This window comes from Nostoc sp. CCY 9925 (genome assembly GCF_963920935.1).
GTDB lineage: Bacteria > Cyanobacteriota > Cyanobacteriia > Cyanobacteriales > Nostocaceae > Nostoc.
In genome coordinates, this window is record NZ_CAWUDO010000053.1 from 1 (window position 1) to 57671 (window position 57671).

At 41.3% G+C, this 57671-nt stretch carries 53 protein-coding genes and 1 other RNA gene (1 of these 54 running past the window's edge); 32 read left to right on the plus strand and 22 right to left on the minus strand.

From position 1 onward, the window contains the following. The first annotated feature begins 668 nt into the window (after positions 1 to 668). The 3 genes from phnC (at position 669) to phnE (ending at position 3697) form a co-directional block, all read left to right on the plus strand. The gene (phnC, locus tag ACM0OY_RS23665) at positions 669 to 1454 is read left to right on the plus strand and encodes a phosphonate ABC transporter ATP-binding protein (RefSeq protein WP_414571272.1); all 786 of its coding nucleotides are present in this window, start codon (positions 669 to 671) and stop codon (positions 1452 to 1454) included. 87 nt (positions 1455 to 1541) lie between these two features. After that, a complete protein-coding gene (phnD, locus tag ACM0OY_RS23670) occupies positions 1542 to 2549 on the plus strand; it encodes a phosphonate ABC transporter substrate-binding protein (RefSeq protein ID WP_414571273.1) in 1008 nt (335 codons plus the stop codon). Positions 2550 to 2854: 305 nt separating this feature from the next. Continuing rightward, entirely contained in the window at positions 2855 to 3697 is an 843-nt protein-coding gene (gene phnE, locus ACM0OY_RS23675; RefSeq protein ID WP_414571274.1) for a phosphonate ABC transporter, permease protein PhnE, read from the plus strand. Positions 3698 to 4020: 323 nt separating this feature from the next. Here the strand turns inward: phnE and ACM0OY_RS23680 are convergent, their stop codons facing one another. Then, a complete protein-coding gene (locus ACM0OY_RS23680; protein ID WP_414571275.1) occupies positions 4021 to 4485 on the minus strand; it encodes a CYTH domain-containing protein in 465 nt (154 codons plus the stop codon). Between the two features lie 77 nt (positions 4486 to 4562). Further along, entirely contained in the window at positions 4563 to 5303 is a 741-nt protein-coding gene (phnF, locus tag ACM0OY_RS23685; RefSeq protein ID WP_414571276.1) for a phosphonate metabolism transcriptional regulator PhnF, read from the minus strand. Positions 5304 to 5539: 236 nt separating this feature from the next. Here phnF and phnG point away from each other — a divergent pair, with 236 nt between their 5' ends. The 11 genes from phnG to phnM all read left to right on the plus strand — a co-directional run bounded on the left by phnG (position 5540) and on the right by phnM (position 14329). Beyond that, positions 5540 to 5998: a phosphonate C-P lyase system protein PhnG gene (gene phnG, locus ACM0OY_RS23690; RefSeq protein WP_414571277.1), complete on the plus strand. Its 459-nt coding sequence runs from the start codon at positions 5540 to 5542 to the stop codon at positions 5996 to 5998. Positions 5999 to 6074: 76 nt separating this feature from the next. Then, entirely contained in the window at positions 6075 to 6671 is a 597-nt protein-coding gene (gene phnH, locus ACM0OY_RS23695) for a phosphonate C-P lyase system protein PhnH (protein ID WP_414571278.1), read from the plus strand. Next, a complete protein-coding gene (locus ACM0OY_RS23700; RefSeq protein WP_414571279.1) occupies positions 6668 to 7132 on the plus strand; it encodes an N-acetyltransferase family protein in 465 nt (154 codons plus the stop codon). The genes phnH and ACM0OY_RS23700 overlap by 4 nt, the downstream gene beginning before the upstream one ends. 15 nt (positions 7133 to 7147) lie before the next feature. After that, entirely contained in the window at positions 7148 to 8275 is a 1128-nt protein-coding gene (locus ACM0OY_RS23705) for a carbon-phosphorus lyase complex subunit PhnI (protein ID WP_414571280.1), read from the plus strand. 92 nt (positions 8276 to 8367) lie between these two features. Beyond that, entirely contained in the window at positions 8368 to 8808 is a 441-nt protein-coding gene (locus ACM0OY_RS23710) for a fosfomycin resistance glutathione transferase (protein ID WP_414571281.1), read from the plus strand. Positions 8809 to 8959: 151 nt separating this feature from the next. Continuing rightward, positions 8960 to 10156 (plus strand): alpha-D-ribose 1-methylphosphonate 5-triphosphate diphosphatase, encoded by a 1197-nt coding sequence (locus ACM0OY_RS23715; protein ID WP_414571282.1) that lies wholly within the window; start codon positions 8960 to 8962, stop codon positions 10154 to 10156. A gap of 58 nt (positions 10157 to 10214) precedes the next feature. Then, on the plus strand, positions 10215 to 10472 hold the full coding sequence (locus tag ACM0OY_RS23720; RefSeq protein ID WP_414571283.1) for a hypothetical protein: 258 nt from the start codon (positions 10215 to 10217) through the stop codon (positions 10470 to 10472). Then, positions 10396 to 11304, plus strand: coding sequence for an alpha-D-ribose 1-methylphosphonate 5-phosphate C-P-lyase PhnJ (locus ACM0OY_RS23725; RefSeq protein ID WP_414571284.1), 909 nt, complete (start codon positions 10396 to 10398; stop codon positions 11302 to 11304). Before ACM0OY_RS23720 ends, ACM0OY_RS23725 begins: the two co-directional genes overlap by 77 nt. Before the next feature lie 104 nt (positions 11305 to 11408). Then, entirely contained in the window at positions 11409 to 12182 is a 774-nt protein-coding gene (gene phnK / locus ACM0OY_RS23730) for a phosphonate C-P lyase system protein PhnK (protein WP_414571285.1), read from the plus strand. Positions 12183 to 12290: 108 nt separating this feature from the next. Continuing rightward, a complete protein-coding gene (gene phnL / locus ACM0OY_RS23735) occupies positions 12291 to 13028 on the plus strand; it encodes a phosphonate C-P lyase system protein PhnL (RefSeq protein ID WP_414571286.1) in 738 nt (245 codons plus the stop codon). A gap of 44 nt (positions 13029 to 13072) precedes the next feature. Next, entirely contained in the window at positions 13073 to 14329 is a 1257-nt protein-coding gene (gene phnM, locus ACM0OY_RS23740) for a phosphonate metabolism protein PhnM (protein WP_414571287.1), read from the plus strand. 285 nt (positions 14330 to 14614) lie between these two features. On the opposite strand, the gene ACM0OY_RS23745 is transcribed toward phnM, so the two are convergent. Then, positions 14615 to 15295, minus strand: coding sequence for a DUF6875 domain-containing protein (locus ACM0OY_RS23745; protein ID WP_414571288.1), 681 nt, complete (start codon positions 15293 to 15295; stop codon positions 14615 to 14617). 1013 nt (positions 15296 to 16308) lie between these two features. Then, positions 16309 to 17970 (minus strand): alpha/beta hydrolase, encoded by a 1662-nt coding sequence (locus ACM0OY_RS23750; protein WP_414571289.1) that lies wholly within the window; start codon positions 17968 to 17970, stop codon positions 16309 to 16311. Positions 17971 to 17996: 26 nt separating this feature from the next. Between ACM0OY_RS23750 and ACM0OY_RS23755 the strand changes: the two genes are divergently transcribed. Together ACM0OY_RS23755 and ACM0OY_RS23760 are read left to right on the plus strand one after the other, a co-directional pair. Beyond that, entirely contained in the window at positions 17997 to 18173 is a 177-nt protein-coding gene (locus ACM0OY_RS23755) for a hypothetical protein (protein ID WP_414571290.1), read from the plus strand. 227 nt (positions 18174 to 18400) lie between these two features. After that, complete coding sequence (locus ACM0OY_RS23760) at positions 18401 to 18844, plus strand: hypothetical protein (RefSeq protein ID WP_414571291.1); 444 nt, start codon at positions 18401 to 18403, stop codon at positions 18842 to 18844. A 225-nt stretch (positions 18845 to 19069) separates the two neighbouring features. Here the strand turns inward: ACM0OY_RS23760 and ACM0OY_RS23765 are convergent, their stop codons facing one another. Continuing rightward, positions 19070 to 20125, minus strand: a complete 1056-nt coding sequence (locus tag ACM0OY_RS23765; protein ID WP_414571292.1) for a M20/M25/M40 family metallo-hydrolase — start codon at positions 20123 to 20125, stop codon at positions 19070 to 19072. Between the two features lie 542 nt (positions 20126 to 20667). Between ACM0OY_RS23765 and ACM0OY_RS23770 the strand changes: the two genes are divergently transcribed. The 3 genes from ACM0OY_RS23770 to ACM0OY_RS23780 are packed head-to-tail and all read left to right on the plus strand — an operon-like array spanning position 20668 to position 22791. Next, entirely contained in the window at positions 20668 to 21939 is a 1272-nt protein-coding gene (locus ACM0OY_RS23770) for a sulfite exporter TauE/SafE family protein (RefSeq protein ID WP_414571293.1), read from the plus strand. Beyond that, positions 21914 to 22591 (plus strand): hypothetical protein, encoded by a 678-nt coding sequence (locus ACM0OY_RS23775; protein WP_414571294.1) that lies wholly within the window; start codon positions 21914 to 21916, stop codon positions 22589 to 22591. Before ACM0OY_RS23770 ends, ACM0OY_RS23775 begins: the two co-directional genes overlap by 26 nt. A 59-nt stretch (positions 22592 to 22650) precedes the next feature. Continuing rightward, the gene (locus tag ACM0OY_RS23780) at positions 22651 to 22791 is read left to right on the plus strand and encodes a hypothetical protein (RefSeq protein ID WP_414571295.1); all 141 of its coding nucleotides are present in this window, start codon (positions 22651 to 22653) and stop codon (positions 22789 to 22791) included. 69 nt (positions 22792 to 22860) lie between these two features. Here ACM0OY_RS23780 and ACM0OY_RS23785 read toward each other — a convergent pair whose 3' ends face one another. Continuing rightward, the gene (locus ACM0OY_RS23785; protein WP_414571296.1) at positions 22861 to 23022 is read right to left on the minus strand and encodes a hypothetical protein; all 162 of its coding nucleotides are present in this window, start codon (positions 23020 to 23022) and stop codon (positions 22861 to 22863) included. A gap of 465 nt (positions 23023 to 23487) precedes the next feature. On the opposite strand from ACM0OY_RS23785, the gene ACM0OY_RS23790 reads away from it, so the two are divergent. Together ACM0OY_RS23790 and ACM0OY_RS23795 are read left to right on the plus strand one after the other, a co-directional pair. Continuing rightward, complete coding sequence (locus ACM0OY_RS23790) at positions 23488 to 23802, plus strand: GIY-YIG nuclease family protein (RefSeq protein WP_414571297.1); 315 nt, start codon at positions 23488 to 23490, stop codon at positions 23800 to 23802. Between the two features lie 696 nt (positions 23803 to 24498). Continuing rightward, positions 24499 to 24858, plus strand: a complete 360-nt coding sequence (locus ACM0OY_RS23795; RefSeq protein ID WP_414571298.1) for a hypothetical protein — start codon at positions 24499 to 24501, stop codon at positions 24856 to 24858. A 218-nt stretch (positions 24859 to 25076) separates the two neighbouring features. Here ACM0OY_RS23795 and galE read toward each other — a convergent pair whose 3' ends face one another. Further along, a complete protein-coding gene (gene galE, locus ACM0OY_RS23800) occupies positions 25077 to 26075 on the minus strand; it encodes a UDP-glucose 4-epimerase GalE (protein ID WP_414571299.1) in 999 nt (332 codons plus the stop codon). A 458-nt stretch (positions 26076 to 26533) separates the two neighbouring features. On the opposite strand from galE, the gene ACM0OY_RS23805 reads away from it, so the two are divergent. From ACM0OY_RS23805 to ACM0OY_RS23820, 4 genes are all read left to right on the plus strand, one after another. Beyond that, positions 26534 to 27166, plus strand: coding sequence for a hypothetical protein (locus ACM0OY_RS23805; RefSeq protein WP_414571300.1), 633 nt, complete (start codon positions 26534 to 26536; stop codon positions 27164 to 27166). Positions 27167 to 27346: 180 nt separating this feature from the next. Continuing rightward, positions 27347 to 29098 carry an ABC transporter ATP-binding protein gene (locus tag ACM0OY_RS23810; RefSeq protein ID WP_414571301.1) on the plus strand — a complete coding sequence of 584 codons (1752 nt, stop codon included), beginning with the start codon at positions 27347 to 27349 and terminating at the stop codon, positions 29096 to 29098. Positions 29099 to 29492: 394 nt separating this feature from the next. After that, the gene (locus tag ACM0OY_RS23815; protein WP_414571302.1) at positions 29493 to 30167 is read left to right on the plus strand and encodes a HupE/UreJ family protein; all 675 of its coding nucleotides are present in this window, start codon (positions 29493 to 29495) and stop codon (positions 30165 to 30167) included. A gap of 1101 nt (positions 30168 to 31268) precedes the next feature. Beyond that, on the plus strand, positions 31269 to 31568 hold the full coding sequence (locus ACM0OY_RS23820) for a hypothetical protein (RefSeq protein ID WP_414571303.1): 300 nt from the start codon (positions 31269 to 31271) through the stop codon (positions 31566 to 31568). A gap of 178 nt (positions 31569 to 31746) precedes the next feature. Here the strand turns inward: ACM0OY_RS23820 and surE are convergent, their stop codons facing one another. Further along, positions 31747 to 32427 (minus strand): 5'/3'-nucleotidase SurE, encoded by a 681-nt coding sequence (surE, locus tag ACM0OY_RS23825; protein ID WP_414571304.1) that lies wholly within the window; start codon positions 32425 to 32427, stop codon positions 31747 to 31749. A 549-nt stretch (positions 32428 to 32976) separates the two neighbouring features. On the opposite strand from surE, the gene psb32 reads away from it, so the two are divergent. Continuing rightward, positions 32977 to 33720 (plus strand): photosystem II repair protein Psb32, encoded by a 744-nt coding sequence (psb32, locus tag ACM0OY_RS23830; protein WP_414571305.1) that lies wholly within the window; start codon positions 32977 to 32979, stop codon positions 33718 to 33720. A 136-nt stretch (positions 33721 to 33856) separates the two neighbouring features. Here the strand turns inward: psb32 and ACM0OY_RS23835 are convergent, their stop codons facing one another. From ACM0OY_RS23835 to ACM0OY_RS23845, 3 genes are all read right to left on the minus strand, one after another. Beyond that, complete coding sequence (locus tag ACM0OY_RS23835) at positions 33857 to 34246, minus strand: DUF4346 domain-containing protein (protein ID WP_414571306.1); 390 nt, start codon at positions 34244 to 34246, stop codon at positions 33857 to 33859. 336 nt (positions 34247 to 34582) lie between these two features. Beyond that, positions 34583 to 35767, minus strand: a complete 1185-nt coding sequence (locus ACM0OY_RS23840; protein ID WP_414571323.1) for a GNAT family N-acetyltransferase — start codon at positions 35765 to 35767, stop codon at positions 34583 to 34585. A 194-nt stretch (positions 35768 to 35961) separates the two neighbouring features. Next, on the minus strand, positions 35962 to 36783 hold the full coding sequence (locus ACM0OY_RS23845; RefSeq protein WP_414571307.1) for a RibD family protein: 822 nt from the start codon (positions 36781 to 36783) through the stop codon (positions 35962 to 35964). Between the two features lie 293 nt (positions 36784 to 37076). Between ACM0OY_RS23845 and ACM0OY_RS23850 the strand changes: the two genes are divergently transcribed. Next, positions 37077 to 39200: an ATP-binding protein gene (locus ACM0OY_RS23850; protein WP_414571308.1), complete on the plus strand. Its 2124-nt coding sequence runs from the start codon at positions 37077 to 37079 to the stop codon at positions 39198 to 39200. Positions 39201 to 39219: 19 nt separating this feature from the next. On the opposite strand, the gene ACM0OY_RS23855 is transcribed toward ACM0OY_RS23850, so the two are convergent. Beyond that, entirely contained in the window at positions 39220 to 40311 is a 1092-nt protein-coding gene (locus ACM0OY_RS23855; RefSeq protein WP_414571309.1) for a Gfo/Idh/MocA family protein, read from the minus strand. Positions 40312 to 40556: 245 nt separating this feature from the next. Beyond that, the gene (gene rnc, locus ACM0OY_RS23860) at positions 40557 to 41276 is read right to left on the minus strand and encodes a ribonuclease III (RefSeq protein ID WP_414571310.1); all 720 of its coding nucleotides are present in this window, start codon (positions 41274 to 41276) and stop codon (positions 40557 to 40559) included. Positions 41277 to 42274: 998 nt separating this feature from the next. Between rnc and ACM0OY_RS23865 the strand changes: the two genes are divergently transcribed. Continuing rightward, positions 42275 to 42697 carry an META domain-containing protein gene (locus ACM0OY_RS23865; RefSeq protein ID WP_414571311.1) on the plus strand — a complete coding sequence of 141 codons (423 nt, stop codon included), beginning with the start codon at positions 42275 to 42277 and terminating at the stop codon, positions 42695 to 42697. Between the two features lie 272 nt (positions 42698 to 42969). Here ACM0OY_RS23865 and rnpB read toward each other — a convergent pair. The 4 genes from rnpB to groL all read right to left on the minus strand — a co-directional run bounded on the left by rnpB (position 42970) and on the right by groL (position 47279). Beyond that, an RNA gene (gene rnpB / locus ACM0OY_RS23870) (RNase P RNA component class A) lies at positions 42970 to 43387 on the minus strand. Positions 43388 to 43440: 53 nt separating this feature from the next. Next, on the minus strand, positions 43441 to 44136 hold the full coding sequence (locus ACM0OY_RS23875) for a hypothetical protein (protein ID WP_414571312.1): 696 nt from the start codon (positions 44134 to 44136) through the stop codon (positions 43441 to 43443). Positions 44137 to 44201: 65 nt separating this feature from the next. Beyond that, positions 44202 to 45344, minus strand: a complete 1143-nt coding sequence (corA, locus tag ACM0OY_RS23880) for a magnesium/cobalt transporter CorA (RefSeq protein ID WP_414571313.1) — start codon at positions 45342 to 45344, stop codon at positions 44202 to 44204. Positions 45345 to 45614: 270 nt separating this feature from the next. Then, complete coding sequence (groL, locus tag ACM0OY_RS23885) at positions 45615 to 47279, minus strand: chaperonin GroEL (protein ID WP_414571314.1); 1665 nt, start codon at positions 47277 to 47279, stop codon at positions 45615 to 45617. Between the two features lie 156 nt (positions 47280 to 47435). Here groL and ACM0OY_RS23890 point away from each other — a divergent pair, with 156 nt between their 5' ends. Next, positions 47436 to 48518 (plus strand): MraY family glycosyltransferase, encoded by a 1083-nt coding sequence (locus ACM0OY_RS23890; protein ID WP_414571315.1) that lies wholly within the window; start codon positions 47436 to 47438, stop codon positions 48516 to 48518. Positions 48519 to 49371: 853 nt separating this feature from the next. Further along, positions 49372 to 50946 (plus strand): iron uptake porin, encoded by a 1575-nt coding sequence (locus tag ACM0OY_RS23895; protein WP_414571316.1) that lies wholly within the window; start codon positions 49372 to 49374, stop codon positions 50944 to 50946. Positions 50947 to 51206: 260 nt separating this feature from the next. Here ACM0OY_RS23895 and ACM0OY_RS23900 read toward each other — a convergent pair whose 3' ends face one another. Both ACM0OY_RS23900 and ACM0OY_RS23905 read right to left on the minus strand, forming a co-directional pair. Beyond that, positions 51207 to 52457, minus strand: coding sequence for a glycerate kinase (locus ACM0OY_RS23900; protein WP_414571317.1), 1251 nt, complete (start codon positions 52455 to 52457; stop codon positions 51207 to 51209). A 99-nt stretch (positions 52458 to 52556) separates the two neighbouring features. After that, positions 52557 to 54023: an SLC13 family permease gene (locus ACM0OY_RS23905; protein ID WP_414571318.1), complete on the minus strand. Its 1467-nt coding sequence runs from the start codon at positions 54021 to 54023 to the stop codon at positions 52557 to 52559. A gap of 290 nt (positions 54024 to 54313) precedes the next feature. Here ACM0OY_RS23905 and ACM0OY_RS23910 point away from each other — a divergent pair, with 290 nt between their 5' ends. Continuing rightward, positions 54314 to 55279: an acetamidase/formamidase family protein gene (locus ACM0OY_RS23910; RefSeq protein ID WP_414571324.1), complete on the plus strand. Its 966-nt coding sequence runs from the start codon at positions 54314 to 54316 to the stop codon at positions 55277 to 55279. A gap of 68 nt (positions 55280 to 55347) precedes the next feature. Here the strand turns inward: ACM0OY_RS23910 and ACM0OY_RS23915 are convergent, their stop codons facing one another. Together ACM0OY_RS23915 and ACM0OY_RS23920 are read right to left on the minus strand one after the other, a co-directional pair. Next, the gene (locus ACM0OY_RS23915; protein WP_414571319.1) at positions 55348 to 55926 is read right to left on the minus strand and encodes an NADPH-dependent FMN reductase; all 579 of its coding nucleotides are present in this window, start codon (positions 55924 to 55926) and stop codon (positions 55348 to 55350) included. 102 nt (positions 55927 to 56028) lie between these two features. Then, positions 56029 to 56637, minus strand: a complete 609-nt coding sequence (locus ACM0OY_RS23920) for a TetR/AcrR family transcriptional regulator (protein ID WP_414571320.1) — start codon at positions 56635 to 56637, stop codon at positions 56029 to 56031. Between the two features lie 109 nt (positions 56638 to 56746). On the opposite strand from ACM0OY_RS23920, the gene ACM0OY_RS23925 reads away from it, so the two are divergent. Further along, positions 56747 to 57241 carry a hypothetical protein gene (locus ACM0OY_RS23925; RefSeq protein ID WP_414571321.1) on the plus strand — a complete coding sequence of 165 codons (495 nt, stop codon included), beginning with the start codon at positions 56747 to 56749 and terminating at the stop codon, positions 57239 to 57241. Positions 57242 to 57317: 76 nt separating this feature from the next. On the opposite strand, the gene ACM0OY_RS23930 is transcribed toward ACM0OY_RS23925, so the two are convergent. After that, positions 57318 to 57671, minus strand: partial view of a 2-dehydropantoate 2-reductase gene (locus ACM0OY_RS23930; RefSeq protein WP_414571322.1) — the final stretch only. The gene runs 627 nt beyond the window's last position; only the last 354 of its 981 coding nucleotides appear in the window; its start codon lies off the right edge, out of view; it ends in the stop codon at positions 57318 to 57320.

Consider the following 57671-nt stretch of genomic DNA (forward strand, 5'->3'; position numbering starts at 1 on the left):
TCTCAGTATTTACTTATCTTTACATAGTTTAGTTTTTTCGCGCCGACTTACTTACGTTTTTTTGTGATTTTGCGTAAGTCCTGGCTAAAAGCAAGTGGCATTTGAGGACAGAAACCCAACAAACCAACGTGTCTGTTGGGTTAGGTTTTGCATCACCTGATTTTCATCAAAACAGCGGTTTGCAATTATTACGAGCACAAATTATAAAAAGGTGTCCCTCATTCCATGCCTTCTAGGAATAGGATGAAAGACGCCTTTTTAGTCCGTTGAATGATGACTGTCAACAGTCAACATCAAATCCTACCCCTAACGGACTTCCAACTAAAAAAATAATCAATCGTTTTGGCAAGCAGCGGAGAATAAATTGGATCGTGCGTTGGATGCAGGGATTCAGTAATTTAATTCTTGGATATCCCTAAAAAGGGATGGGTCAGCTTAACAAAATTTAGGAGTAAAAATAGTCAAATATCTAACTTATAATAAATCCTAATTTCTGACTCCTGATTAGATATTTTTTTCAACAATTTGATATTTAGTATTTATAATAAATTTCCCTTGTTTATACTTTTCTGAAAACTATTGTCTCTTATACTTTTCTTAAAGATGCCTTAACTAAATAACTTTACTGTTAATCAAAGTCATATAAATATTAAATTGTCGCGACTACAGTGGCTATAGAAGTAAGTAATTTGTCAAAAAACTTTAAGGGTAAGCCAGCACTGAAAAATGTTTCATGCACGATTGATGACGGAGAAATGGTAGCACTTGTAGGTGCTTCTGGCTCAGGAAAGTCTACACTATTGCGGCATATAAATGGCTTACAGATTGGAGATGAAGGAACGGTTTATATTTCTGGAATTGCTTTGCAAAGCAAGGGTAAATTGCATTCAAAAATTAGGATTTTGCGAAGTCAGATAGGATACATTTTTCAACAATTCAATTTGGTAAACAGGCTAACGGTTATTGAAAATGTTCTGGTTGGTAATTTAGCGCGATCGCCTGTAATTCGTTCAGCATTACATTTATTTACTAAAGCAGAAAAAATTCAAGCTCTTTGTGCATTAGAGAGAGTTGGTATTCTGGAACATGCTTATAAACGAGCTTCTATGCTTTCTGGGGGACAACAACAACGAGTAGCGATCGCTCGTTGTCTGGTTCAGGGAGCGAAAATTATCCTTGCAGATGAACCCATTGCTTCCCTCGATCCTGAATCTGCTCGAAAAGTCATGGAATTGCTCATCGAATTAAATCGAGAAAGCAAAATAACGGTAGTCGCTTCTTTACATCAAATCCAAATGGTGCGTAGGTATTTCGACCGGGCGATCGCCCTGAGAGATGGAGAAGTGATGTTTGATGGTGCGATCGCCAAACTAGACGACCGGATGCTCAATGAACTTTATGGTACAGCAGCAGAAGAACTTGTACTCAGAGGACATGGAGAATTTGTCGGATAAGAAATTTTGCTAAATATTCGAGTTTTGCACCGTAACAGCTACTAAAAAAATAACATCAAAAGTTTAACAATAACGAGGAATTAAACCATGAACAGACGCTTATTTATTCAACAAGCTTCTTTATTTACGCTAACCTTAGGAAGTGCAAAGATATTATCAGCCTGCACTTCTAGTTCTAGTTCGGATGCTGCAAATATTAAAGAAATTAATTTTGGCGTTCTTTCCACAGAATCTCAGGTAAATCAAAAGCCTATTTGGGAACCTTTTGCTGCTGCAATGTCTAAAGAAATTGGTATTCCCATCAAACCATTTTATGTCACACAATATGCAGCAGTTATAGAGGCCATGCGCTTTGGTAAAGTACAGGTAGCTTGGTTAGGTGGTAAGTCATACATTCAAGCTGTACAAATGGCTAATGCTGAAGCATTTGCTCAGGTTATCAGTGGAGATGGTACAAAAGGCTATTACTCACACCTGATTGTTAATAAAGATAATCTTATTGCTGCTGAAGCTAAAGCAGAGGGTGGGGATAAATATGTGATTAAAAATGCAGGAAAGCTGACCTTTGCTTTCAATGAGCCTAATTCTACTTCTGGTTTCTTAGTACCAAGCTATTACATTTTTGCAAAAAACAATATTGACCCTAAAAAAGTCTTTAAGCGTTTAATTTTTGCTGGTAGCCATGAAGCATGTGCCCTCGCAGTTGCTAATAAAAAAGTAGATATTGCTACTGTTAGTAACGAGGGTTTAGGTCGTTTAGAAAAAACTAATCCAGAAGCGAGAAAGAAAATTGAAATTATCTGGCAATCTCCCATGATTCCCAGCGACCCTATTGCTTATCGCCAGGATTTACCAGCAGACCTCAAGAAGAAATTTCAAAACTTTTTTTACAATTATAAAGATGAAAAAATTTTAGAACCTTTTAAAATCTCTGGTTTTGCTCCAGCTGACGACAAAATTTGGAACACAATTCGGGAATTGGAAATTGCTAAAAAAATTGAAGAGACTAAATCTCAAGGAGATCTGAGCGAACAAGATAAAAAACAGAAGTTGGCACAACTTAATCAGCAACTCAACCAAATTAAGAAAAACTGATAGAACAATCCTATTGATTTATAAACTTAGTATAGGACTCATATTTGATTTTTGAAAAAAATTAGTTAGACTTAATGTTCTAGAATCCTGTTGCCTTTTGCCTATCTACGCAAATAATTTCAGGAATCAAACCGGATTCCTATATTTTGAGGTAAGCAATAGGTAATAAATTTTGTCTACAACTAACTCATTTAGGATTGCCATATATAGTGCAATAATTAACAAAATTACCGACTTATTTAACAATTTGGTAATCTGAGAATTTCTATTTTTACATAATCAATTATAAATACTAATTAAGTGTAATGAAAGATATAAAGAAAGCGCAAAGCCATAATCAGATCATTGCTAATGCAGCTCCTAAAGTAATAGCAATGTTAGAGCGAGAAGAAAAATTAGTTACTAATGGTAGGCTTTTTTTCCTTTTGGCTATTCTTGCTATTCTAATTTTTTCTTACATTCAGGGCGAACTAAATTTTCCATTATTGTTCCAAAGCAGGAATAATATGGTCGAGTATATCCGTTCATATTTTCCGCCAGATTTTAGTGATTGGAAATATTATCTTTCGGAAACTATTATTACTATATCAATGGGAATTTGGGGAACTTTGATGGCTGCGATCGCCGCAGTTCCTTTATCTATTTTGGCATCAAATAATATGTGTCCACCTTGGATTGTACAATTAACACGCCGATTATTAGATGCCATGCGTGCCATTAACGAAATTGTTTTTGCACTCATCTTTGTAGTAGCTGTAGGCTTAGGGCCATTTGCTGGTGTGTTGGCTTTATTTGTTCACACCGCCGGTACACTTGGGAAGCTATTTTCTGAAGCAGTGGAAGCAATTGATCCTGGTCCCGTGGAAGGAATTCGAGCAACTGGCGCTAATCAGATTCTGGAAATTATCTTTGGCGTACTTCCCCAAGTATTGCCTCTATGGACTTCTTTTACTCTGTATCGCTTTGAATCAAATGTACGTTCTGCTTCTGTATTAGGAATTGTTGGTGCAGGTGGAATTGGCGTTTCTTTATATCAGAATTTCGGAGCTTTTGAATACCAAAAAGTCTGTGCAATTTTGATTATTTTGATTCTTGCTACAGGTATCATTGATTTCTTCTCAGCAAAAGTTAGAGCTTGGCTAGTTTGAATTAGAATTCAGAATTCAGAAGCTATACATTTCATAAAATTATTAGATTTTAGATTCTAAATCAAAACTTAAAATCTAAAAAGCACAAACTTATACAGGGTATTTCAGGTAAATGAAGTACACAGGTAGGGGCACAACATGTTCATACGTGTCAATTTAAGCTCAAACGCGCAATTAATTTTACCTCGTTTTAGATCCCCCAACCCCCTTGGAAAGGGGGCACAAGATTCTAGTTACCCCCTTTTTAAGAGGGTCGCGGTAGGCGGGGGGATCTGTACCTTACCAAGTTGCAATCTGCTGTAATTTCGTCAATATTTCAATAATTACCATTGTGAAAAAGGATGTTTGACTAAATTGCTGTTGAAATATCTAGAATCATGAGAAACTTCTTCTCCAATCCAGTCTGGTAGTTCAAGTTGTTGATTTTCATCACTGACTTCAACTTCTGCTAAGATGAGACCTTTGTTAACACCGTCAAACTCATCTATTTCCCAAATCAAACCGCCCGACTCTATCTTATATCTGATTTTTTCTATAAATGGACGTTGACACAATGTCTCAAGCATTTCTTGAGCATCTTGAACAGGAATAGGATACTCAAACTCTAATCTCGAATATTGAACAGTCGGGCCTTTAATAGTTAAATAAGCTTTATCTCCTACTATACGTACACGTACAGTCGCTTTATCTTGTGTAGGAATATATCCCTGACGATAGACACTACCTTGACCTAAACCTCTCCAACTATCTCCAATCGTTAAATATTTGCGCTCTATTTCTTTCGCCATTTTACTCAATCTCCAATCTCCAGAACATTTAATTTGAAAAAATTAAATATTTGTCTATCACAGCGTTAATAATATAACTATTTTGTCAAGTCATTTTCAAAAAATAATTCCATGCGATCGCCCCGCAGTCGAGTTACGCCATACTCAATCACATTACCTGTTTGATCGACGTTCACCGACTCCGCCAAAAGAATAGGCTGATTGAGTCCAAGTGCCAACCACTGTGCGTCACGAGGCTGAACTAGACGCGCCGAAACACAAGTACTGCGGCGTATATGATCGCATCCATATACCTGCTGTAAAAACTGAGAAATTGATTGCTTTTCTCGTAAAATATCGATATTTTCCGGCTCTAACAAATCTGGAAACCGTTTTAGAGGAAAATATCCTGTACCTACACTAATTGGTTCCTCATCCGCTAAACCCAAACGCTCAATTAAAGCCACCGATTCACCATAATTAATCTCCAATGCTGTGGCAACGGTAATATCTGCGCTGATTTCCAAGGTGCGGAGTAATTGAAACCTAACTTGCCAACCCTGTGCTTTCAAAGTTTGATTGTAACGTACCCGTTTACCAATGGGATAGCGGATAGTTTTAGCTGCCACAAAAGTGCCGCGTCCCCGGTCAACTCGTAGCAATCCCTCATTTTTTAGCAATGCGATCGCCTGCCTTATTGTATGGCGATTGACGGCAAATTGTTCTGCTAACTTAGTTTCTGTTGGTAATCGATCTCCAATTTGATAAACCTCTTGGTGGATATTTTGTCGCAACTCGGCAGCAATTTGGGCGTAGATAGGCATTATTTCATGGTTCATATATCAATTATCAATATTTAGATTGTCAACTGACTAAAATTGCGCTAGTCTATTTTCATCTAGATGTCTAGACAAATTAAGAATAGTTTAACAAAAAAGAATTCATAAATCAGGAACCAGAATTCAGAATTGAAAATTTGGTGGCCTTCAATTCGCATACTTATCGATCATTTTGAATGATTGCGGCAGTTTAATTGCCAAAAATGATTATTACTAACAATCCAAAATTATGACCTATGGCTACCGAAATGCAGCGACAAACATGGATGGCAACACTAGCGAAAGCTGAACTCAAGCAACTAGAGGGACTGGTGAATAAATTAGGTACATTGCCGAGTTATAGCTTTTTACGCTCTCCAGAGATTGGTTTAGCGATGGTTCGGGGACGCGCTGGGGGTACAGGAGAGCCATTTAACTTAGGAGAAATTACCATGACTCGCTGTGTGGTGCAACTAGAGAGCCAACCAGATGAGACGCTCGCCGGTTTTGGATATGTCGCAGGGCGATCGCATCGTCATGCAGAACTAGCCGCCTTCTGCGATGCCTTATTGCAAAGTGACCAATGGAGCGATCGAATTCAAGCTGAGGTAATTCAACCCCTGCAAATAGCAAGCCAAGAACAACAAGAACTTAAACAGCGCCAAACCGCCGCTACCAAGGTTAACTTTTTCACGATGGTGAGGGGGGAGGGGTAAATCAATTCAAAATTCAAGTTGCGCTTCTAGCGCACCAAAGGTGTGACTCAAAATTCAAAATGAAGAATTTAATTTGATGTCAACAATGCTTACACATCTACGAGGTTTTAAAGACCCAATTCATGATGCCCAGGGGACATTTCGATCGCTACTTGATGCGAATGCTAGGCCGGGGACACCATACCCGATAACTGCTAGTATGACTGTGCCTTCAGGTTTAACGGCTGCTTGTGCAGCAGGTTGTCTGACTTTACTAGATTTGGATGTTCGGGTTTGGGTTCAAGCGAGTTTTGTTTCTCAAGTCAAAGATTGGTTACTATTTCACACTGGTTGTGGCTTTACGCAGCAACCTAAGGAAGCTGACTTTGCCTTAATTCAAGATATGGCAGCATTGCCAGAATTATCTGATTTTAACTGGGGTACAGCAGAAAAACCCGAAACTTCAACAACGCTACTGGTACAAGTTGAAAGTTGGGAAGGAGGACAAACCGTGGTGCTGACAGGGCCAGGAATTTTGCATCACAAAGAAATTGCCCCTAATCTCCCTCGCCATTTTTGGGATTTCTGGCTGAAGAATCACCAAGCTTATCCCCAGGGTATAGATGTATTTTTATTTACAGAAAATGCAGTTATGGGACTACCTCGCACGGCAAAATCTGAGGTTTTGTTATGAGTCTTGATATCCGCGTTGCGAGTCGTGACGATCTGCCGTTGCTGGTTCAGCTTTATGCACAGATGGATGGTGAGTTACCTTTACCGATAAATAGTGCAGCAGAAATTTGGAATGCGATCGCGCAGGTTCCAAACTATTACATTTATCTTGCGTTTCAGAATCAAGAACCTGTAGGTACTTTTAGCCTGCTTTATGTTCCGACAATGATGCATCGGGGATATCACAAATTTGCAGTACTAGATGCGGTGACTGTTATTCCTACAGTTCGGGGTCAAGGAGTTGGTACACAAATGATGAAAGCTGCACTCAAATTGAGTGCAGAAGCGGGGTGTTATAAAGTTACGCTGTCTTCAAACTTGAAACGGCATCGCGCTCACCAATTCTATCAAGCACTGGGATTCGAGCAGCATGGCTGGAGTTTTAAGTGCGTAGTACAGCCAAGTTACCAAATTAACAATTGATTGAGGTGAAAATTCATGCCATATGTTGCAGTCAAAGGTGGTGAACAGGCAATTGAGAATGCAGAAACGCTGCTTAGGAGTAGACGCCGGGGCGATTCTGCTATCCCTGAACTGACGCTAGACCAAATTGAACAACAGTTGACTTTAGCTATAGAACGGGTGATGTGTGAAGGCAGCCTATATGACCGAGAGTTAGCAGCCCTCGCTATTAAACAATCCTGGGGTGATTTAGTAGAGGCGATTTTCTTGTTAAGAGCGTATCGTACAACACTGCCGCGCTTGTATTACAGCCAGCCACTAGACACCAGCAAAATGCAAATACAGCGGCGGATTTCCTCCATTTTTAAGGATGTTCCAGGAGGACAGAGCTTAGGCCCCACCTTTGACTACATCCATCGCCTGCTGGACTTTAAGCTGATGGCAGAGGCAGAAGTTCCCACAGCAGCAGCAGCAGAGGCAATTACAGAACCTGTTCCCCGCGTGATTGACACTTTAGATCGGGAGGGATTGATGCAGGCTGAGGAAGAGGATGGGGGGACAAGGGGACAAGGGGACAAGGGGAATTTATTACAAACACTCTCGGCGTCCTGTTCTGACTTGACGCGTGAACCGCTTAGTTTTCCTGCGAAAAGGGATGCGAGACTCCAGAATTTGGCACGTGCAGATGAGGGGTTTTTACTATCTTTGGCGTACTCCACTCAACGAGGTTATGGCAGAAATCATCCTTTTGCTGGAGAGATTCGCATGGGGGAAGTGGAGGTGGTGATTTGCCCAGAGGAGTTGGGGTTTGAAGTTGCGATCGCTGATATTACTATTACTGAAGTACAGATGGTAAATCAATTTAAAGGTACTAAGGAATTACCTGCTCAGTTCACCCGTGGCTATGGGCTGACTTTTGGTTATAACGAACGCAAAGCTATGTCAATGGCGTTGGTAGATAGAGCAATGCGAGCTGAGGAGTTTGGTGAAACAGTCCAAGGGCCAGCCCAAAACGTCGAGTTTGTGCTTTCTCACTCAGACAATGTTGAAGCACAGGGCTTTGTTCAGCATCTCAAACTTCCTCACTACATTGATTTTCAATCAGAGTTAAATCTAGTGCGAAAGATGCGACAACAACAGTTAGCAATTCAAAATTCAAAATGACGCTCTCTACGAGACGCTGCGCGAACGCGGACACGGCTTAGCTGCGCTAACAAAATTCAAAATGAAGAAATCTAAATTTTACTTGGGTGTCAATGATTACAGGAATTAATCATATTACCTTGTCTGTTTCCGATGTGGAGAAATCTTTTGATTTTTACACCAAAATTCTTGGTTGTAAAGCGATCGCCAAATGGAAAAAAGGCGCTTATTTACTCGCAGGTAATTTGTGGTTGTGTCTATCTTTAGATGCAAACACGCGCACAAATCCTGCGATTGAATATACTCATATTGCTTTTAACGTTCCCGAACAAGAGTTTCAAACATATAGCGATCGCTTGATTTATTTGGGTGTGAAAAAGTGGAAACAAAATATTAGCGAGGGAGAGTCATTATATATTCTCGACCCAGATTGTCATAAGCTGGAATTGCATGTAGGTGATTTACTTTCTCGAATTGCTGCAACAAGAAAAATTCCTTATGAAGGCATGGAGTTTTTTGAAGATGAATTGAGAAAATCTCATGATTCTCTGTGACCTCTGTGTTCTCTGTGGTTCGTTAAAAAATTTATATCACGCAAAGCCAAGGCAGCGCGTTGCAGAGGTTCCCCCGTTGTAGCGACTGCCGCGCAAAGGCGCAAAGAAGAAAGAGTGATTGAATATAAAATGATATGATTTAGTGAGACTAATGCAAACTATTCAAGAATTAACAACACTAAAAAGAGCGAAAGTTGCCATCCAAGGAGCAGATGTGCTGACTCCAGAAGGTTGGATTAAAGATGCAACTGTTTTAATTGAAGATGGGCGGTTTGTCACTATTGATGGGGGAAGTAGTCCTAATGGGTTTGATTTTGTAAATGCTAAAGGACTCCAGATGTTGCCGGGGATTATCGATTTGCATGGTGATGCTTTTGAGAGAATGATTTGCCCTCGTCCTGGAGTTAACTTTCCTTTAGAAATGGCGATCGCTGAAAATGATCGAAATCTTTTGTTTGCTGGAATCACAACTTTTTTCTGTTCAATTACGGACTCCTATGAACCAGGTTTACGAAGCCGAGATTCAGCCCGTGCTTTGATTGAGTTTATTTTGGGAACAGGAAAGCAGGTTTTAAGTTGCAATCATCGAATTCATATTAGACATGAAGAAGCAAATACTAAAGGGCATGAAGAGTTATGTGATTGGCTGACATCTGGCCGCGTTCAACTTTTGTCCATTAACGATCATTTACCGCCTGTTGGAGATCCGCAAATGTTAGGCCGATACCTTAATGGTTTACGGCGACGAATATCTATATCTGAGGAAGAAATCAAAGAATTTATCGTTCAAGTACAAGAACAGCGACACGAGGGATACGAACAAGTAGAGGAATTAGTTGAGCTTGCCCATACTTACCGCATTCCCCTAGCTTCTCATGATGATGATTGCGAAGAAAAGGTGGCACAAAGCCAACGCCGTCAAGTTGCGATCGCCGAATTTCCTGGGAGTATTGCTTTAGCTGCCCAATCTCGCGCCTACGGTGCAGCAGTCCTCATGGGTGCGCCTAACTTGGTGCGTGGCGGTTCTCATGTCGGCTACATGAGTGTTGCAGACGCGGCTAAAAATGATGTTTTGGATTGCCTTTGCTCAGATTACCATTATCCTTCCTTATTTCATGCACCCTTTAAGCTAGCTGAATTAGGCTTGATGAGTTTTGAGCAAGCATGGACGCTGGTTTCTAGCCGTCCAGCAGTGGCAGTGGGAATTAGCGATCGCAAAGGGAAAATCTCCCCTGGGTTAGATGCAGATTTCTTATTGATATCTGCCAATAATTCTTTACCTACTGCGATCGCATCTGTTTACATCACAGGACAAGAAGTCGCCCGATATCCAATTAATAGGCAATAGGCAATAGGCAATAGATTTTTTTCACGAATGATTTAAGATTCCTATACCAATTAGAAAAATGATTGCAACAATTCAAAGCATCATTGAGCTATTTACCGAAAAAGGTTCTCAGTTGTATGGGGCTGAAGCTGTCAGTCAGCTAGAACATGCACTGCAATGTACCACTTTAGCTCAAAAGGCAGGTCAAAGCAATGAATTAGTCAAGCTAAGAATTTATGACGACCAAGCAAAAATTGACAATGGAAAACATTCCTCTTCCCCAATCCCCAATCCCCAATCCCCCCGAAACAAGCTTCAACTTCGCCTACTTAGATGAGCAAACCAAGCGCTCAATTCGCCGCGCCTTACTCAAAGCCGTTGCTATTCCAGGACATCAAATTCCCTTTTCTTCTAGGGAAATGCCCATGTCTTACGGCTGGGGAACTGGTGGAATTCAGGTAACAGCTGCCGTTATTGGTCAAACCGATGTGCTAAAAGTGATTGACCAAGGAGCAGACGACACGACCAACGCAGTTAACATTCGCCGCTTCTTCAAAAAAGTATGCGGTGTACAAACGACAGAACAAACTCAAGCAGCAACGCTAATCCAGACACGCCACCGTATACCCGAAACACCACTGCGGGAAGGACAGATTTTGGTTTACCAAGTACCAATTCCCGAACCCTTGCGCTGGCTAGAACCTTCATCTGTTGAAACGGGCAAAATGCACGCCCTCGAAGAATACGGGTCGATGTACGTCAAGCTTTACGAAGATATCACCACACACGGGCACATTGCCACATCCTACGACTACCCGGTAATGGTGCACGATCGCTATTTGATGAGTCCTAGCCCGATACCGCGCTTTGATAATCTCAAAATGCAGATGAGTCCTGCACTTCAGTTATTTGGCGCTGGAAGAGAAAAGCGGATATACGCAATTCCGCCCTACACCAAAGTCAAAAGCCTCGACTTTGAAGATCATCCCTTCACCGTCGAACGTTGGGATAAAGTTTGTGAGCTATGTGGTTCTACGGAAAGTTATTTAGATGAAGTACTAATTGATGACCAAGGTGGCAGGATGTGGATTTGCTCAGATACAGACTATTGTCGCGGGATGAAGGAGACGGAGGGGCAGGGAGCACAGGGGAAAAGGAGTGAAGTTTAAAGAGTCGTCGGCGAATATCAAAGATTCATTCACGAGTATCAAAGACTCGTCGGCGAATATCAAAGACTCATCTCTTATTCCCCATGCCCAATGACTAATGACTAATGACAAAACCTATTTTACAAGTTCACCAATTGAGTAAATCTTACGGTGCGATTAAAGCGTGCGATCGCATTTCCTTTGACTTATATCCTGGGCAAGTTCTGGGTATCGTCGGCGAATCGGGATCGGGTAAGTCTAGTTTGCTTGGTGCGGTCGCTAATCACTTTCCCATTGACCAAGGTAATGTTACTTATACAAATCGTAGCCAAGAAGACTTAGAAATTACTCGACTTCCGGAAGCTCAACGCCGTCGATTGATGCGGACTGAGTGGGGCTTTGTCCACCAAAATCCCCGCGATGGTCTGCGAATGAAAGTTAGTGCAGGGGCGAATATTGGCGAACGGCTGCTAGATGTTGGGCTGCGACACTATGGCAATATTCGCGATGAAGCTGCTCACTGGTTGCAACAAGTAGAAATCGATCCAGCGCGGATGGATGAGTTACCAGTAAATTTTTCTGGAGGTATGCAGCAAAGATTACAACTGGCTCGTGTATTAGTGACACGCCCCCAGCTAATATTAATGGATGAACCGACCGGAGGACTGGATGTATCAGTGCAGGCGCGGTTATTAGATTTATTGCGATCGCTAGTGCGGAATTTTCACCTCAGCGTCATTGTAGTTACACACGATATAGGCGTTGTCAGGTTGCTAGCCCATCGGTTGCTAGTAATGCAACAAGGGCAAGTAGTGGAATCAGGTTTAACAGACCAAGTGCTTGACGATCCCCAGCATCCTTACACTCAACTATTGGTCAGCGCTGCGTTAACGCCATAACTGAAGAGGACGCGGGGACACGGAGAGTGTTTGTGATAAATCCCCAATCCGCAGTCCCCAATCCGCAGTCCCCAATCCCCAGTCCCCAATCCCCAATCCCCAGTCCCAATGCAATTATTAACTATTAACCATCGCCATCTTCCCACTAACATTTCGCCCAACACTGTACTGCAAGTAGAACAATTGCGAAAAGGTTTTACTTTGCATCAGCAAGGAAGTGTTTGCCTATCAGTTTTAGAAGGATTATCCCTGAGTGTGAATGCTGGGGAATGTGTAGCTTTGTCTGGGCCTTCTGGTTCCGGGAAGTCTACTTTGATGCGCTGTTTATATGGAAACTATCGCGCTGATAGCGGCTCAATTTGGGTAAAACATGGAGGAAATTGGCTTGATTTATGTCAACTTCTGCCCCATGAACTTTTAGCAGTCCGTCAACAAACTATAGGATATGTCAGCCAATTTTTACGAGTGATTCCCAGAGTTCCCGCCCTAGAAGTTGCGGCAGAACCGCTGTTGGAATTAGGGGTAAAAACAGAAGTTGCTTTTGACAAAGTAAAAGCATTATTTCATCGCCTCAATTTACCAGAACGCTTATGGAAACTCTCTCCCACCACCTTTTCTGGAGGCGAAAAGCAACGAGTGAATATTGCCCGCGCCCTTTGTGTCAATTATCCGATTTTGCTACTGGATGAACCGACATCAGCCCTAGATGCCACCAATCGTCAAGTAGTAATGGAATTTCTCGCAGAACACAAAGCAGCCGGCTGTGCTTTAGTTGGCATTTTTCATGATGAAGAAGTGCAAATGCAACTCTGTAACCGCCAATTAACCTTTGCCAAGGATAATTGATCGCAAATTCTGAATTCAGAATAATCTTAGTTTGGGCTTACCCTATGAGAACCCAACAGCATGACTCCCCATGCCCAATGCCCCATGACGCCACTTGCTTCAAGTCGGCAAAGCCGCCCAACGCAGTGGCTCCCCAATGCCCCATGCCCAAATCCAAAATTGCTATGAATGAGCAAGTCTACACAAATTATCACCTCCAACTTCCCCATGAGGAAGTGCTGGGTACGCTTGTAGTGCGAGATGGATTGATTGCTGACATTCAGCCAGGAATTGTGACTCATGGGTTGAATGGTCAACGAGATTATCTCATGCCTGGATTAATTGAACTGCACACCGACAACTTGGAACGCTGTGTATCTCCCCGTCCAGGAATTCGCTGGCCTTTGGAAGCAGCAGCAATTTACCATGACCGAGATTTAGCTAGTGCTGGGGTAACAACTGTATGTGATGCGATCGCCATTGGTGATATAGCTGTTGGTTCTCCACGTTTAACTAATTTTGCCCCAATGATTGATGTTATCTGTCGCGGGCAAAAAGCCGGACGTTTCTGTGTGGAACACCGGATTCACCTGCGTTGTGAACTAGCATATGACAAGGTTTATGAGATTACTGCACAATACGCAGACAATCCCCTTTTATCGATGATTTCTCTGATGGATCATACCCCTGGTCAGCGGCAGTTTATCCGTTTAGACAAGTTCAAACAATATTACATAGGTAAACACGGGGCGACACCAGAGGAAATTGATGATTTCATTGTTATTCGTCAGCAACAACAACAAATATATGTACAAAAAAATCGGGCGGCTTTGGTGCAAATCGCCAAATATAAAGGTATTTCTTTAGCCAGTCATGATGATGCAACGGTGGAACATGTTCAGGAAGCAGTACAAGATGGGGTAGTAATAGCCGAGTTTCCTACTACTTTAGAAGCGGCAAAAACAGCTCACAGCTTGGGATTGCAAGTTTTGATGGGTGCGCCTAATCTAGTTTTGGGCGGTTCTCATTCTGGTAATGTCTCGGCCATGGAATTGGTTTTGCAAAATTTAGTGGATGTTATTTCTTCTGACTACGTTCCCCAAAGCCTGCTGCAAGCCATCTTTCTCATTGCTGACAAAACTGGTAAGCCGATTTACGAAGCTATGCAACTATTCACCAGTAATCCCGCAAAGGCTATTCACCTATTTGGCGATCGCGGCAGTCTCAAAGTCGGTAAACGAGCTGATTTTATCACTGCTCATTATGATGGTCTAGTCCCGCGCTTGACTGCAACTATCTGTCAAGGTCGTCGAGTCAGTTAAATCAAAAAGCCAGAAGTAATAATTCAGCAATGCTTGAAGTGGCGCACTCGAATCTTTCACAAATTTTTAGAATAAAAGAGGAAACACAATACATACAATTCTTAACGGGCAAGAAGATACTTATCCGTGGTATACGAATCCGGTTTGATTTCTGAAAAAATCCGTAGACTTCTAATCCCCTTCTTCACTATTGCCTATTGCCTATTGCCTGTTCCCTGCCTCTACGAGTAATTTCAAAAATCAAATACTAGTCCTATAGATGATAACTTATAGCTGATTGAAACTTTAATAACTCACTAAATTTTCCGCTTCTACTTCTTCTTTCGCTAAAGCCAATGCTTGATAAGCAGCTTTAAATCTATTCTCATCTGTAAATTTATGGCCAAACCGCTTTAAATAAGCTTCCAGATACCTAATACGTAAGTGTGGGTCAGCCGGACTTTGAAGAAAAGGCAGGTCTGCTTCAACCATAAACCTGATAGCTAACAAGGGTACAGGGCTACGAAGCGGACGGAAGTTTGGGTTATGTAAACCAGGACTTTGATTCCGTTTATGAAATTCTCCAATCATTAGTCCTGATTCGACAAACCAAGGTTTGAGTTTTTGTTGAACGCTATCTATTATTTCAGAAGCCTCTTCTATATGGATATCAGGAAATATCAGTAAAAAAGCTTTACTAATTTTTAATTCCTGTTCTTTAACATCCGTCTCTAGAAATATATCTCGATAGCGTCTGACAATATTTTCTATTTGTTCTGGATACAAGTCTTTCGTGCGAATAACTGCTAGACGAATGCTGTTGGATCTTAGAGAATAAGGTACAAAAGGACAAACTGCACCCGGTCTTCCTAAATGAGGATGAGGTTTTCCTAAAAAATTTTTAACCCACTCTAAAATTTGAATGAAGTAGGGAAGGTCTTCGTTTTCCTGAAGTTGTTCAATTTCAATAGGTGTATAGAGTTGCATTCGCTTAAGTCAGGTCTAGTAATTGTTGAATTCTTAATTCCAAGCTATTGGATGATGCTATCTGATAGCTAAATTGATTTTTATCGAAAAAATCAGCCTTGATGATGTTGCATTTTTAGCTGATTTGTATTTCTTACCAGATAAAAATTGTTTTAATACCTTGTGCAATTCAATTTAAAGAAATGCACATAATCGAAAATATTATTTCAGGATCAAGAAATTTTTCCTGAGCATTATTTGTAGTTTTGTAGTTAGTATATATGTTTTTTTGACCCTATCCTCCTGCGTTTTTAGCACTTTTCAGCTCATAATATTTTTAACAAAAATATCATAAAGTTAATATCTTAATGTTTAGTTTTATTGTAAAAATTTAGTATAGATTTTTAATTACTGACAGTATGTAGCGTAAATTATCAGTATTATCACTTTGACAAGTAAAGTATTCAAGTAAAGATTTGAATGTTGTTAGAAGCACAGATAATGTCGGCTTCTCAAGCCTTATCATTACGAATGATGCAGCAAAATAGAGACGCAGAGAGTTTTGAAAAACAAGTAATTATCTAAACTTGATACAAACTTGGAATATGTATATATACTTTTTTAGTAGTATAATAAAATACAATAAATTTGATTTATCTATCTATCTTTAAGCAGACCTTGAAGAAAAATTAATACAAAATAAATTTAGAAGTGCGATCGTCTAGTATTAAACAGCCGAGAATGATGTTATTAACCTCAGGCAAAAAAAAGAAATGTCAAGAGTTGAATTTTTTCTGCGAGTAGGTTTATTATTCCAATAAGTTCAAGTTATATTAGCACTTTGATTTGATTTGTAAAGTTATTCATCAACTCAGTAAATGGGCAACGGTTCGGCTCCGCTCACCGTCCCAAGGCAATAGGAAAAGTGTTAAAAGTATTAATTGACTTTTCACTATTACCTCTTTCCTTAGATGTAAGCTATTGATTAAAAATTAATTTCTTGAACAAGATTTAACCCAACTTAAAAGGGCTAGTTATTTCTCAACAAATTCTCTTACTACTGCCATAGCATTAGGAGGGATTTCAGTAATTAGCCGAAATGGAAATGCCGGAGTTGATGTAAAGTTTACATAATCTGATGTTAGGAAGACAGCGTAGTTTTTAGCTTCTGGAGTCAGTTGTGCAGCAAACGATAAAGTTAATGCTTTAACTAACTTACGAACATCAGCCGCTTGGCCATTAACAACTTCACCGCCACTAATAGGGGTATTTGGTTTTCCGATTTGATCCTGAGTGGTACTTGGGTCTTTGACGCTCAAATGAGTACCTCCAACTACGCCAACTAACCATTTGGGGGATGGGATTTTATCAAATCCGATAATTTGTTCAGTTAAAGCTGGGGTGGTTTTATCTGCTGAACTTGCTAACACCAGGGTAGGAACTTGCACCTTGGTTAACCCAGTTTCACCAAATATCAGAGAAGTTGTAGGATTGAGAGCGATCGCTCCTTTAATCCTGTTATCTCGCAATTGATAGCTATTTTCTGGCAGTTCTTGAGCGATACACTGCATACCTTCTCCCAAACTCAAGATAGCCAAGTTCTTTTTGCAGCGCTGTTTGAGACGTTCTAGTTGTAATTCTGCGCCAGCAATTGCTAATGCTGTACCACCACCATAAGAATAGCCAACAACCATCGCGTTCTGGGTCGCAAGTTTACCAGCAAGGGGGTTATTAGCTGTTTGGTTGAGCTTTTCTAACTCGTCGAGAACAAAACTAATATCTTGAGGACGAAGCAAAAACTCCTCAGGCTTAACAATTCTGTTTTTGCCTTCTTTGGCTGAGTCAACATTCGTCGCATTACTACCAGGATGTTCTAAAGCTGCTACTACATAACCGTGGGATGCTAAATGTTCCGCCAGATAATACAAGTCCGTGCGAATTGAACCGAAGCCATGAGAAAAGACAATTACCGGTTTGTCAGGAGTTGCAGCAGTAGACCAGTAAACATCAACTGGAATTTTGCGATTGCGCTTTTGGTCATTCAAGTCTAACTTGAGTATTTCTACTTGAGCTGTTCCTCGCTGGGAGGGGTCAGAAGGAAAAGCAACCTGGGGTGTTCTCGGCTGTGGTGTCAGCAGGTCAAGTTGAGGTGCAATTGCCAACATAAACTGCTGGGTGCGCCAAAAAGCAGTATTCAAACTCCCTGCAACCTTAAAAGCCCGTGGTACATCAATTTCTAAGCGTTTACTCGGATAAGCAGCGATAAAACTGAGTATAGAAAGACCCTCTGGTGCAGTAGAGCCTAATACCAATCCCGCCCTGAGTGCTTGTACTCCGGCTTTGTCCTCACGGGCTAAAGCCGTAGCGAGGTCATTGAGAATACTTGTACCAATCTGCGTATTAACTAATCCATTAACCGTGGTAACCTTTAACGGTAGATTCATCTTTAACGCCTCCAAAAAGAACTGGCGTTGTTCTTTAGATAATCCTTTAAAGTAAGGCTGCAAACTCCTGGGTAATTCCCCAGTCTTTGCAGCCTTTTGCAACTCAGCAAGAGAGATGGATTCTGTAAATAGACCAAAACGGACAACAACTGTGTCAGCTGCTTTTGCACAAGTATTTGTAGCGAACTGTGTCAGTGCAATGGCACACAAGAAACCGCCAAGTTTTTTCAGACTTTCCCAACTTCTAGCCATAAAAATTTTCACCTATTCATACTTACGTGAATATAGCGGATATTCGTGTATTTGACTACTTGATTTGCTGCCAAGAAATAGAAGCAGATTTTTTCCTAAAGTTGATAGCGATCGCTCCTAAGTGGGAAATATATCTCTGGGTGCGATCGCAACTCATCAAAAACATCACAAATACAAAGAATTGTACAATTCATTACAGCTAGAAATTTGAGCAAAAATCGGTGTTAATAGCCACAAAAAACCGATTGTTTCTCAACTAAGTTTAATACTGTAACAAATCTGCTTTGTCGTTAGTCATTAGTCTTTTGCTAATAACCAATGCTCCATGTTCAATGACTAACCTGTTGCAGATGCATAGTCTTATTGCTGTTGCTGCACTACCATTACTCTTCAAATTGCGCCAGTAGCACCAACACTTTTTCCTGATTTTATGCCTTACCGACTCATTTATATTTTTATTTTCCTGTTTTCGCTGAGTATTATTACATTATGGTGGCCCGTGAATGATTCTGTTTGCAATTCTGACGCTTTTTTAGCATCAAATATTACAAAATTTCAAATAAAAGCAAGTAAAGTCGTTGTTAAACCGTGGCTTGGTAAACACAAATCATACGGAATTTTTATGATTCCTGATGAATACAAACAAGCGCCCTTTTTTGTGTTAACAGTCAAAGGTGCTGGCAATTACTGTTCAAAACAATACGGTTATAGAAATAATTTTGATGATATTTTTGCTCAACCAGGAACTTATCTAGTGAAGAAATTTATTAGAACTCGGACATCTGTGCGACTTATCCTCCAAGGTTTGTACTTTCAGATCAAGGATAAAAACAATTGGACATTAACTTTTCCTGAAGCAAAAGTCGATGAGTAGGGAACAATGTTCACTGCAACATCTATAAATGAAAACTGTCGTAGTAAATAAACAGGACTTACGCAATAACTACGATTTTACGTCATTACGAGCGGAGCGAAGTAATAGCCAAAAACTCTGGGATTGCTTCCCTACACTACGTTTCGGTCGCAACGACAATATCGGTGTTGCGTAAGTCCTAATAAAGTTACTCTGTCCCGAAATTTATTAATTACTAATTACCAATTAGCTTGCTGGTTGAGTTGCTAAATCCTCATTTTTTTCTAATAAAGCAGTGGTAGCATTGACCACAATCTGTGCGGAACCCGTGAAAAACGATCGCTCAATAGTCGCTGGAACATCACTAGGTTGATGATAGTGGGGAGTACGTAAATTTGCGGTATCTGTCACCAGTACTGCACCCGCTCCTTGATACCAAAAGGGTGCATGGTCGCTGCGTAAAGTATCTGGTGTCAGCAAACCTTTGAGAGGAATTGGCAGTGTTAGAACAGTTGGCAGATAGGATTTCTGTTTATTCAGAGATGTTGGGTTAATATTCTGGGAATTTTGAAACGCACTCAATAAAGGTAAATGTTCTGTATCACCGACTACCACCAAAAAATCACCCTTGTCGCTTGGTGGAGTAACAGGCAATCCCGCAGGATATTTTTGACACCCAGGCGTGTAACAAGCATAACCTACCATATCCATAACGATCGCCCCGCCCAAATTTGCTAAGCGTGCTGTCTTGGCAACAAAAGCCTGACTACCTAAAAGCCCTGTTTCTTCTTGGTCAAAAAAAGCTAACTGTAACGTCCGTGGTGTGGGACGAGAACCAAGCAACCGCGCAACTTCCAGCATTACAGCTAAACCGCTAGCGTTATCATCAGCACCTGGAGAAGAGGCGACGGTATCGTAATGCGCTCCTACGAGAATTGTTTTAGCGGCTTTGTTAGTTCCTACACGTTCAGCAAAAATATTCACACCGTCGGAGAACTTTTCTAATTTAGGTTGCCAGCCGAATTTTTTGAGTTCATTTGTGATATATGTGCGAGTACGCGATCGCTCTGTTGTTGTGTAGCGCTGAAAATTTAAATTTTGGATATGGGCTATGAGCCTGTCAGCAGACACTTGTAAGGTACTGTCAACTTCCTGAGACTCTGGCTGTGTTTGGTGTGTTTCTGCTGGAATTCTCTGAACAATTTCTGGTGAGGGACGCTGTTCAAAAAAAGTGCTACCTCTGCTACCCACCACCGCAACTGTCATCACCACCAACAGCATCAGCCAAATCCATTTTCTCATGTCATTTATCTCTGGCTTCCAGACTTAGGGTAGCGCAAATCCTCAGTCATATCATGTTCGGGTGAAGACTTATCATTAGGACTGACGCGGAAGGGGACGCTCTGACGCGGAGAAATTTTAATAATAAGTGATTATCCGAACTTGATATCAGTTCACTTTTATCAAAAGGGAAAATTTTAAGCTACAGATTGACCCTTATGGCACAACCTCATGTTGAGTCTTATTGCAATGGTCTTTGCAAATGTGAATAAGAGAAAAAAATTGTAGCCATTCGACGATTATTAATTCAAGGCAGATATTTACTTATGATTAAATACCTTTATATCTTATTTTAGTACAAAAGAACTAATTCCTTAGAGTAAACATCAAGTTTGACAACTTGTCTTTTGACAGCGATCGCAACTTCACTTACAGTGCCCCACTAGAGGAGTGCTAAGTACTGAGTACTGAGCAAAGAGAAAGAAAAAACAACTTCTTCTTAATTCTTCAAAATCTTTATTTTGACACTCAGGATTCATGACTCAGAACTCAGGACTTTTCTTATGGTAGATTTATTGCTTGTTGCAATCTTGGGGTTCCTGGGTAGTTTTGGGCATTGCTTTGGCATGTGTGGCCCCCTAACAGTGGCGTTTTCCCTGTCTCATCAGCAAAAAATTCCACAAACAACTTCCCGTGGACGGACATCAACCTTAGAAAAGTCCGACACTTGGCAACAGCAATTAAAGTTTCATATTCTGCTAAATCTGGGACGCATGTTGAGCTATGCTCTAGTCGGTGCCGGCATTGGGGCGCTGGGTTCGGTATTGCTGCAAGGTGGACAACTAGCAGGTATTGGCAGTGATTTCCGGCGCTGGATGGCAATTATAACTGGTGTGATGCTCATCTGGTTTGGCTTAGGACAAGTAAAACCAGATTTGCTACCACGCATTCCCGTGCTACATCCTCTATTAAAGGGCAGTTTACACGATCGCCTCAACACCGGAATGGTCAAACTTTCTTTAAAAACCAAATGGTGGACGCCATTACTTTTAGGAATGACTTGGGGTTTAATGCCCTGTGGTTTCCTGTATGCTGCTCAAATTAAAGCTGCTGAAACTGGCAATTTATGGATGGGTACAGCAACTATGCTGGCTTTTGGCTTGGGAACCTTGCCCACTATGTTAGGTGTAGGCGTCTCCACGTCTTTGATAAGTAAAGACAGGCGCAGTCAGTTGTTTCGATTGGGCGGCTGGGTAACCCTCACCATCGGCGCCATCACCTTGCTGCGGACTGGTGACACAATGGTAGATTACACGGGACATGCCGCTTTATTGTGTTTAATCTTGGCGTTAGTTGCCCGTCCTATTAGTGGCTTGTGGGCGTCACCACTGCGTTACCGCCGTGCCTTAGGTGTGGGAGCTTTTGTACTTTCTGTGGTTCACACCGTCCACATGATTGAACACTCATTGCAATGGAATTTTGCCGCCTTTTCTTTCCTGCCGCCAGAATTTCAGTGGGGGATGGCTGCGGGTGCTGTAGCATTGATATTAATATCCCCCGCCGCTTTAACGAGTTGGGAATCATTGCAAAAATCTTGGGGCAAGCGTTGGCGACAGATTCATCTATTGGGTGTGCCAGCTTTGCTCTTAAGTGCTATTCATGCTGTGTTGATTGGTTCCCATTATTTGGGTTCCATACAATCAACTTGGGGAAATAAATTAGCGGCAGTACTGATGGGAATTATTACCCTCGGTGTTTTGTTAGTACGTTCGCGCTTTTTTTGGTCAAAGTTAGCCTTAGAAAAGTTTTATGTTCCCCCAACCAAATCGCGGTAAATCATTCTTAACTTCTCGCTCCATCCCAACGAGTCCAAAACAGAGATGTTACGCCAACAAAGGAATAATCAAGTATTTATTATTCCTGAATTGCTTAGCTATATCAATAACTAATCTTTCCCCTGCTGCTGCTCATAAGGTAGAAGTATCTGGAGATGTTGGTGGCACCCTTCACATTGAACCAAATGATAATCCTCGTGCTGGAGAACCAAGCCAAGCCTGGTTTGCCCTTACCCGCAGAGGTGGAAAGGTAATTCCCCTGGCACAGTGTAATTGTCGCTTGGCTGTTTATGCCGAACCTTATGCAGCCGGAGAGCCAGCACTCTTAGAACCAGCTCTAAAACCTGTAGCAGTTGAGCGTTATCAAGGCATCCCAGGTGCAGAAGTTGTCTTTCCCAAAGCCGGAATTTATGAATTGCAATTGAGTGGTAAACCAGCCTCAGGGGCAAGATTTAAACCTTTTAAGTTGAAATTTGAAGTTACTGTGGCCGCTGGATCTACAGGTAATACACGAAACGTGCGAAATGTCAATGGTGATGTAGTTGACGGCGAAACTCAAAGTTTACCATTTTGGGCGATCGCTCTGCCAATTCTCGGATTTATCGCCATCTTATTTGTTGCACTACGAGGGACGAGAGGCGGTAGCGAATAAAAAAGTAGGGAGACATTTTTCTAGATGTCTTCCTTTGTTTCTATATAAGGTGATTTCTGATGAAAAAAATACCTATGTTGACGAATTTCAACTTACCTTGGCTCCCCTCGGCACGAGTCGCTCAACTCTCGACCACTCAGTTGGTTGAGCGAAGCGATGCACTGAGCCTGTCGAAGTGTCGAAACCAACGGTTATGGTAATTTTATTACTAGAATTCATCTAAAGACTCAATGACGATTGCTTCTCTAAAGGTGGAGTCCAATCATGTATTATTGCCAAGACAATCGCCCTAGAAGTTGAGTGTAATTTTTAGCGATCGCTTCTGGCACTTCAGTGAGTCCCATACCACTAAGATTGAGTTCTTTTGCACCTTCTCGCTGTGCTTTTTCAATGCGCTGCTTTACTTCTGGAAAAACCTTATCCCGTGCCATGACTAAATCCTTTCTCTAATTACCAAAATGGAGGTAAGTAGGTGGACACAATTATTTATAAGACGCATTTCGACTACGCTCAATGCTCGATCCTAGAGAAGACGAGGGTTGAGCGGAGTCGAAACCCGGCAACCTCTTTTTTAGTTTAATTTAGTCCTTCTACTTAATAGCCAGACTGTTTCTGTGTAAAAGCATATACAGGTGCTTTAACCAGAAAATCTAAGCCTAACATTCCCCCAAACACCGAGCAACGCTAGGGATAAAAATAGAGCGAACACCTATCATGTTTGGGTGAAGGCTTATCATTTAGGTTGACGCGGGGACGCGGAGAAATTGTGATTACACCTGTTCAAGTTTTACAAGCATATTGAAAATTCAGAAGGAGTGTTCCCTTCGACTTCGCTCAGGGAACACTTTGGTTAGAGAGAACTTTTTCTGATAAAAAGCGATCGCGCAAATCAACTTATGGCTTATATGTACATTCTTGAATGTGCTGATAGTAGTTACTATACGGGTAGTACAACGAACCTTGAACGGCGGCTGTGGCAACATCAACAAGGTAAGGGCGCAAACCACACGGCAAAACGGTTGCCTGTGAAGCTAGTTTTCTGTGAGTATTATCAGTCCGTGGTGGATGCTTTTGAGCGTGAGAAGCAGGTGCAAGGTTGGAGTCGAAAAAAGAAGCAAGCTCTAATTTCAGGGGATACAAATTTGTTGCATAAGTTAGCCGAATGTCAAAATGAAACTCATTACAGTAGGTTAGCTAACTTAGACACTTAGACAGTTGGGTGTGGTTCGACTCTACCCTAAACTTGCCCTTCGACTTGCTTCGACTGCGCTCAGCAACCATCGCTCAGGGCAAGCTCACCAGCCGTTCAGCACATCGCTTTGCTCAACCATCACCAGAACGCTCCCTGAGCGAAGTCGAAGGGAGCATTCACGCAAGCTGTAGCAACTTCCGCTTTCCTTGCAACACCTTCCGCTTTTACATTTCCGCGTTTTGCGCAAGCTGTAGTAACTTCCGCTTTCACGTTTCCGCGTTTTGCGCAAGCTGTAGTAACTTCCGCTTTTACATTTCCGCGTTTTGCGTAAGCTGTAGCAACTTCCGCTTTCACGTTTCGGTGTTTCGCGCAATCTGTAGCAACTTCCGCTTTCACATTATATCTATTCGTAATTCGTATAGGACTTACGCAAAATTATGAAAAAACGTAGACGCGAAGCGGCTTGCCATAGGCTACCGCAAACGAGAGGTAGCGCGGTCTTGGGGGTTTCCCCTATGAGCGACTGCCGTCACAAAGAACACAAACAAATAAGAGTTTCAGAGAGTTTTTGCGTAAGTCCTATCGTAATTACAAATTGGTATAAAGCAAATAAATTTTAGGCTTTTTCAAAAAAATCAACAATTCTACGTATGACAACTTTTTCAAAAATTGTCCACTATAGAATTATGACAAATTGAGAAAATGAGTATTAATTATGGCAAGACGAAAACGCAATTCACGTACTCTTGGCAAAGCTGAACTACGTCTAGCAAGCGTTAAATCAATTAGTCAAACTCTTGATGTCGGAGAAGGCTTAACAGTCAAAGGTTATATTGAAAAAATCGAAAGAATGCGGCAATCTCTAGAAGCATACAATACCACCCTCTCAACTATCGATATCTTACTAACCCAGCTCCTCGAAAATGAAGAAGATTTAGCAGATTATTCTGAAAAATTTTTGCGTGGTATTGCTTATAAATTTGGTAGCAATAGCCATGAATATCAGATGGCTGGGGGTACTCGGAAAAGCGATCGCAAACGTACTGCACGTCAAAGTGTGGTTTTGCCGAAGTAAGTAGGCGCTATTAAACTGAAGTATGTAAAATTTTGCAGGGGTAAGAGGAAAAGTTTTTCTTTTACCCTTGTTAATCTAACGTGAGTTCAATTACTGCGATCGCATACATCACCAACCAAAATTATTGATTTGGCTTTGGCTGGAGAGCGATCGCCATCAATTACATCAAGTGATATATGAGTAAAGGGGGTGGCAACTCCCCCAGCACATAAACTTGTTTATTTGTGTCGCTTTTGATGCCACTGCCACGCATGAGTGACAATATCTTTGATGGATGAATATTGAGGGTGCCAGCCTAAGATTGTTCTGGCTTTCTCGCTAGTACCAATGAGAATTGGGGGATCGCCAGGACGGCGTGAGCGTTCTTCAACTGGTATGCTAACTCCTGTCACCGCCTCGGCTGCTGCAATCACCTCTCTGACAGAGAAGCCGCTACCATTGCCCAAATTAAAAACTTCGCTATCGCCACCTTTTAATAAATATTCCAATCCTAAAATATGAGCATCTGCTAAGTCGTTCACATGAATATAATCACGAATACAAGTACCATCGGGCGTCGGATAATCAGTACCAAAAATTGAGATAGACTCTCGTTTCCCTAAAGCTGTCAGCAACACCAAGGGAATCAAATGGGTTTCTGGATCGTGATCCTCGCCCAGTAAACCATTAGGATTAGCACCAGCGGCATTAAAATAGCGGAAACGCACTGATTTGAAACCGTAAGCCACATCAAAATCAGCAAGAATCCGCTCTACCATCAGCTTAGTAGCCCCATAAGGATTAATCGGATTTTGGGGATGGGTTTCTGGAATCGGCACAAATTCCGGTATACCATAAGTGGCACAAGTGGAAGAAAAGACAAATTTCTTAACAGAAGCCGTCAACATGGCTTCCAACAAGGTGAGAGTCCCAAGGACGTTATTGCGGTAATATTTGGCAGGATCGCTTACCGATTCTCCCACATAGGCATAGGCAGAAAAGTGCATTACAGCGGCAATATCGTGGGTTTTGAATAAGCGATCGAGCAAAAGGCGATCGCCTGTATCCCCTACTATCAGTTCTACTTGTAAAACCTTTTCTACTAGGTCACGATGACCATATACCAAATTATCAAGAATGATAACGTTATAACCTGCTTGCTTGAGAGCAAGTACCGTATGGGAGCCAATATACCCAGCTCCCCCTGTTACCAAGATCGTAGGCTTTCTAGACAACATAGTTTTTCCTTTTAAGTTAACAACTACCCAATCAATTTAATTTACTGGTGCCACATTACTCTTCTGGAAATTTATAAATAATAGACGCAGTGTCAAAAAATTGCACTAAAATCACTACGACGGTAGTCTTTCGGTGTGAGGTTTGAGGTATTTGAAGTCAAATGGTGCAATTACAATTTGACGATAAAATAAATCCATTTCCCGAAACCTCTAGGCTAAACTCTTACGGGTTAGCCAGTTGACACCAGTCGTTCATAGGGAGATAGTTCAACAGACTGCCTCCACAAGAATATACTGGTAGCTTTATGTCGGGAAAACCTTTCGGCAGTTCCTTGGAGGGGAGCCATGACTTTGCTGGGCAATGCCCAAGTAAAAAAAGTGGCGCAAAAACCCCAATCAAATTGGACTGCCTCACCACCGCACTGGCTCACCGCACCAGAAAATTTGAGAGTTAATCTATGTTTCTATTGCTAAGCCGGGTACTGCTGTGGCTGCTGATTGGCACTATCGTATATTCGCTGTTCCAGCGATTTTATCCTTCTGGAACCTTTGTAGGGCGATTAATATTAGTCGTTATGTTGGTAATCGTTGCCCTATCGTTTCTCAACCCCAATGAACCAGCTGTGGCCTCGTTGTGGAGGATGATGTCTTTTCCGCTCAAGCCTCTGGGAGCCTCTGTCTTAATGATGATTTTTGCAGCTCAGAGAATCAAAGGAGGCGGGATAGACAAACCAGGAGGATACTTAGTAGGTTGGGCACTAACGATTTTGCTGTTGGCCAGTACACCAGCAGTCGCCTATTTTCTTTATAGAGCGCCTTTAGGAGCAGCTACTGTATCAACATCTGAAACACTAGTAGCTTTAGGACAACAAACCACCGCAGCAACCATTTCAGATGTGACGGGGAATAACATTCTTTCTTATAATTTGAGAGTGCCTCCCTACCTATTGCAGGGAAATCCTCAAGATATTCGGACACGTGGTTTACGACTTGAAGACTTTGTACCTAATGCGGAAACCCTGCAATTGACAACGAGAACTTGGGAAAGTTATCTCAGTGAAATTTACAGGTTCTTGCGTGTTCAGCGGTAAGAAAGTAAAAAAGAAATACTCAAAAGGCCGCAACCCACTCCCTAGTACTGCTACCCTTTAGGGAACGCAGTACTAGTGAGTTGATTAATTTAGGCTGTGATTGCCGCCAAGCAATATTTCCTCAGCTGCCTTCTGGGACTAGCGGTTAATTTAGGATGATAAAGTTGCAAAATTGCTTTAATGGCAAAATCTCGAAGACTCGCTAAACTTGGTGCTTACCTTCGACCCCATTGGCGGGAAGCCTCTTTGGGCATTCTCGCTCTGTTGTCTGTTAATGCCCTTGGCGTTTATATCCCTTGGTTGATTCGTGCTGGTGTTGACAGACTATCAACTACCTTCAATTGGGATCAAATACTACATTACGTAGTTATTATTGTATTGCTCAGTTCAGCAATGTGGCTAATGCGTATGGCTTCACGCATTTGGCTATTTGGGGTAGGGCGTCAAGTGGAATTTGACCTCAAACAACGGATTTTTGAACACTTACTAAAGCTCGAACCGTCTTATTTTGCCAGTAATACTGCTGGTGATTTGATTAGTCGGGCTACCAGTGATGTGGACAATATCAAGCGGTTGCTGGGTTTTGCCGTCTTGAGTTTGGCAAATACAGTTTTTGCCTACGCTTTGACACTGCCAGTAATGCTGGCGATTAGTGTGGATCTCACACTAGCCTCCTTGGCAGTGTACCCTTTTATGTTCTTGTTGGTAAGTTTGTTTAGCGATCGCTTACGCAAACAACAAGCAGCAGTCCAAGAGCAACTCTCTGATATCAGCGAACTCATCCAAGAAGATATCAGTGGGATTGCTCTAATTAAAATCTATGCCCAAGAAGCCAACGAGCGTCGAGCTTTTGCCAAGAAAAATCAGCAACTATTGGCTGCTAATTTGGAACTGGCAAAAAGCCGAAATACGCTTTTTCCTTTAATTGGCGGTCTAGCTAATGTCAGTTCGCTGGTAATTATTTGGCTAGGTGCGGCACGGATGTCTTCTGGAACGCTTCAAGTTGGGGACTTTTTAGCACTCTTAATTTATGTAGAGCGTTTAGTATTCCCCACTACCCTTTTAGGGTTCACAATTAGCACCTATCAACGGGGTGAAGTTAGTATCGATAGGCTTGAATCTATTCTCAGTGTCACACCGAAAATTCAAGACACAGCCGATGCGGTACATCTAACAATGAATGAACTAAAAGGAGAAGTAACGGCGAAAAATCTCAGCTACAGTTATCCTGGTTCCACTACTCCAGCATTAGAAAATATTAACTTTACCATTGCTCCGGGGGAAACAGTGGCAATTGTTGGGGCAATTGGTTCGGGAAAATCTACTTTGGCCAATGCTTTGCCACGTTTGCTGGATATTGAACCAGAACAATTGTTTTTAGATGGGCACGATATTACTAAGATAGCCTTGGGAGATTTACGAAGTGCGATCGGCTACGTCCCCCAAGATAGTTTTCTTTTTAGCACCACAATCAAAAATAATATCCGCTACGGTGACCCAGTTAGCGAACAAGAAACGGTAGAGTTGGTAGCAAAATTGGCTCAAATTGACGCAGAAATTAATAATTTTCCCCAGCAATACGAAACTATCGTTGGCGAACGCGGGATTACTCTTTCTGGCGGTCAACGCCAACGTACTGCTTTAGCTAGAGCTATGCTGGTCGATGCACCAGTATTAATTTTAGATGATGCCCTCTCCAGTGTAGATAATCAAACAGCTACACAAATTCTCAAAAATCTATCCGGCGGTACACAGAAAAAAACAGTAATTTTTATTACTCATCAATTATCTGCTGCTGCTGCTGCTGACCGAATTTTTGTGATGGAAAAGGGGAAAATTGTGCAGATGGGAAATCACTTAGAACTGGTACAACAACAGGGACTTTACAGAAGTTTGTGGAGCCAGCATCAAGTTGAGGAATTACTCCATTGAAGAAGAATACAGAATTCAGAATTCAGAATTCAGAATCAATTAGTAGTGGCTGTTGACTGTTAATAGTTAACAGCCAACAGCCTGGGTCAGTAAGATTTCACTTTCTCATTTAGGGCTGCTATATGTATATTTATTCCTATTCACCCTACTTTAGATTCATTTTTATAGTTTAGTTGTATCGTCAGCAGTCGTTGGAACGATGATTGATTAGCGATCGCCTCTTAAATCTCAATACATAGTAATTATTAATACACTAAATACTCGCATACTGCGATCGCTACTGAGACTTTACATAACTTTATAAAGTTAAGATGATTTATCGTTATTATCACGTTAGTTTCTGAAAGTAGGTGGGTAGTATAAATTACCGAAAAACCTAATTTTCCATATAGCTATGTTCAAAACTAAATTATCAGAATTCCGTGCTACAGAGGAATTTTATACCTTCAAGGTAGTCGATCGCCATATTGCAGCGATCGCAGCTCTCATATTAATTAGCTTGCTGAGTTCGTGGAGTGGAACGCCTGCTGTTCGCGCCATCTCTAATTTTTGGGAAGGCTTTATCTGGGGAATATCAGATCCAGTCATGAACTCAAAATGTTTAGTTGGTATTATTGCTATTGGTTTACTATCAGCTATATTTATTCGTAACGCTTTGATAGTTGGATATTTTGTCTTAGCAGTAATTTTGGGCACTATAATTCATTTATTTCAAATAAATATACCGGAGATAGAAATAGCCATAAGTATTTCTACTATTTTATTAGGCACAATGCTAATCAACGCAAATCATGTAAACTTTGTGTTACTTGCTCTGGGAAGTATTAGTGTTGGTCTATTTCAGGGTTACATTCACGGACAATCGATTACTGGTACAGGAATAATACCTTTGGTTGCGTACATACTAGGTATAACCTTAACTCAGTTTGCAGTTACCATGAGTGTTAGAGAAATTGGTAATGCGATGGGTATGGGCGAAATCAACCGAATTGTACCCCGGAAAATTAGTATTATTGGCTTTTGTTTGTGCGCGATCGCTATCGTATTTTTGAGCAATTCGATTATCTAAATCAAGTATTTTAGTTCAAGAAAATACAGTCATTGGTAGGGATGCATAGCTAACTGTGTGTCCCCGCCATCTGTTCCTACAACTAGTAGAACTAATTAAGATTTATTGGCAAATACATACATAGTTGTTCTCAAAGTGCATCGCTTTTGGAGCCAGGAAAATTTAGACTAATCGATTTTGCCAGCAATGGCGATCGGCATAAATAAAACGAATAGAATTACAGCAGATTCCAACTTTGTGAGGTACAGATAATTGTAAGGGCGAACGCAATACTTGTCGGTTAAGGGGAAAAGGGGAAAGAAAAAACCTTTAACCTTTACCCGGTTGGTGAGCTTGTCGAACCATTAACCTTTTCCCCAAATCCAATGCCGAGTTAAAAATGCACAAAGCGAGCAGTATTGAGGGCGAACGGGTTCTGCTTTAACGGTACGCCCCTACATGTGTACTTCATGTACCTGAAAAAGGCTGTAATATTCCTACCAAGCTCCTCTTAGTCTGTACTGAAAGTGAAAGGTAAATTGCAATTCTCACAACGGAGAATTGGTACTTAGAAAAATCCTGATTTACCGTCTTTACTCGATTGTTTGACGAAATGTTAAACAACGAAGGTATAATTACTTAAACTTAATAAGACTATAAACTTAGCCTTATTAAAAATATTGATTGTAACTGTACATTGACTCGATCTTGGTAAAATTCATAAGGAGATAATATGTGTATTAATTAAAACTAGAAAAACAATAAGTATTTTTCTGCATTGTTAATTATTTTAGATATTTAATCAACAAGATTGATTAAAAATTGCAATTTATTAAGTACTTATAGGATTCCTATCTGATTTTTGAAAAAACTAGCCCTAAAGTCCAAAAACCTGATTACCTATTCTTAGTTCCCATTGCCTACTTCAACAGATAAATTCAAAAATCAAAGCGGATTATCATATAAGCACTTAAACACAACATTAGATAGATGCATCAAACAACAAAATCAGACATAGTGTCGGAACAATAGTGTTATCTAATGTTTGTACTGAAATTAATTATTTCAATTGAAATTAGGAATTTTACTAATATGCTCTCTCAAAATTAGGGTGGTAAACAAATGATTGCAACAGGAGTTGAAGTAAAAATAAATCGCTTGGAATCTATTGTGGAACAAATTGGAGAAGCAGTGCTTTCTACGACAGAGACAATCGAACGTCTCGCGGAAAGATTGGAGACTGTCAGCACACAACTCGAAGCACAAGGACAGCAGGTGCAGCAACAAGGCTATCAAATTGTTGCTTTATGTGACGCGGTACAAACTCTGGCTGAATCTCAGCAAAATTCCCTGCAAAAACTCAACGATCTGACACAAACTCTAGATAGATTTATGTATTTAATTAAAGGAGATACTGATTAAAAAGATAAAAATGAAAGACAACAGGGAAACTTCCGCCACCCACAAAGGGTAGCTAGTCTCGTGGGCGGTTTTCCTGACTTGAGAGAACTAAGGAAATTGCGAATTGTTTTGACTTAAATATTTATTTTTACTTTTGCCTTTTGCCTTTCGCCTTTCGCCTTTCGCCTTTCGCCTTTTCTCAAACTCTCAACTGAGTTACGGCGATATTGCCGGAAAAACATACATCCACATCGCTACCAGGAGTGCGATCGCGTTTGCCATACTCTCCAACATAATAAAAATCATTACCCTCAATACGATAATTCACGGGCAAAGGTTTGACACAGGGTTGGCAAAACACCACCTCAGGATCTGCTTCTCCTGGTTGCAGATGTGGCAAATTTACATTCCAAAAACATCCAGGTTCGAGGGGACGCTTGAGTAAGTCGCCTAAAACTTCAGCTGTCAATTTAGCAGCCACATCCCAATCAAAATTTTGCTTGGCTTTGCGATAGTGAGAAATGGCAATTCCTGGAATACCGTGCATTGCAGCTTCTCGCACAGCAGCAACCGTCCCAGAAATGTAGACATCAACTCCTAAGTTACCGCCAGCGTTGATACCTGAGAGAACAAATTTGACATCTGCGGTGATTTGTGTTATTGCAATTCTCACACAATCAGCGGGAGTGCCGGCGATCGCATACTCAGTTTCAGAACGTCGTTGCAGGTTGATGGCACGAGTGGTGGTGACTTGATGTCCACAACCAGACAGATGATCCACAGGAGCCGCAACAATAGCATTTTTGCCGTTTACAGCTTTGACCAGCGCTCGGATGCCAGGGGCGTCAATCCCGTCATCGTTAGTAAGAATTATAGTCATGTATTTATTTATATTGATACAAATTTAACTTATAGCAGTTGAAGCATAGTTTAGGAGATAAACTGCTCGTAAAATCCCAATATCAATATATCAATAGACTTTCTTTGCCTATTGCCGATTGCCTATTCCCTGCCATAGGCAAGAGGCAACGCCAAAAATTATTTTTACAGTCTAAAATATCAAAAAAATGCAGATATCACCGTTCATCGGTGTACCAGCAAAGGCTACTTGCAGATATGAAAAAAATATCGTATATTCTACCAAAAATATTCATAATACGATATCATTTCTAGATGGTTTGCAAATTCCGCCCTCATCATTTGGGTTAATTCCCACAAGGGCGGTATTTCTTGTAACTAGTAAGTGTGTCAGCATCAAGGTTAATGCTTGTAGCCCCACTCATAACAAATTTGTGCAATAAAAAAATCCTGTAAAATATATATCTGCTGGTAGCAGCAGAAACTTCCTGTTGGAGAAAACTGAGAGCCAGGTGATTTTCACAACGGTTCTATAGTATTTTTGGTGCAAGGCAGTCTTAGAGTTAATACGATGAAACAGCTCCTCAAACAATTATTTAGCAATAAAAAACATTTTGTGCGGCTAATCTTACCATTAGTTACCGTTATTTTAGCAGCGTCCCTGTTTAGCGCACCTGCTTTAGCCACGGGTGTGTATCAAATACCCAACCTCACTTCAGGGAATGACACCTGGGTTTTAGATCAAGGTGAAGTCATCAGTCGTGTGAATGAAGGTAAGATTAGCAGCACTTTCGAGGATTTGGCAAAGGAAACTGGCAATGAAGTTAGAATAGTTACTATTCGCCACTTTGACTACGGGGAAACACCAGAAAGTTTTATTAAAGAACTGTTTGAAAAATGGTTCCCTACAAAAGAAGCCCAAGCTAATCAAACTTTATTGGTTCTTGACACAGCGACCAACGGTAGCGCTATTATTACTGGCGATCGCGTTAAATCTTTGCTCACAGACTCTATTGCCGAGAGTGTAGCTAATGAAACCCTAAGTACGCCGTTACGTAAAGGCAACAAATACAACCAAGCATTTATCGATACTAGCGATCGCCTCGTCGCCGTCCTTTCAGGCAAACCCGATCCAGGACCACCGCAAATTGCTGATGATGTCCAGGTAGAAGGTACCTTCAAGAACGCAGAAGAAACTAAAGCTGTCCAAGGTAGTGCTACTGCTTGGGTAATAGGATTGTTAATTGCCGCCACCGTTATTCCAATGGCAACTTACTACATCTACCAGATAAATCAGCCATCATCTGATGGGTAATGAAAGAGTTAGGAGTTAAGAGTTAGGAGTTAAGAATTTTGAGTTTTGAGTCTTGAATTTCTAACTTTCAACTCCTTACTCATCACTGTTAACTTTCAACTCCTCACTATTAACTCCTCACTCCTCATTCCTGACTTTAGTCTTGAACATACTCTTGTTCTGTGACTAAAGCGACTTCAGCCCGGACAAATTCTCGACCTAAATAAGCTGCATGATTTAATTGAGTGACTGGAATGGGCTGAGTTTCCTCAAAGATTTTTACGCAAAGTTCTTTGGCTGTCCTGCCACTAAAAACTGTGGTATGAGTTCGTTCTACCTTTTCTCGCGCAGGGATTACCTTTCCGGTTTCTGGATCGACTGCTAAACCGCGCTCATCAATCACATTTGTAAAATGCTTGGCATAAATTAACCCTGCGTCTCTATCCAAGTAAATGATGAAATATCCACCGGGATCGAGGTCAATATGACGCCGAGAAAGTTGATCGTCAATTGCTGCTAAATCTTTAACCATTAAATCCGTAAGCATTATCAAAAGCAAATTTTTTCTTAATGAGCTTTTACACTCTATCTCAAGTGTAATTCGTCATTTACCCTCTGAGTTGTAGGTGGTGAGTAGGGAGTAGTACCAATTTACGAAAATTCTGATACAAATGATTAGTCTTTAAATTCTTTCCCCCTGCTCCCTGCTCCCTGCCCCTCTGCTGCCTATTTGTATCGATTTTAAAGTGAAATGGTATAAGGAATAGGGAGTGGGGAGGTGGGGAGACAACTTGCAATAAATCTTTTACCTTGTCCCCAATTCACTTGTCCTCTTTTCATGCTTGGTGGGTTAGAAAGTTGATTAGTGCTGACTTTGTATGATTTAAGAATCTTGCCGATTACTAAATGGCAACTCTGCATTAATCGCCTCAATCTCTTGCTGTTCGAGTTGATTTACTTCTTTGATATAGGGGCGCAAAATTTGCCCCAAGCGATTATTGTAAAAGCGGTGCAGACTGTGATTGGGCATAGCGGGGAAACCGCGCCGTTTTTTATGGCGTCCACCAGCGCCAGGGTCAAAAATTTGGATATTGTTAGCGATCGCCCACTCAATCGGTGCATAATAACAAGCATCAAAATGCAGGCAATCTATTTCTTGAAAACTACCCCAATAGCGTCCATAGAGTTTGTCATCTTTAAACAAACAAAAGGACATTCCTAAAGGATGAGAATTATCTTCCTCGCTATATGCGGCAAAAAACAAAACTCGATGGCGATAATCAATCTCTAGTTGTTCAAAAAACCGCTGTGTGAGATACTTGCTACCCCACCAGCCAAATTTATCACAGGTGTCAGTATAAAACTCATACATCAAACGAAACGAAGACTGAGGAATTTGATCCCCACTCAATGGTTGCAATCGTAAACCTGCCTTTTCTACAGCTTTACGTTCCCGCTTGATATTGCGACGCTGATTGGCGTTAAATACTTGCAAGTACTCATCAAAAGTTTTAAAACCAGAATTTTCCCAAATGAAGCTGTGATGCAGCCAACTTATAAAACCATGCCGTTCCAGCACAGGACGCCATTGGGGATCGACAAAGAGAAAATGACAGCCAGAGATGCGATTCTTAGCACAAAAAGTGTCAATTTCATGCACAATTATTGCTGTAATTTCATTCTCATCTTCTCCTGGGGCAATTAAAAACCGATAACCTTCAGCGGGGGTAAACGGTGTCATTCCTAGCAGTTTAGGATAATACCGTATGCCAATGCGATCGCTTAACTCTGCCCACTGATGATCGAAGACAAATTCACCAGAACTGTGTCCTTTCAGATAAAGTGGGGCCGCGGCAATGAGTGTTCTATCCCGCCACAACGTCAAATGATTTGGCAACCAACCAGTTTTAGCCGTAGCACTGTTGGAAGTTTCGAGATTATTCAGCCATTCCCACTCTAAAAATGGTGTTTTCAGTGGCATTGCCAAAGCATTCCAGGCATTTTGAGGTACTTCGGCGATTTTGTCCGTCCAAACAACAGAATAGCGAGGCTTGAGTTGTTCCAACATTTTGTAGGTTGTTAAGGGAGTAGGGATTGTGAATTGGGCATGGGGCATGGGGCATGGGGCATTGGAAGAAGCAGGGGGGTAGGGGGCAGAGGAGAGGAATATTCTTCTCTACCCCCTACCCCCTGCCCCTCTGCCTTTTTGCCAGTCCCCAGTCCCCAGCCCCCAATCCCTTAATTAGCCTAATCTAAGAAAGCTCATCGTTGCAGCCGATAGTGCAAAAATACTTCTTGCTCAATTGTATTAACTTCTAGAAGTTGTAATTTGGGAGCTAAATGTGATGGAAACCCTTGTCCATCCACAGGTGTGGGTGCGGTACTACCGCCTAAAATCAGTGGACAAACAGTCAACCATAATTCATCAATTAAATTTAATTCCACTAAGGAAGCTACTAATTGACCGCCACCCAAAACCACCAAGCGTGTTATATGTAGAGTGGCTAGATGCTTCAAAGCTGTGGAAATGTCAATTTCTCCGGTTGGTGTTTCAAAAACCATAATCTGCTCAAATTTTGGAGGACACTCCTGTGCAGAGGTTTGGGAAGCGCTAGTTTGCTGTGTTTCTGATAGTTGTTGTAATTGCCACCCTTTTGGGGAGCCAGTGCCATTTTCGGCTTTCTCCAGTTGAGACAAGTGGCGTGGAAGTTTATTTTCGCGTCTGTTCCAGGAAGCTGCTCCCTCTGTTGTCGTAAGTAACCAGCGTTTCACTGGTTGCTTAAAAAAGCTAATTTCCGGATTGAGGTTTGCAGAATGTGTAATCACTATATGAATTGGCTGGAGGGGTTTAGCCCCTTGTGCCCGATGTTGCAATAAATTCGGATCTGATATGGTAAGTGTTGTTCCGTAAGCACCTAGAGTACCAGCACCGAATAAAACGGCATCAGAGGCAGCGATTTGTTTTTCTAAGTGTGCTTTATCAGCCCTTGAACCAAACCGAGCAGGCGATCGCCTACAATCTGCTATCTTGCCATCTGCACTCATCGCTAAAACAACTGTAGTATGAGGACGATGTTGCAGCATTCAATTACTTTCATAGTTTTTGATGTTTTGCTTTCAAGTGTGTAGGTGTAAAAAATCTATACCTACAAGCTAATGTTTGACTATTTAACTACTGTATTCATATGCAACACAAATCCCTTTTACATACACTGTATATGAGTTTTGGTATAGTACGTTTCTTTTTCTACTATAGCAATTTGTTATTTTTAAACATTGAAAATAGAGTTACGATCACATGATGAAATGTCTCATTTAGCCGATCTAAGTTGCATATCTTTGCTTTTACGGTTTGCAGATGCAAAGTGAGACAGTCGATGACTAATTCCCGCCAATCATCCTTTCGTCGAATTTTAGTAACGAGAATATTGCTTCTGTTCGTCCCAGTTTTGCTTATAGGCGAAATTGTGGCTTTGAATAAGGCACGTTCTAGCCTCTTGGCAACTGCCCGTCAAAATTTAACAGAAAGCGCTATTAGTAAAGGGGAGAAAACTGTAGATGCGATCGCTCTATTAAAAGCCCATTTGCTGAGTGTAAGTAAAACAACAGTAATCCCGTCGAGTTTGCCCATAGAAGAAGAAATTCTCAAGCAGTTAAGGCAAGAACTTCCAGCAAGTATTGAGTGTATCCAATTAACAAACCTCCTCAGTCAGAAAATAATTGCTAGTGATTGTGGCGATGCAGTAATTGGAGAATTAAAATTGCCTTTGCCTAGTGACGGAGTTGATGTCAAAGCAGTCTTTCCGCCAAAGTCAGGAATGACTGGTAAAAGAAACAGCCAAAATCAGCTGCAATTAGTCTTATCTGCGCCAGTCTACGATCGCCGACAAAATTTAGTTTACAGTTTAAGTATTAAGTCAGCACTGTACCAAAAAACTACAAATCGGCCGGGATCGCTCACAGGTGCTATGGTAGTGATTGCTGAAGATGGCACTATTTTGGCGCATCCATTAACAGGTTGGGTAGGAAGTAATATCGAAGAGCATCCAAATGCTTCCCAATTCAAAAGCATAATCAAAAATGCAATTAGTGGACGAAAAGATTCAATCAATTTATCTTTTGAACAACAAGAATTAGTCGCTGGCTACACAGCGATCGCCAATCCTCTCAGCCAGCAACAGCAGCAAAAATGGATTATCTTAGCTGTTACTACAGTTGATAATGCCCTTTTTGGTTTAGAAGAAATCAAACTCATCCTCATTGTTTTAACAGTTGGTTTAATTGGTGCAAGTTTATTAGCATCCCTATATCTAGCTCCTTACTTGGCAAGTCCAGTAGAAGAATTGCGAGACTACGCTCTGAATATTCACTCTCACCACGCTGCACAACCAGTTCCCCGTAACTTCAAAATCCGAGAATTCGATCAACTAGCCCAAGCACTAGACCAAATGGTACAACGGCTCAAAGCTGGGGCAGAAGAACTAGAAATGGCTTGGAAAGAAGCAAAAAGTGCTAACCAAGTTAAAAGTCAGTTTTTGGCTACAACTTCCCATGAGTTGAGAAACCCTTTGAATATTATTATTAACTGTATTCGCTTGGTTGCAGATGGCTTATGTGATGACCGAGAAGAAGAAGTAGAGTTTCTCAAACGTGCAGATGAAACAGCTATTCACTTGCTAGGAATTATTAATGATTTACTTGATATTTCTAAAATTGAAGCAGGTAAGCTTTCAGTAGTCACAGCACCTCTTGACCTCCGACAAATATTGCTAGAGGTGATCAATTTACAATCAGTTAATGTTCAACAAAAAGGCTTGCAATTGAAATGTGAGTTAGGTACTGAACCGATACCAATTAACGCAGACGCCGCAAAACTCAAGCAGGTGTTAATTAATGTTATCGGTAACGCTACTAAGTTCACTGACGCTGGCAGCATTACCATTACTACAGAAATTGAATATGGTAATGGGAAATCTCAGGCAGTCGTCATAGTCAAAGATACAGGTATAGGTATCGATCCGGCTCAACAGCACAAATTATTTCGCCCCTTTGTAATGGTGAATGGCGCAACCACACGTCAGTATGAAGGTACTGGACTGGGACTGGCAATTTCACGGAACTTAATCGAACTCATGGGAGGTAGCATCACTCTTGAGAGTGTAGGACTTCATCAAGGTACGACAGTCAAGATTAGCTTACCTTTGATTGATATCTCCCTGTTACCTATTGCTAAGAAACAAGGAAATGTAGGGGATCTTGGATTCTCCTCTGGGAATGAAGGGGTAAAAGTAAGCCGTCAGCCTATCCCACAGGAGTCTGGGAGAAGCCAGACTATGGGAATCAGCAAATCTGAGAAAGCAGGGGTAGACAAGAATAAATCTCCCAAGCTTCAGCAGTTACCTGGTAAGGAGATTTATCAAATTAGTCTTTCGCCCCAGCAAACTATTCTGCTAAGTCTTCCAAAAGGAGGGGTTTATGCAAATGGGACATCTCAAAGGTAAGACCATTTTGGATTATGGTTCATTTGCTAAGAAAAACAGGTTTGCCACCTTCCCTAAGAGATACTGTTAAAGCAGCAAGAATTTCTACTAACTGTGTGCCGACCCAGCCAGAGGAAACCTCTGGGGGACTATTGTTAAGAATAGAGACAACAAAGCGATCGCAAACTCTCTGCAATGGTTCTCCTAGTTCTAATTCCAGCATCACCTGACTTTGATTTACAGGAATAAATTGATTGCCGTGTTGTTCAAACTCCCCATGTAGCAGGGTTAGAGGTGACGATCGCGACATTTCATCAAAAATCAAGCTGCCAAGGCTGCCTACAATCCCCAACCGTCGCTGCTTATCGGGATTTAGCCAGCACAAATGAATATAAGCTTGAAAGTTATCTGGGTATGTCAGTGTTAACCACACTAAGTCAGCCAAACCTTGGGATGGGGAGTGGGTAGAGACGCGATTAATCGCGTCTGTGGGGAGTGGGGAGTGAGTCAGTTCCCTACTCCCTTCTCCTTGTAGCCACACCGTACCCGTTGCCTGTACTTTCACAGGAGACTGACCCAGCCATGTGTTAAAAATAGCAATGTCGTGAATGGCTAAGTCCCACAGTGCATCAACATCTTGCCGCACAGGCCCTAAATGGGTACGGGTGGCGTAACCATAGCGGAGATCCCCTAATTTACCTGCTTTAACTACAGTTTGCCCCCGCTCAACTGCCGGATGAAATAAATAGGTGTGGTCAACCATGAGTATTAAATGATGCTGCTCTGCTAACTGGCAAAGTTCCCGACATTGTGCTGGGTCGAGAGTTAGGGGTTTTTCTGCCAAAACATCGTATCCCTGTTGGAGAGCATTTTGAATTAAAGCATAGTGAGTATTAGCGGGAGTTGCGATCGCAACTGCTGTCAGCCCTAGCACTTGCTTTAAATCCTGCCACTGTGTTGTTAATACTACATTTTCATCTAAGCTAAACTGCTGTTTTACCGCCGCTAATCGTTCTGGATGGGGGTCTACTACAGCAACAACACTTGCCTGAGGATGTGCTAAAAAATTCCTTAATAAATGCACTCCCCAACGGCCAACTCCGATGACAGCGATTTTAATTTGGTTTGTCATTTGTTATTTGTTATTTGTCATTGGTCATTGGTCATTGGTCATTAGTCATTGGTCATTGGCAAAGAACAAGGGACAACTGATACCAATTCAAAATTCAAAATTCAAAATTAAGAAATCCTTGTTTTACAAGGGTTTCTAGATTTGGATCTGTTTCAAACTTTTAGTGAATTGGTATGATTAATGACAACTCAACTAATGACTAATGACAATCAACTGATTATCAGTTTATTTGCAATCTTTTGAGTTCAGGGTTTTTGCTGATTAGCAATTGCTAAAAAAGCAACTTTAGCTGCGGCTTGTTCGGCGGTTTTGATTGAGCGCCCTTTACCTTGTCCGAGCATATTTCCGTGTAGCCAGACTTCAGCAAGGAAACGTTCTTGATTGTGGTGTGGTTGATTAACCTCCACAACCCGATACTCTGGTAAAACTTTAAATTGTGCCTGTGTCCATTCTTGTAGAGCAGCTTTGTAATTAAGTCTAGCTGGGTCGAGGCGAATTTCTGTTGCTAGTTGTAGAAAGTGGGGATCTAGCCAAGGACGAATTAATTCTAGATTTTGAGTACTTAAGTAAAGCGCACCCAGAACTGCTTCAAAAGCATCTGCTAGTCGTGACTCTTGACCAACTTTATCAGCCGTAGCACTGCCAGCAACTAGTAAATATAGCTCTAAACCATATTCTCTAGCTAATTGGGCGAGAATGCGATCGCTCACCAATACCGAACGAATTGCCGCAAAATCCCCTACTGGACAATCTGGGTAATTTTCCCACAACACAACAGCTGACACTAACCGTACCACTGCATCGCCAACAAACTCTAACTGTTCATAATTTGCTGAGTCAGAAACAGTAGGATGGGTTAGCGCTAAGTCCAATAGTTGCCATTTAATTGGTGCTTGTGCTGGCAAACCAAATTTTTTGACTAAGCTTTCGAGTTGTCGTTGACGGCGTGGATAAACTAGGGTCATCAGTTCTTAGTCAAGAGTGATTAGTGATTAGTTATTGCTCATTGATAAATCAAGAGAAAATCCGTAATCAGTAGGGTAATGTCCAGATTAATGATATTACAAGCATTTGAGATTACTTTTTTTCAAAAGTATAAATTAATCGTATATCTTGAGCGATCGAGCAGTACTACGAGTAATATTTGTAGTACGTTTTTGGTATAAGTAGACTATTAACTCAGTTTACTCAATTCCTCCATAGAAAGCGACTATCAGCAACTCCCTGACTATCGGTTTATCTCATTCGCTAGGTAGCAACGTTCTCTCTTAACAGTTTTATGAAGATAAGTAATAAAAATTTTTACTTTAATTAAGTTAACTACACGCTGGAGTTAATACAGCTTAAGTTCAGCTAATACATGATGATATTGAGTTAGAAAATCATATTTATTGATAAGTCAAAATAAATTGTTATTTAAAAAATTTTATTTTTAATTAGGACTTACGCAAAAAACCTCTCAAACTTTTATTTCTCCGTGACGCGCCAGTTGCTACCCTGCGGGAACGCTAAGAGCGAACAAGTCGGGGAACCCGCCCAACGCACTGGCTTCTCTGCGCCTCTGTGGTTCGATTTTCCGTAGCCTGTGCTTAAGTCCTGTTAATTATAAATAAGGCTTGGTTCTTAGCAACTTTTGGTGATAAGAGCAGGGGGAGCAGGGGTGGCAGACCATCAGCTAGTAGAGGCGATCGCGTTGTGAACTTTGACAAAGTGTAAAGAAGTTGCATTCTTGAAATGTAAAGAAATTATTAAATATTCTTTAACTGTCTTAACTGTCTTAACTGTCCTTGCATTTTCATTAAAAATGTAGAAGTATATTCATATCAGTTTTAAATAACTGAACTTAAAAAGCTAACTTATCACCACCTACTAAAAAGGTAAGTGTAGTTTTTTATTTGATGCAAAAAGCCAAATTAAAAGGTTAGGCAATCCACTCTAAAATTACAATTTCAGCTGAAAAAGCATGAACATATTTCAATATTTCAAAAAGGCGATCGTTTTTGCCCTGGTCGTACTTAGTTTGAGTTGGGCGCTACAAAACCCTAGTTTTGCGGCAGGTTTAGAAGGCGATTGGAAACTTACTACATTAGGCGATTCTCCTGTTCCAAAACAAGTTGAAATTACAGCCCAATTCGATCCTAGTGGAAATATAATTGCAGGCACAGTTGTTTGCAACCGATACTTTATTAATTACCAATCGACAGAGGACACAATCACACCTACAGGCTCTATAATAACTACACGTGCATATTGCGGTGATGACCGGGAATACCAATATGTAGATGCAATACAATCATTAAAGTCCTATAAAATAAGCGATGGAGAGCTAACAATTAATACCGACGCTCCAAATGCCAGGGTTTTGAAATTTGTCAAAGCTCAATAAAGTTGTGATGCTCTTGTATTAACAGCAATCAATCTTTGGTTGGGTGAGGTTCATCTTTACCCAACTTATCATCTTTGAAAATTGATCGGATTTTGGATTTTAGATTTTGGATTGTGAATCGCTTTTCAGCTTAGCAGGACTGTAATGACTTGGGAATTGTGGTTGGCTCGGTCTAAACTCCAGTTTTAAGCCTATTGCCTATTGCCTAATCGCTTAAATACATCAAAAAATAATGGAGTACAAACCGAAAAAGTTTGATACTCCATTTTGAAGGAAAGAGCAGGACATAAGCCGGGTTCTGTTCTCTTACGAGGGCAGTTATCTATCTGGGACGCCTGTTACCAGACGCCTCTAGCGGCTCTTGTTGAGCGGAACTGGTAAAAGACCAACCATAGTTCCTCTGGCCTTGCTCCCAACCGGGGTTTACCGAGCCAGCACCTCTCGATGCTGCTGGTGCGCTCTTACCGCACCTTTGCACCCTTACCAAATTTAGTTCAAAATTCTTGGTTCAAAATCCTTAATTTTGAATTTTGAATTTTGAATTTTGAATTGTTTTGGCGGTATCTTTCTGTGGCACTATCCTCACGATCGCTCGCACTGGACGTTATCCAGCAAGTTTGGTCTTTCGGGAGTCCGGACTTTCCTCAAACCAGTGACTATCACCGATCTGCAACCGCCTGCGCCTACTCTCTCCCTACATCCAGTGTAATCTTGGATGGCATACTGTGTTAAGTTGGTTGGCATTACTTCTTTTTATTCCAAGGTAGGGCGTAAGTCCAAGGTAGTTTCCTGACTGTGAAAGGACAATTGATAATGCTAATGGGAGGGAAATCAACACCAGGAGCTAAACCTACACGCACTTCAGATACTCTTAATACTAATTGTAGAGAAAATTCCAACTCCTTTCTTCTATTTATAAAGTCGTTGTACAACTTTTTTTGCCCTTTTTGTAGCCCATTGATATCAATTAGTGGTTTTTTAGCTGAGTAGGTTCCAGTTGCTTGATCGCGCTGCAAAACATCTTCTGCTGTCACTGTCTCAGAAAGTGTTTTCTTGGGGGCAATTAAGCTAGGGCTTTGGGGTACAGCTAAGTCGCGCGTTAAGTCTGGTGATTTGCGAATTACTCGGCGCGATTGTTTGCTATGTTCAACTACCAAAGAGCTATTGTCCCAGTCAACATATACGGCAATACTATCAGATTTATTCTCAACACTAATCGATAAATCTTTCAGGTCATCAATTGGATATGAGGATTTGAATTTAAAGGAAATTCCAATTTTATCGTCGAGATTTTGTTCCTTTAGCTGCTCATCGACAATTCCTTTTTTAAATTCAAATTTAATTTGGTCGTCGATGGATTCAACCATTCGGTTAAAAACATAAGAGACACCAATAATATAAATCGTCAAAACTACTAAATTCTGGTCGCTACTCCTCATAATTCCAAAATATTAACTCCCAGTGCTAATGAATGTATATTCGACTCATCGATCGCCTACAATTTTTAATCACGTTTAACTGGGACAGAGTTTTGCAGCCAGCCTCGTCGCCAAAAAAACAATACTAGACAAAGCGCGATCGCCCCCATCCCTGCCAAGCATATTGGGTAACCCCAATACCAATTCAATTCAGGCATATTATATGGTGATTTCTCGGTATTGAAATTCATACCATATATTCCGGCAACAAAAGTCAATGGAATAAAAATTGACGAAACCACTGTTAAAAATTTCATAATTTCATTCATTTTGTTACTTACCGCCGAAAGATATACATCCATTAATCCAGATGCTAGTTCTCGGTAAGTTTCCACCATATCCATGACTTGCACAGTATGGTCATAACAATCTCGCAGGTAGATTCGCACGTCTTCACTAATTAAATCACTACCATCACGAATCAAGGAATTAATTGCATCTCGCTGCGGCCAGATAGCGCGACGTAATTGCAGTAATTCTCGCCTAATTTGATAGATACTTTGTAGTGTTTGCGGAGTAGGTTTAACTATTACTTCTTCCTCTAATTCTTCGATTCGCTCACCGTAAAGTTCCAGGACTGGAAAATAGCCATCAATAATGGCATCTAACAAAGCATAAGCTAGATAATCGGCTTTTTGAGAACGAATGATGCCTTTACCTTTTTCAATTCGCGATCGCACTGGTTCAAAGCAATCATGCTCTGGTTCTTCTTGGACTGTCAGCAAATAATTTTTACCCAAAATTAAACTAACTTGTTCGCTATAAAAACCACATGTTTTTTCCTTTGGTACTACCATGCGAGCAATGAAGAGTAATTGGTCTTCATAATCCTCTGTTTTCGGACGCTCCGGTACATTGACCACATCTTCTAAAACAAGAGGATGTAAATCAAAAACTCGGCCTAATCTTTGTAATATATCTTGACTACCTAAACCTTGTACGTCTACCCAAGAAACGCTTTCCATGTCTAGATATGGAATACATTCTTCTGGAGTTGCTATTTGTTCGCGAATAAAATTCGTCTGGTTATAGTCAATCAAGAAAATTATTGGTGGTGGAGCGTCTGCATCAATAAAAATCGTTCCTGGCACAGTTCCTGGTTGGTGATGGAACTCATCTTCAAATGCCTTAGTTACTACTTTCAGGGCGCGGCGCAGTTTTCGTGCCATCAAATATTACCTAATAGTCATTAGTCATTGGTCATTGGTCATTGGTGAATGACAAAGGACATACACGTAATTTTACAAAAATTAAAAATCCCTGCTCTACCAGCAATAGAGATAACATATTGCTTCTGAATCAGCAATGGTATAAAAAACAGTTTGCCTTGGCAAGACAAACTGCTTCAAAATATTTATCTTAGGTTCAGAAGCAGAGCCACAGATGTTTCCGGCTCCGCTTCTAAATTGTGAATTCTGACATCTCTGGGTGAGCAGAGGTTAGAACATGCCGCCCATGCCGCCCATGCCGCCCATACCGCCCATACCGCCCATGCCGCCCATATCAGGGGCACCAGCAGCGGGTTTCTTTTCAGGCTTTTCAACAACGATCGCTTCGGTGGTTAAGACTAAACCAGCAATAGAGCCAGCGTTTTGTAAAGCTGAACGCACGACTTTAGCAGGGTCGATAATACCAGCAGCAATCAAATCTTCAAATTCGCCAGTAGCGGCGTTGTAGCCAATGTTAAATTCGGTATCCCGGACTCTAGAGACAACCACAGAACCTTCTGCACCGGCGTTGTCTGCTATTTGACGCAAAGGAGCTTCTAATGCCCGTTGGACAATCTCAGCTCCAATTTTTTCTTCTGCTTGCAAGCTGTTTTTAAATGCTTCTACTGTTTTGGATAGGTGAATGAGGGTCGTTCCACCACCAGGAACAATACCTTCTTCTACAGCAGCTTTTGTGGCGTTGAGGGCGTCTTCAATTCGCAATTTGCGGTCTTTGAGTTCGGTTTCTGTGGCTGCACCCACTTTAATCACTGCCACACCACCAGCTAGCTTAGCGATGCGTTCTTGCAGTTTTTCTTTATCGTAGTCAGAATCGGTTTCTTCCAACTGGCGGCGAATTTGACCAATCCGCTTTTGCACTTCTGGCTTGGTGGAACTACCAGCGACAATTGTGGTGTTTTCTTTATCGATGCTGATTTTACGAGCAGTTCCCAGGGTCTCCAAAGATGCCGTGTCTAGACTCAAGCCGATTTCTTCAGAAATCATTTGTCCATCGGTGAGAATGGCAATATCTTGGAGTAAAGCCTTGCGGCGATCGCCAAATCCAGGGGCTTTGATGGCAGCTACAGTCAGTACACCCCGCGCTTTGTTCACTACCAAAGTTGCTAAGGCGTCTCCTTCTACATCTTCAGCAATAATTAGCAAAGGCTGACCCGAACGGGCGACTTTTTCCAACACCGGCACTAAATCCTGGATGCTGCTGATTTTTTTATCAGTAATCAGGATGCGGGCGTTTTCAAATTCGACGATTTGCCGTTCGTTGTTGGTGACGAAGTAGGGAGAAATATAACCTCTGTCAATCTGCATCCCTTCAACTACTTCTAGTTCAGTCGTCAGGGATTTAGATTCTTCAACGGTAATGACACCATCTTTGGTGACTTTTTCCATTGCTTGGGCTAGCATATCACCAACTTCTTCGTCATTACCGGCTGAGACAGTGGCAACTTGAGCGATCGCACTTCCTTCCACTGGCTTAGCTATCTTGGCAATTTCTTCTACCAGGGCTTCGATAGTCTTGTCGATCCCGCGCTTTAAGCTCACCGGGTTACTACCAGCCGCAACGTTCTTAAGACCTTCCCGAATCAAAGCTTGTGCCAGAACTGTAGCAGTTGTAGTGCCATCTCCAGCGACATCTTTAGTTTTTGATGCTACTTCCTGGATGAGTCTTGCACCTGTATTTTCTAAAGGATCTTCTAATTCAATTTCCTTGGCAACAGTGATACCATCGTTGACAATTTGAGGTGCGCCAAATTTTTTCTCTAAAAGGACGTTGCGACCTTTGGGTCCCAAGGTGATTTTTACGGCATCGGCAAGGGCGTTAACACCCCTTTCTAGAGCTCGCCGCGATTCCTCGTCAAATGCAATAATTTTCGCCATGTTTTATTTCTCAAGCGCTTCCATTAGACAATTTAGCACTCACAGGACAAGAGTGCTAATGTCTCCAGCAAGTCAAGTTACAAATGGAAATGAAAAATTGATTAATATACAGGTGATGCTCATATTAGATACTGGCAGTAATGCTTGAATTGGGAGATGAACCTAGACAACTCCCTTAAGTCCCTTGGTATTGCCGAACCTAGCGGCACCGGCTGGTTGGCAGTAGTATTTACGTTCCTCTTAGCTTGGCTTGTAACCTGGCGTTTAATTCCGACAGTACGCAAATTCGCCTTGCGGGTAGGTTGGGCAGACCAACCCAACGCACGGCGGCTCAACCGAGAACCTTTGCCCAATGCAGGCGGGCTAGCTATCTACGCGGGTGTAATTGCCGCGCTGGTATTAGCCAGTCTTTTACGACCTATCGAACTCCAAAATGTGTTGGCTCAGGTGCTAACTATTCTGTTGGGGGGTTCAATATTAGTCCTTGTGGGCTTTATTGACGACCAGTTCGGTTTACCGCCCTCAGTTCGTTTGTGGGCACAAATTGTCACAGCACTCTTACTGGTAGCTAACGGTATCAGTATCAAAGTGATGTTTGGCACACCCATCGACTCGCTTCTGTCCATGTGCCTGACAGTACTATGGGTAGTAGGGATTACCAACGCCATCAATTTGATGGATGGTATGGATGGTTTGGCGGGGGGAATCAGCTTTATTACCGCCATGAGTTTGTTAGGGGTTGCAGCCCAATTTAACAACCGTGCAGCGGCAATATTGGTATTGGCAGCCTTGGGGGGTGCGGCACTGGGCTTTTTGCGCCACAACTTCCATCCCTCACGGATTATTATGGGTGATGCTGGAGCATACTTTTTTGGCTATGTCTTGGCAGCAACTAGTATTTTAGGCAGACTGCAACAAAACACGATCTATGCCCTCGTACCCACGGTTTTATTTCTGTTGTTGCCAGTGCTAGATACTACTCAAGTATTTGTACGGCGGCTATTAGCAGGAAATAACCCTCTGAGTACTCCTGGCAAAGACCACCTCCATCACAGCTTGCTGGCTTGGGGACTCTCCCAACGCCATGCAGCACTCACGTTGTGGGGAGTTACCTTGATTTGTAACTTGCTAGCGATGAGAATACAAGGTATGACTTTGGCTGTAATGTTGGCTACCGCCAGTAGTATTATTATTCTTTTGGGCTTTACTGTGTGGCAAAGAATGCGTCAACAACATTAGTACACTTTCGCGGATATAAGGAATTTTAAAAATAAAATCCTCAGTGATTAGAAATAATAATCATTGTAGAGTGTGGGAAGTCAGGGCTGACATCGGCAGCCCTGACTTCTGTTTTTGTAGAAGACGCGATAAGACACTTCCAAATCAATACGGTTCAGTTAAGGACATTTATACATTGAGGCAGGCTGTTCTTGAGCAGGGGGCAAAATATGTTTGTTGTACCCCTCGTGTACTTCATTTACGTGAAATACGCTGTAAGTTTTCTACCAAGCTTTTATTAACGTGAGTTCGATGGCTCGTGTAGTAACCACCTAATTGGCGTAAATATTGAAACCTCTCCCTGGTTTTACTACGCAAAACCGTCCCTCTCCGACTCGGAGAGGGACAGGCTTGAACTTTAGTTTAAGACAGGGAGAGGTTCGTCGAACTCACATTTTATTAATATCAAATCTAAACGCTACCTTTCTAGACAAGGTATTTTTTGCTTGTCAGGTGTGACTATTATTTGCTGAATTATATAGAATAATCTTGAATTTTATATGTTGATATATTTATTTCAGCTTACTTTAAAATCTACTATATGACTAGTATTTGATTTTTGAAATTACTTGTAGAGGCAGGGAACAGGCAATAGTGAAGAAGGGGATTAAAAGTGTACGGTTCTTTTCAGAAATCAAACCGGATTTCTATATTATTTGTAAATTTGATATCAGCAATAGTCTAAAAATAAATCATACGAAGATGAATTAAACATCAATTATTGATGAGAAATTTCTCATGATTTTTTAGTCAACAGCATGTTAATTTATTATCCGAATAAGTTGCATTTCTTAGTTTTTGTGTTGCAGTAAAAATGAATAAATTTTCTGGAATTTTCATCTTAACATCCAGTGTCAGCGTAGCTACAAGCTGTCTTATTAGACCAATTTTTGCTCTAGAAAATCAGCAACAAACTTCTCTAGAACGAACATTGCAATTAACATCTGTTTCTCAACTATCTGACGTACAACCTACAGACTGGGCATTTCAGGCTTTGCGATCGCTCATTGAAAGATATGGTTGTATTACTGGGTATCCGAACCGAAATTATCGCGGTGAACGTGCAATGACACGTTATGAATTTGCAGCTAGTTTAAACGCTTGTTTAACAGGAGTGCAAGAATTAATTGCCACTAATGACAACAGTTTAACAACTAAAGAAGATTTAGAGTTAATCCAAAAACTGCAAACAGAATTTTCCTCAGAATTAGCAACCCTACGTAGCCGGGTCGATACTTTAGAAAATAGAACGTCTCAGCTAGAAGCAAATCAATTCTCTCCGACAACAAAACTCGAAGCTGAAGCGATTTTGACTGCTGCTAGTATTTTTGGCGAAAACACTGCCGATACTGATGATAATCGAGATAACAATTCCAAATTGGATAATAATCTCATATTTGCTCAGCGTGTACGTTTAAATTTTGTGACCAGCTTCACCGGAAAAGATGAATTAAACCTCCGCTTAGAATCAGGAAATATTCCAGAATTTGACGAAAGGATTACTGGAACAACAATGACTCGTTTAGGTTTTGATGAAGATACTGGTAATGATATTGGATTGGATGAAGTTTATTATTCATTTCCTATTGGTGAGAAGTTAAAAACAACAATTGCGATCGCCGAAATGGAATTAAATGATTTTGCTGAACCAATAAACCCTTTGTCCAGTAGTGGTAGAGGTGCAGTTTCTCGTTTTGGTAGGTATAATCCGATTTTGCGGAGTATGGATGGAACAGGATTAGGGATTAACTACCAACTGAATAAAAATACTCAGCTTGCTGTTGCTTATATGGCTAATGATGCAGCCGTTTCGACGGAAAATAATGGTTTATTTAATGGTAACTTTGTTGCACTTGGACACTTGGATTTTCGACCAGTTGATAAATTAGGCATTACTTTTACTTATGTTCATAGTTACTATGCAGGAATTGGCGAAACTGGAGTTAATTTAACAGGAAGTACAGGTAGTTTAAGCGCCCGTAGTCCTTTTGGAAATGTTGCGACTAGAGCAAATTCATTTGGGTTAGAAACTAGCTGGCGAATCAATCCAAAATTTGTGATCTCTGGTTGGGTTGGTTATACAAAAGCCGAGTCAGCAGTCACAAATGATGATGCAGAAATTTTGAATTATGCTGTTAGTTTAGCCTTTCCTGATTTGGGAAATCAGGGTAATTTAGCTGGTTTAGTTTTGGGAATGCCACCCAAAGTTACTAGTAGTAGTTTAATTACTGATAGAGATACCTCTTTACATATAGAAGGTTTTTATCGTTTTCAGGTGACAGATAATATTTCGATTACACCTGGGCTATTTGTGATTACTAACCCCGAACATAACGCCAATAACGAAAGTATTTTTGTTGGGACTATTCGCACTACTTTTAAATTTTAATTCTGAGTAGGTAAGGTAGTGCGATCGCTCTTCAATAAATCATAGGACTTAGATCCCCCAACCCCCTTTTCAAGGGGGCTTTAGACGTTCCCCCCTTTTTAAGGGTGTATACACAAGTCTTCTAGAGTTGTGCCACACGCTTTTGATCCCCTCAACTCCCCTTAAAAAGGGGAGCAAAAAGTTCTCAAAGTCCTCCTTTTTAAGGAGGATTTAGGAGGATCTACGACGATTTTGGTTTTCTAGAGAGATGTAGCCATAAATCAACGTCTGTAGCTTGCTTCCCTAAAGGAAGAACTATCTTTAGTTTTAAATCTTGTTGCTTGCTTCTTGTATGGTGTGTTTACTTGGGATTTAAAGCTTCTCATTTGCCTACCCACCAACAGCAACCGCGCTACCTGTTCAGCAGCATTTGTTAACAAAGTTGAGGTTTGAGAAATCGCCTCACTCAGTTGACAAGGATGAGTCAAAATACTGTTGAAGTAATCGATACCTTGCTGGAAATTGATTTCTGCACCTTTACCAATGGTACCGACAAGTGCAATCACTGGTAAGTTATAACGTTTGGCACGCTTCGCTACTTCAGCCGGAATTTTACCGCGTGGGGTTTGAAAATCGATGCAGCCTTCCGCCGTAATCACTAAATCAGCTTTGGGAATCAGATTATCTAATTCCAAATACTGCATAACGATATCGTAGCGCGAGTATAATTTAGCTCCAATTAAAGCATGTAAACCTGTACCCAAACCCCCAGAAGCACCGCCACCAGGCATTTGTCCCACGTCGATATTTAAATCTGCCCTGATGACTGCGGCGTAGTGTTCTAGTGCAGAAGCCATTGCTTCCACAGTTGCTGCGGATGCACCTTTTTGAGGGCCGAAAACTCTAGCCACACCCTTGTCACCACACAGGACATTATGCCAGTTACAAGCAACATCAATTTGGACTTGATTTAAACGGGAATCTCGCCCAGAAAAGTCAATGCCTTTGAGTTTGATTAATTCACCACAACCCAAACCTAACTCATTGCCATTCTCATCCAACAACTTCACACCCAAAGCTTGCGCCATTCCAGCACCGCCATCATTAGTCCCAGAATCACCGCAGCCTACTAAAATGCGCTCTGCACCAGCATCTAAGGCAGCTTTAATTAACTCGCCAACCCCGTAAGTTGTTGTGATCATGGGATTTCTCATATCGGAGGGTACGAGACGCAACCCCGCCGCCGCCGCCATTTCTAACACGGCAGTTTTTTTCGTAGTTCCACCAAGGAAGCCAAAGTGAGCTTGTACTTTTTTTCCCACAGGCCCGGTTACTTCTAAGTGATGTAAAGTCCCGCCTGTGGCTGCTACCAGAGTTTTAGTGAAGCCTTCACCACCATCTACTAGGGGTGCTTTACAGATATTTACATCTGGTAAAACTCTAGTGATCCCAGTAGCTATGCAATCAGCTACTTGTTCTGCATCAAGACTTTCTTTAAATCCAGAAGGAGCGATTAAAATGTTTAGTGTCATTATTAATTTCCTGCGGCTATCTAGCCGCTTTTTTTGTCATTAAATCGGGAAATGGGCATGGGGCATTGGGCATGGGGATGAGGGAAAATAACTCAGCACTCAGAACGATAGCCCCACCCAACGCCACCAGGTGTAGTAGAACAGAACAACTAAAGCGAAGTGAACAACAATCATCACTGAACTTAGTCGGAGTAAATCTGTTGCTTTAAAGCCATCTTCTTCTGCATCTTGGTAAACCATTAGTGCTTTGGAACTGACGGGGAAGGTTAGGCAATAGTCCATACCTAAGGTACTAAGAAACAAGACAGCAACAGGATTTATATCGAGGCTGCTGGCGAGATACAGCAGGGGAGGGACTAAAGCGGCTGCTCTTGCTGTGTGGGAAGTCATATAAATGTGGGAAGTCAAACTAATGATGGTAAGTAGCACCAGAATCAGAAAGTGGGATTTGGTGCTGTCGATTTCACTGAAGCGAAAGACATGATTAATAATCCATTCTGAAGCTCCAGAACTGATTAATGCGCGTCCTAAAACCAGTGTTGCACCTACGAAAATAATGAGATTCCAAGAAACATCTTTGACTGCATCTTTCCACTTCATCACCCCAAAAGAAGGCGCGGTGAGAATCATGGCACCGATGATGGTGACGGTGGCAATTTCTAAACCATGCCATTTTTCGGTTAACCACAGCGCCAACATCAACAAGACAATCAACAATGTCTTGCGTTCTGGTACAGATAGGGGTGTTGATTGCAAGCATTCAACATCGAACTTTTGTTGCAAGGATTTTTTATCTAGAAACAACCGCATGATTACCCAGCAGGAGGCATAACTGGCAACAATTCCAAAGGGTAAGCCGTAAAGCAACCACTGGGTGAAAGATATATCTTTGTCAGAAATTTCTTCTAATAAATCTTTAGCAACTAAGTGAGAACCTGCACCAGTTAAGGAAGCAATTGTAGACACCAATATAATTGAAGGCATCAACAACGCCAAAGCGCGACGGGTACGCTGATTCTCTACGGCAATGGCGACGCTGCGAAAAATTGGGTGGGTAACAGCAGCGCGTCCAGAGGTAGAGGGAATCAAAAAGGAGAGCGGAATTAAGACTGTAGTCAGCAACCAAAATAAACTGCTGACGTTGTGCGCTTTGGCTGCTACTGCTTGAGTTAGCCTTGTGGCCAAACCAGTTTGCTTAACTGCGCCTCCCAAAATAAACGCACCTATCATTAACCAGACGACATCCGAACCCAAAGACTCAAAAAATTCTTCTTGGGAAATGCCGCCGATTAATAGCAGCATGAGTACCGAAACCAAGGCAATATAACCAGCATTAATTGAGGTCGTTGACCACAAAATTACGGTCACCGCAAACACAAATACAGTCAACCGCCCTTGTATAGATAAGCCATCTGGTAAAAATACCGTGACACCAGATATAGAAGTTAAAAATAGTGCCAATAGTAATTTTGGTTGCCAACGGCTTGATTGCCGAAAATATTGCAAAAATCTATCCAATTGCGTATTTATGGTGTTATGATTCTGATGTTTCTCATTTATTGTCATCTCTTAAATTTAGGCTCTAATTAATCTTAGATATCTCTTTTAATTAACTTGCCTCCTCATGAAAATCAAAGTATTATTGAGTGTCAATTAACTTGACCTTAAAGTAAGTTTAATCAGAACTTTATGAGAAGTGAATTAAGGAAATATGAGAACATTCTCATGAAAGTAATGCTGTATTAGTTGGTTGTAAGGCGGGTTATGAGCTATTCTCTGTATGGGAAACTCAAAGAAAATTTTGATCTCAGGAACCCTTAAATTGGAAGTTCCCAGAGTTAGAAGGAGGTAGAGCGATCGCTCACTACACTTTAAAAGCTACTAAGGATACCGTGCATTTGGGTGGTTTCTCTCATCTGCTAAACCCAGCACTGACTATTAATTCCGGCGATACAGTTGATGTAGAAACTTATACTGGTTATTACGTTTATGACAAGGCGCCACCAGAGTTTCTCACACCAGAATTTCTCGACATCTGCCAAAATCTTTTACCAGAACGCAAAGTTGCTGGAGGGCCGCATTTACTTACAGGGCCAATTTACGTGCGGGATGCAGAACCAGGGGATGTTTTAGAAGTAAAATTAGAAGCGATCGCACCTCGTTTACCTGTAGGTTTCAATGCAATTCGTACAGGTTGGGGAGCTTTACCACATCAGTTTCCTCAACCCGCTTTAAGATTCATTCCTCTGGATTTGGCAAACAATATCGCTGAATTTCCACCCGATGCTGGGATCAAAATTCCCCTCAAACCGTTTTTTGGAATTCTTGGTGTTGCTACGCCAGAAACCTCTCGAACTTCCGTTCCACCAGGTTCTTACGGCGGTAATATCGACAATCGCGAACTTCAAGCAGGCTCTCGTTTATTTTTACCGATTTTTGTTCCAGGTGCGCTATTTTCTATTGGTGATGGACATTCCGCACAGGGAGATGGCGAAGTAAATGTGACTGCCATTGAAACTTCCATGAACGGTAGAATTACACTTAAACTCCGTAAGGATTTACAATTAACAACACCAATTGCCGAAACTCCAACTGATATTATCACAATGGGTTTTGCTCAAACCTTAGATGAAGCCTTAGAACTCGCTTTAAAAAATATGATTGATTTTCTGGAACGCTTCACCAATTTGTCGCCAGAAGATTCTTATGTATTGTGTAGTTTAGCTGTGAACTTTCGCATCACTCAAGTTGTGAATAGTCCCCAAAAAGGTGTACATGGGATGTTACCGAAATCGATTTTATCCAAGAGTATTGATTTATAAAAGAGAAAAGTAAAAAGTAAAAATCAATGTTCACTTAATCTTTACTTTTGCCTTGTTCAGTAAAAAGCTTAATTAAGTTTCAGCAATATTTTTGTTAAGCTATGACCTAAATGTTCAATAGATTCTTGCTGTTTGGGATCTTTTAATGTGCCATCAGGATTAAAAGCTTCATAAGCTTTGGATACGGCTATTTGGTCGGGAAGTACCAAAACTTTGATGTTTCCTAAAATAGACCGCAGGTGAACCAAGCCCCGCAAACCACCAAGACCGCCTGGAGAAGCGCTCATAATCGTAGCAACTTTACCTGCAAAAGCGACCAATGGGGCTTCATTTTCAGATGGACGAGATGCCCAATCAATGGCGTTCTTCAAAACTGCTGTGAGCGAACTGTTATATTCAGGCGAAGCAATGAGAAATCCCTGATGAGAAATCATCAAATCCTTCAATGTGCGGGCGTTGGCTGGTAGTCCTTCTTGAGCTTCCAAATCTTCATCAAATAGAGGTAAGGGCAAATCCCGTAGGTCTAAATATGTCACTTGGGCGCCTGCTGCTTTCGCACCAGCCGCTGCAATTTTTACTAATTTTTTGTTGTAAGAATCTATACGGGTACTGCCAGCAAAGGCTAGGATTTTGGGTGTAGATGCCATAGTTAGAGAATGGGAAGGATTAGCTAACTCAGCTGCATTATCCTGTTTTTAGGCGATCGCTTTTTCTTACCTTTAGTTTTTCTTTAGAAACTTTCTTCCAGATTATCCCGAATTGGTCAGATTAAGCACCTTATCTCCTAGCTGAAAATCTAGAAGCCGACGAACATAAGCACTCCATGATTCGCTACTAAGTGGAAAAACTGATGCATAAAGCATAATACTGCTGATTGTATCGAAGAATAAATCAGAATCAGCATCTGCTTGCAGTTCTCCCCGCTCCTTGCCACGTTTTAGCACGATCGCAAACGCTTGCCGTCGAGGCTGTAGGTATTTCGCCCAATACATCTGAGCAAACTCAGGATTGGTTAATGCACTGCTAATAATCATGGCAACGGTCTGTTTCCCTAAAGGGTTGAGTGTCAGTTGTGCAGCACTCTCGATTAAAGAATCGATATCACCCCAGAAACTACCTGTATCAGGTATAACAACCTCTTGTCTAAGACTTTCAATGGCATCTGCAATCAACTCTTCTTTGCAACTATATCTTCGATAAATCGTGGTTTTGCCTACTCCAGCACGAGCGGCGATCGCATCCATACTCATGTGAGTAAAACCAACCTCTATCAGTAAATCAATTGTCGCCTGGAGAATTGCCTGATGAGACTCAACACTGCGGGGTCTTCCAGGACGCTTTTTAGCGGGTTCGCTCATGTAATAAGAACTTCATATTAACTTTTATCTCTAGCAAACCACAAATCTGTTTGACTTTGTATTTAATATTATCGATACTAATTGTATCGATAATATTAATCACAGACTTATGTCTTTGCAAACTCGACCCAAATATACCAACAAAAATAGCACTCAAACTTTACGTCAAGGGCTGGAGGAATACTACGCAGTCAATTTTCATATCACTCATCCCAAGACTCAACCAGAGGATTTTGCCAAAATCTTGCTTGCTCATGATGCTAGCCATGTCATTTATGGCTGTCACACGAATATGTACGACGAACTTAAGCTTTTGCCGCTGACATTTTGGACAAGTGACTTCAAATTTAGGGATTGGTTGCGTGAGCGCCAGAATCCATCTGTAAATGTGATGTATGAAGAGATGATCGAGCGTGATGGTGTGATTCAGTTGTACAGTTCTATTTTTTTTGAATTAATGCGATTAGTCCCAGAGTTGATTTCAATGTGGCTAAAAACTCGTAACCATAAAACTTTCGTCCCGTTTCTTAACTTTGAACCAATGTTAGACCGTTCACTGTTGGAAATTCGTCAAGAGTTTGACCTTTTTGCTTTCATCAAATAATTTTGGATTTTAGATGTTAGTCGAGAATGAACCAAAAAAATCTAAAATCGGCTTTTATTCAATCTAAAATTGTCAATCAAATCTTTTGTTTGGTCGCTTCCAGTAGCTTGACGCTGGCGTAGATAGCATCAATATGAGGTGTGGGGATTTGAGTGAGTTTTCCCAATTCTGCCACCGCACCAACGATCGCATCTATTTCTGTGGGGCGTCCGGCTTCAATATCTTGTAGCATTGAGGTTTTGTGGGCACCGACGTTTTCAGCCCCATTAATTCGCTGTTCTAGGGTAATGCCAAATTTTATACCCAAATTTTCAGCGATCGCCTGAGCTTCTGTCATCATTTGCCGTGCTAGTTCGCGGGTGAGGGGATAGCGGCAAATATCCTCTAAAGTCGCACCAGTTAAAGCACTGATGGGGTTAAAGGCTACATT

Excerpts from the sequence above, each read along its gene's own strand:
- phnD (WP_414571273.1), top strand. The coding sequence starts at position 1,542 with ATGAACAGACGCTTATTTATTCAACAAGCTTCTTTATTTACGCTAACC.
- phnE (WP_414571274.1), top strand. The coding sequence starts at position 2,855 with ATGAAAGATATAAAGAAAGCGCAAAGCCATAATCAGATCATTGCTAAT.
- ACM0OY_RS23680 (WP_414571275.1), bottom strand. The coding sequence starts at position 4,485 with ATGGCGAAAGAAATAGAGCGCAAATATTTAACGATTGGAGATAGTTGG.
- phnF (WP_414571276.1), bottom strand. The coding sequence starts at position 5,303 with ATGAACCATGAAATAATGCCTATCTACGCCCAAATTGCTGCCGAGTTG.
- phnG (WP_414571277.1), top strand. The coding sequence starts at position 5,540 with ATGGCTACCGAAATGCAGCGACAAACATGGATGGCAACACTAGCGAAA.
- phnH (WP_414571278.1), top strand. The coding sequence starts at position 6,075 with ATGTCAACAATGCTTACACATCTACGAGGTTTTAAAGACCCAATTCAT.
- ACM0OY_RS23700 (WP_414571279.1), top strand. The coding sequence starts at position 6,668 with ATGAGTCTTGATATCCGCGTTGCGAGTCGTGACGATCTGCCGTTGCTG.
- ACM0OY_RS23705 (WP_414571280.1), top strand. The coding sequence starts at position 7,148 with ATGCCATATGTTGCAGTCAAAGGTGGTGAACAGGCAATTGAGAATGCA.
- ACM0OY_RS23710 (WP_414571281.1), top strand. The coding sequence starts at position 8,368 with ATGATTACAGGAATTAATCATATTACCTTGTCTGTTTCCGATGTGGAG.
- ACM0OY_RS23715 (WP_414571282.1), top strand. The coding sequence starts at position 8,960 with ATGCAAACTATTCAAGAATTAACAACACTAAAAAGAGCGAAAGTTGCC.
- ACM0OY_RS23720 (WP_414571283.1), top strand. The coding sequence starts at position 10,215 with ATGATTGCAACAATTCAAAGCATCATTGAGCTATTTACCGAAAAAGGT.
- ACM0OY_RS23725 (WP_414571284.1), top strand. The coding sequence starts at position 10,396 with ATGGAAAACATTCCTCTTCCCCAATCCCCAATCCCCAATCCCCCCGAA.
- phnK (WP_414571285.1), top strand. The coding sequence starts at position 11,409 with ATGACAAAACCTATTTTACAAGTTCACCAATTGAGTAAATCTTACGGT.
- phnL (WP_414571286.1), top strand. The coding sequence starts at position 12,291 with ATGCAATTATTAACTATTAACCATCGCCATCTTCCCACTAACATTTCG.
- phnM (WP_414571287.1), top strand. The coding sequence starts at position 13,073 with ATGAGAACCCAACAGCATGACTCCCCATGCCCAATGCCCCATGACGCC.
- ACM0OY_RS23745 (WP_414571288.1), bottom strand. The coding sequence starts at position 15,295 with ATGCAACTCTATACACCTATTGAAATTGAACAACTTCAGGAAAACGAA.
- ACM0OY_RS23750 (WP_414571289.1), bottom strand. The coding sequence starts at position 17,970 with ATGGCTAGAAGTTGGGAAAGTCTGAAAAAACTTGGCGGTTTCTTGTGT.
- ACM0OY_RS23760 (WP_414571291.1), top strand. The coding sequence starts at position 18,401 with ATGCCTTACCGACTCATTTATATTTTTATTTTCCTGTTTTCGCTGAGT.
- ACM0OY_RS23765 (WP_414571292.1), bottom strand. The coding sequence starts at position 20,125 with ATGAGAAAATGGATTTGGCTGATGCTGTTGGTGGTGATGACAGTTGCG.
- ACM0OY_RS23770 (WP_414571293.1), top strand. The coding sequence starts at position 20,668 with ATGGTAGATTTATTGCTTGTTGCAATCTTGGGGTTCCTGGGTAGTTTT.
- ACM0OY_RS23775 (WP_414571294.1), top strand. The coding sequence starts at position 21,914 with ATGTTCCCCCAACCAAATCGCGGTAAATCATTCTTAACTTCTCGCTCC.
- ACM0OY_RS23780 (WP_414571295.1), top strand. The coding sequence starts at position 22,651 with ATGAAAAAAATACCTATGTTGACGAATTTCAACTTACCTTGGCTCCCC.
- ACM0OY_RS23785 (WP_414571296.1), bottom strand. The coding sequence starts at position 23,022 with ATGGCACGGGATAAGGTTTTTCCAGAAGTAAAGCAGCGCATTGAAAAA.
- ACM0OY_RS23790 (WP_414571297.1), top strand. The coding sequence starts at position 23,488 with ATGGCTTATATGTACATTCTTGAATGTGCTGATAGTAGTTACTATACG.
- ACM0OY_RS23795 (WP_414571298.1), top strand. The coding sequence starts at position 24,499 with ATGGCAAGACGAAAACGCAATTCACGTACTCTTGGCAAAGCTGAACTA.
- galE (WP_414571299.1), bottom strand. The coding sequence starts at position 26,075 with ATGTTGTCTAGAAAGCCTACGATCTTGGTAACAGGGGGAGCTGGGTAT.
- ACM0OY_RS23805 (WP_414571300.1), top strand. The coding sequence starts at position 26,534 with ATGTTTCTATTGCTAAGCCGGGTACTGCTGTGGCTGCTGATTGGCACT.
- ACM0OY_RS23810 (WP_414571301.1), top strand. The coding sequence starts at position 27,347 with ATGGCAAAATCTCGAAGACTCGCTAAACTTGGTGCTTACCTTCGACCC.
- ACM0OY_RS23815 (WP_414571302.1), top strand. The coding sequence starts at position 29,493 with ATGTTCAAAACTAAATTATCAGAATTCCGTGCTACAGAGGAATTTTAT.
- ACM0OY_RS23820 (WP_414571303.1), top strand. The coding sequence starts at position 31,269 with ATGATTGCAACAGGAGTTGAAGTAAAAATAAATCGCTTGGAATCTATT.
- surE (WP_414571304.1), bottom strand. The coding sequence starts at position 32,427 with ATGACTATAATTCTTACTAACGATGACGGGATTGACGCCCCTGGCATC.
- psb32 (WP_414571305.1), top strand. The coding sequence starts at position 32,977 with ATGAAACAGCTCCTCAAACAATTATTTAGCAATAAAAAACATTTTGTG.
- ACM0OY_RS23835 (WP_414571306.1), bottom strand. The coding sequence starts at position 34,246 with ATGCTTACGGATTTAATGGTTAAAGATTTAGCAGCAATTGACGATCAA.
- ACM0OY_RS23840 (WP_414571323.1), bottom strand. The coding sequence starts at position 35,767 with ATGTTGGAACAACTCAAGCCTCGCTATTCTGTTGTTTGGACGGACAAA.
- ACM0OY_RS23845 (WP_414571307.1), bottom strand. The coding sequence starts at position 36,783 with ATGCTGCAACATCGTCCTCATACTACAGTTGTTTTAGCGATGAGTGCA.
- ACM0OY_RS23850 (WP_414571308.1), top strand. The coding sequence starts at position 37,077 with ATGACTAATTCCCGCCAATCATCCTTTCGTCGAATTTTAGTAACGAGA.
- ACM0OY_RS23855 (WP_414571309.1), bottom strand. The coding sequence starts at position 40,311 with ATGACAAACCAAATTAAAATCGCTGTCATCGGAGTTGGCCGTTGGGGA.
- rnc (WP_414571310.1), bottom strand. The coding sequence starts at position 41,276 with ATGACCCTAGTTTATCCACGCCGTCAACGACAACTCGAAAGCTTAGTC.
- ACM0OY_RS23865 (WP_414571311.1), top strand. The coding sequence starts at position 42,275 with ATGAACATATTTCAATATTTCAAAAAGGCGATCGTTTTTGCCCTGGTC.
- ACM0OY_RS23875 (WP_414571312.1), bottom strand. The coding sequence starts at position 44,136 with ATGAGGAGTAGCGACCAGAATTTAGTAGTTTTGACGATTTATATTATT.
- corA (WP_414571313.1), bottom strand. The coding sequence starts at position 45,344 with ATGGCACGAAAACTGCGCCGCGCCCTGAAAGTAGTAACTAAGGCATTT.
- groL (WP_414571314.1), bottom strand. The coding sequence starts at position 47,279 with ATGGCGAAAATTATTGCATTTGACGAGGAATCGCGGCGAGCTCTAGAA.
- ACM0OY_RS23890 (WP_414571315.1), top strand. The coding sequence starts at position 47,436 with ATGAACCTAGACAACTCCCTTAAGTCCCTTGGTATTGCCGAACCTAGC.
- ACM0OY_RS23895 (WP_414571316.1), top strand. The coding sequence starts at position 49,372 with ATGAATAAATTTTCTGGAATTTTCATCTTAACATCCAGTGTCAGCGTA.
- ACM0OY_RS23900 (WP_414571317.1), bottom strand. The coding sequence starts at position 52,457 with ATGACACTAAACATTTTAATCGCTCCTTCTGGATTTAAAGAAAGTCTT.
- ACM0OY_RS23905 (WP_414571318.1), bottom strand. The coding sequence starts at position 54,023 with ATGACAATAAATGAGAAACATCAGAATCATAACACCATAAATACGCAA.
- ACM0OY_RS23915 (WP_414571319.1), bottom strand. The coding sequence starts at position 55,926 with ATGGCATCTACACCCAAAATCCTAGCCTTTGCTGGCAGTACCCGTATA.
- ACM0OY_RS23920 (WP_414571320.1), bottom strand. The coding sequence starts at position 56,637 with ATGAGCGAACCCGCTAAAAAGCGTCCTGGAAGACCCCGCAGTGTTGAG.
- ACM0OY_RS23925 (WP_414571321.1), top strand. The coding sequence starts at position 56,747 with ATGTCTTTGCAAACTCGACCCAAATATACCAACAAAAATAGCACTCAA.